Raw genomic sequence first — 57,671 nt, forward strand, 5'->3', positions numbered from 1 at the left:
TACCTCGATTCACAAGCAAATGCAGATTTTCAAGGCTGAGAAATTGCGGATCGGCCTGGTCGTCGACGAATACGGCGACGTGTTGGGCTTGGTTACCTTGGACGACCTGTTGCAGGAAATCGTCGGGGAACTGGCTTTGGAAGAGCCTGACATCAAAGCGCAGAAGGACGGCAGCTATTTAGTCGACGCCGGCGTCACCATTCGCGAATTGAACCGGGTCACCCAATGGGATTTGCCGACCGAAGGCCCGAAAACCCTGAACGGCTTGATTATCGAATATATGGAAACCATCCCCGAACCCGGTACCAGTATCAAGCTGCACGGCCATGTCATGGAAATCGTCAAACGCGACGACAACGCGGTCAAATTGGTTAAATTCAAACCGGTGGATTAATTTCTCCGGCCAAAAAAAGGCGATTACCACTGGATAATCGCCTCAGAGCAATAGGAAGAAATATAACGCAACTTTTAGCTGTCAAACTAAACCGAAAAAGTTGGATAAATCATAGTTGGCGGAATGGCGATTTTAAATGTGGCATTTTGTCGCAGTTTGTGGTTTTCAGCGGACAAATTGTGACGTACTGCGAAATTCTTATCGAAGCCAGCCTTTACGTTTGAAATATATATAAGGCAACAGCACGGAAATAGTCATCAACCCTAACGCAAACGGATAGCCCAGCATCCATTTCAATTCAGGCATATATTCGAAATTCATGCCGTAAATGCTGGCGATCAGGGTTGGCGGCAACATTGCTACCGAGGCGACCGAAAAGATTTTGATCACCTTGTTCTGGTTGATATTGATAAAACCGACCGTCGCATCCATCAAGAAATTGATTTTATCGAACAAGAATGCAGTATGGCTGTTTAACGACTCGATATCGCGCAGAATTTGCTGAGCGTCTTCCAACTGCGTCGGATTGAGCAGTTTGCGCCGGATCAAAAACGACACGGCGCGCTGGGTATCCAACATATTACGGCGGATACGGCCGTTTAAATCCTCTTCTTCGGCAATATCGGTCAATATCTCGGCCGCTTCTTCGTCGCTGATATCCTGGCTCAGTACTTTTTTACTGACGCTTTCCAACTGCTCGTAAATATTTTCCAGCGCGTCGGCCGAATATTCCGCCTCGGCACCGTATAAATCCAGCAGCATATCCTTGGAATCCGAAACAAATCCAGGCTGGGTTCGCGCCCGCAAGCGCTGAAGCCTAAATACCGGCAACTCCTCGTTGCGCACCGAAAACAACATATCGCCCGATAAGACGAAGGCCACCGGGACGCTGCGCGACTTCCCTTCCCTGTCCAACAAAAAATCCGAATGGATATGGATTTCATGCTGGTCTTCGACGTAGAACCGGGCGCTGGCCTCGAGGTCGGTCAAATCCAGCGGATCGGGCAGTTCCAAGCCGAAATGTTGGCCGATCAGTTGCCGTTGCGCCTTGGTCGGCGCCAATAAGTCGATCCAAATCGGCTTGATTTCGTACAAATCGTGGCGACAGGTGATAGCCACTTTCGACAAACGGCCCTCCACCAGTTCGAATGCGCTCATTTGGCCGACGCCGCAATGCGGCTCGCGATCGCCCACCAATTGTTCGCGTAACGTATCGGAAAGCTCCCACAACACGTCGTCCTGGCGGTTTTCCTCCACCTGCTCCCAGACCAGCCGGGCGTCTTCCAACTCCAAGGCATGCAATATCTGGCCGATTTCGATGGCGGACAGCCGGGCCAGCAAGCTGCGCAACTCGACCATGTGCTGTTTTTGCACCAGAGCCGTAATTAACTTGCGGCGCGGCATCGGCTGGTTGTGCAACATGCCCTCGACGAGCTTGTGTTTTTTCAAAAGGTCATTGACCGTTTGCAGAGACAAGAGCAACTCCGGGAAAACGAATGCCGAACGTTGTCGGATATTATGCGAGCCGCCGCGCCAAACTGCCGCGCGGCGTTGATGGGAAGTTTATTGGAGAATACTACGCAACGGCACTAGATTCGCCCGTACTGATCTTCGTAGCGCACAATATCGTCTTCGCCCAAGTAGCTGCCGGATTGCACTTCGACCATTTCCAGCGGAATCACGCCCGGATTTTCCAAACTGTGAACCACACCGAGCGGGATGTAGATCGATTCGTTTTCCGACACCAGAATTTTTTCGCCGTTCTTTTCGACCCAGGCGGTACCTTTCACCACGACCCAATGTTCCGCGCGGTGGTGATGTTTCTGCACCGATAATTTCGCTCCGGGCTTAACCACGATACGTTTGGTCTGGTGCCGGTCGCCGCTGTCGACCAAATCGTAATGGCCCCAAGGCCGGTAAACCTTGCGGTGCACGTTGGCCTCGCTACGTTTGGCTTTTTTCAGTTGATCGACGATATCCTTGACGTCTTGTACCCGGTCTTTGGCGGCAATCATCACCGCATCGTCGGTCTCGACCACGATCAAATTGTCGACACCGATCACGGCCACCAATTTGTTGCCGGAATGGATGTAGGAATTACGGGTATCGACCGTCAGTACGTCGCCTTTGATCGCATTGCCGGTTTCGTCCTTGGCGGTGACGTCCCACAGTGCCGACCAAGAACCGACGTCGTTCCAACCGGCGTCCAACGGAATCACCGCCGCTTTGTCGGTTTTTTCCATGACCGCATAGTCGATCGAATCGGACGGGCACGTCGCAAAAATCTGCTTGTCCAGCCGCACGAAATCCAAGTCCGGCTTGGCGGCCGCCAACGCTTCCCGGCACACTCGCAGCATTTCCGGATTGAATTTTTCCAATTCGCGCAAGAAACAACCGGCTTTAAACGCGAACATACCGCTATTCCAAAAATATTCGCCGCTGTCAAGGTAGCGTTGCGCCGTCTGTAAATCCGGTTTTTCGACAAAGGCATCGACTTTATAAGCTTCGCCGTAACGCACATTGCCGCGTTTGATATAGCCGTAACCGGTCTCCGGTTCGCTGGCGACGATGCCGAAGGTGACCAACAAATCCTGCTTGGCCAGTTGCTCGGCCTGGATTACCGCGCGATGAAACGATGGCCGGTCGGCGACGACATGGTCGGCCGGCAGGATCAATAAAACGTCTTCCTCGGAACCGGCGCTCAATGCGGCCATAGCCACGGCCGGCGCCGTATTTTTGCCGACCGGCTCCAGAATGATAGCCGCCGGCTTGATACCGATTTCCCTCATTTGCTCGGCCATCATGAAGCGGTGGTCCTCGTTACAAACCGCGATGGGCGGCTGCAACCCAGCCAAGCCGTCCAGCCTGAGCATGGTCTCCTGGATCATCGTCGCCCCGGAAACCAAGGGTAAAAATTGTTTGGGATATTGGCCGCGCGACAATGGCCAAAGCCGGGTTCCGGAACCGCCTGACAAAATTACCGGTATCATAAGTTTTCCTTCACAAATTTAAACAAGGGTATTGGTAGTCTAACATCCGCGCGGCCAGAACCGTCAAGCGTCGCTAGCCGTGCATTCCGGTTTGCCGAACTCAACTGCAGCAGGCCAAGGCTATTTGCCTTAATTTATCCCGCGCCGTATCGAAATCTTGATTCGCGGTTTCGGTGTAGAGCACAACCAACAGCTCCGGCGCCGAATCCCCGCTCAGGCGCTTGACCAGTTGCCACCACTTGGCCAGATAGGCGTTGTCGGTGGTTTTGTCGCCGACTCGGAACCAGCGCCATACCAATAAGTCGCGTTGACTGCTGTTCAAGACCGCCTCTTCGACGACGACGGACTCGCCTGACGCCCATGCGACCGGATGATCGCTGTCGCGCAGCATTCGCCAAATCTTGTGTTTTTGCGGGACCAAATAGTTCTGCGAGTTGACCAGCTCGCCGCCTTGGCTTTCATCGCCGAAGTTGGCGAAGTAAAGGCCAACTAAGGTTTGCCCATCGTTCAAAAAAGTTCGCGATTCGGCAACAACGCCTTTGAAATTCGGTTCCCACCCCCAATCCGGCGCATCCGCTGGCTGCCAGTTATCGAGCTGCGGCTGGCTGAATCTCACCGGAACCACCACATTGCTATTCTGCAAGCCGGACAGGCCCTGAGAAATCGGCGGCCAAATCGCCAGGCAAACTACGATGGCCGCCAAGCCGAACCAGCCATAACTAGGCTGGGAAGCAATTGTTGCGGCAGCGCCACGCTCTTCCGGTGCATTTACTGCCAAACTGAGCGGCGCATCGTGCCAAAACGAACCGAGATAAAACAGAGCGAACATGACAATGCCGAAAAACACCCAGCCGTAGACGATGTGATCCACCCCGGTCGCCAATTTCATGCTGCTTAAATGACCTATCATCACGATCATATAGGCGCGAAAGCCGTTTGCGATGATGGGCGCCAGAAAAGAAACTGCAATAAATACGGCGCGTTTTTTGTTACTGGTGTAATTGAGATAGGCGTAAACAGCCCCCAAGGTAAACGACGAAATCAGGTAACGTAAACCGCTGCAGCCCTCAACCACCGACCAATTTCCGGAGGTTAACGTAAAAAATAAGCCCTCCCGGTAAACGCTGATGCCGGTCAAACGCAGCAAAGAAACGACAAAAGTCGCGGTATAGTCCATCAAAGGCGGAATAAAGGCTTCGCCGAAAGGAACCATCAAAAACAAAAACAAAATCGGGAACAACATGCTGGATATGACATTCGTTCCCAACACCGCCCACAGGCTGCTGACCAGGATTCCAACCACAGCCCACTGCTGTACCACCAAAACGTGGACCAGATCCGCCACCAACCAAAGGAAACCCCCCGCCACCGCGCCTAACAGGCCGAACCAACTGAATTGCGCTTGCAGGTTGCGGTATTGCTGCCTTCGCAGCCAAATCAGCCATAAGCTGGTCGGCGCCACCAAAAAGCCATGGGTAAAGGTTTCCGAACGCGACCAAATTGCCACAATCGATGCCCATGTTTCGGCAAATACCAGCAACGAAAACACCGTCACCACCAGCGTAACGGCCAGCGGTTTTCGCCAATGCAGCGGCAAACCAATCGGAGTGGTCATAAAAATTTCTCCGCCGTTCTTACCTCTAAACCATTTTTTTTCCGCATTATGCCCTCGGATTGAACAAATAGACGATTCATAACACCATAATTGGCCGCAAAATATATCAGGTACTCGTTACCGAGAGCGTTACCGGTTCGGCGAGAACGGGAATCTCTGCTAGGATGAAAAGTGTAGCGCGTTATAGTTTGCCGCCACGGCACTTTAAATTATCGATCGAAAATATGGCAATTTTGTTTATTCTGGGTTTCTGGTCGGCTTGCATCGCCGGCTTATGGTTATGGAAAAAAGAACTGTTCATATCGACCTGGAACGAAGCTTATTTTGCCGACACGCCGGTCTTGATCGAAAGCGACGATTGGGGACCCGGCGCCGAGTTTCACGCTAATCGGCTCCAACAGCTGCTGGATATGCTGGCCCGGCATCGAGATACCGTGGGACGCAACGCTGTTCTGACTGCGGACATGGTCCTGGCCGTACCCGATTTAGAAAATATCGCCGTCGCAGGCGAATATCGCAGAAAAATGCTGGACACCGATTTTCCGGTGATCTATCAAACATTGAAAGACGGTATAGCTCGAGACATTTTGACGCCACAATTGCACGGACTTGAGCATCTTAACGGCGCAGCTTTCGCCAGATTATACTGTCAAGACGACCCACGCTTGGCCGCGGCTAAAGCCACCGCCGACTGGTCGGACTGGGAATCGTTGGATTCGCCGCTACAAGGCCATTACGTAGACGGTAGCGCATTGCCAACCTCGCCAGTCGACTCCGCCGAGGCACAAAACATCATCGAACTTGCCGCCGCCAGCTTCCAGCGCATGTTCGGCGCCCCGAGTGTTAGTACCGTCGCGCCCTGCTATCTGTGGAGCGACAATATCGAAGCACACTGGAACAAACAAAATATCATCGCGATCCAAACGGCAGGTTACCGTTGCACCGGCCGCGACCAATCCGGCCGTTATCGGCAGGATCCTCCGATTATCCGCGTCGGTAACAAAAGTCGCTTTGGCCAAACCTATTTGGTCCGTAACGTGATGTACGAACCGGTAGACGGGAAAAATACCGTAGCCAGCGCAATAGCTGAGGCCGAAATCGCCTATCTCCAAGCTGCACCGATCAGTATCTCAACCCATCGTTACAACTTTACCCGCTCGGAAACGGAATGCAGCAATGCCATTGCGGGCTTGGACCGCTTGTTATCGGCCATAACCGATAGTTTCCCGAGAGTCCGATTTCTATCTTCTGCCGAACTGGCGGGAACGCTATCAGATCAATCACTCGAAATGATCAATCGCTTCAATGGCAAGCGTTGGCCAGCCCTGAACCCGGCTCGCGGCCAGCGAAAATTGGGCGCGTTCTTATATAGGCTATACTACCGCCATAGAAAATTAGCTTTGATCGGATATATGACGGGCTTATGCCTTCCAGCTTGGATAATCTGCAAAACCGGCATTAAAAATGGGTAGCGAAATAAGCTAATGAAAATCAGCGCAGTCATCCCTGCTTACAACAGCGCAAAATTCATTAAAGCCGCAATCGCCAGCATTGAAGCGCAGACTGAGCCGGTCGCGGAAATTATTATCGTCGACGACGGCTCAACCGACGCTACCGAAGCGGTTGTACATTCATTGCCCGGAAACATCGTCTACTACAAACAAGCCAATCAAGGCCCCTCAGCGGCGCGCAATAAAGGCATGGAACTGGCGACAGGGGATTGGATCGCATTTTTGGACGCCGACGACCAATGGACCGAAAACAAAATTGCCTTACAAAAAACGATATTGGAAAAATACCCGGAACTCGTATTAGTGGCCGGAGACATGACGGAGATCGATAATGACGACGACATTATCACCGAATCCGTTTTAGCAAAACACGGCATGCTGGAGGATTTTCGGGAACTAGCAGGCCAAGCAATACCTAATGCCCTGGCTAGATTAGTAACAAAAAACTTCATTCCGACCGGCACGGTATTGGCAAAGCGGGATATCTTGATTGCCGCGGGCGGATTCAATTCAGCTATTCGCTTTGGCGAAGATTTGGAACTATGGGCAAAAATTGCTACCCATCATCCGATCAGTTGTTTGTCACTGTGTTTAATGTTGCGCCGGCAACACGGCAATAACGCAACCTCTGCCAACGAAAGCATGCTGCTCGATCTGACAAAAGTGATGGAGTCCGTTCGCGCGTTTTCACAACAACAACTGAAACGCCAGGGCCTTGATCCAAACCAATTAGTATCGGATGCGTTTTGGAATCTGGGTTATTGGTATTTCGTGAATAACCAAGCCAATTTGGCTAGAAAGGCATTTATATCGAGCTTAAAACAACAATTAACCTCGCGTTCGGTTGCCTATTTAATTGCATCAACCTTGCCGTCTTTTTTAGTTGCCCAACTACGAAAATTTAAACAAATAATTGGTTAAAGCCAAATCATGTATTATTTTTTAAACGTGTCAAAGAATAGGCGTTATGAAAAACGGAGCTAAACCCAAACGGATTCTGTTTGTCGAAAACGGCATCGGTTATGGCGGCGCCATCATTTGTTTGCGACATCTAGCCAGAAATCTGGATCGTGAACTTTTTCTGCCCATGGTAATTACCGGCAGAACCGGGCCGCAATACGAAGAAATCGCCCAAGACGCGCTTTGGAAACACATACCTGATCACCATTTTGACGCGGTAGCATGGCGCAATAAACTTAAAACGGCTACATCACTCAATAAAATCCCAGCATTCAACTTTATAGCCAATCAAATTATTGCCCGGGCGGACGATATTTTTAACTTTCTACCGTTTTTCATATCGTTACTTTGGACCGCATGGCGATTCGAGGCCGATTTAATCCACGCCAACAACGACCCTGTTTGCAATCGCGCCGCATTATTGGTTGCCAAAACGCTTGGCATCCCCAGCATCTGCCATATCAGAAGTAACCCTGTGCCTTTCAAGGCTGCAAAAATCTTCTACCGGTTACCGGACTTTTTTATCCCTGTGTCGAATTGGGTTGCGGATCGGATGCGAGAATTATTGGGAATTCCCGATGCGAAAATGCAGGTGGTTTATGACGGAATAAACTTAGACCAACTCGACTTGAACGCGGACGGCCGGTTGTTCAGACAGAAATACCATATTCCAGAAGATGCCTATGTTGTCGGATTAGTTGGCTTATTAATTCCATGGAAAGGGCAGGATTTATTTATCGATGCTGCAAAAATTTTAAAGGAAAAAATACCAAATTTAAAAATGCCTATTATCGGCGGAACGCCGGATGATTGTATAGAATATGAAAACAGATTGAGAGAACGCGTAACGACCGAAGATTTGGAAAGTACAATTGTTTTCACCGGCCATACAGACAAAATGGAAGCTGTTTATAATGGCCTGGATATTGTGGTGTCCGCATCGACCGATCCGGAACCGTTGGGTACGGTAGTTATTGAGTCCATGGCCATGGGTAGGCCTGTAGTAGGTCCCAATCATGGTGGCGCTGCTGAAATGCTTGAAGAAAGAACAACCGGGCTGCTATTCAAAGCCAAAGATCATCGCGACTTTTGTGATGCCGTTTTAAGAGTATTTAACGATAACAGTCTTGCCGACCAATTGGGAAAGAACGCAAAACAGAAAGCTTTTGAAATGTTTGCGATAAAGTCGCACACAAAAAAGGTGCAAATGATATACCGCGAAATATTAAGCTAAAACTTTAATCATAGCTCAACACACATATTGACGCCATGAAATCAAATTTATACATCAATATATTAAAAGTAGTATTTTATTGTAGCGGATTGATTCCAAACTTAGCGTCTGCCGAGTATCCGAAAACCGACCTGGATTACATGGGATTACCCATCTTTTGCAAAGAAATGCACCAAGAAGGCAATGTGGGAACAGCACGCGCTCAAATGTGGGAAAAACGTTTAGCCGGAAATGGAGGAATACATCACTATTGCGCGGGATTATTCACGTACAACTTAGCCTGGCAAACATCGGATAAAACTGAAAGGAAATCTAGACTTAAAGGAGCGCTCGCTGAGATGATCTATCCGCTTCATCACGGAATCTCACCGAATTTCGTATTACTTCCAAAAATGTATTACGACATTGGAAAAGTTCACGAAGCCTTAGAAGATTATAAGAGCGCGATTGAGATGTACCAAAAAAGCATCGAGCGCAGTCCAAAGACCTGGATGTCCTATGCGGCTTTAAGCGATATTTATCTCAAGCTGAATAAAACTAGTGACGCAATAACTATTTTGGAGCAGGGTCTTGAAAAAAAACCGGACTCCAAACCTCTTTTGAAACGCCTTTCCAAGCTTAAAAAGCCGTCAAAATCCCAATAATATCCCGTTTAGCTGCCAACTTACGATGCTCCGTATTATAAAAAATCTTTACGACTACAGAGAACTGATTGCCGCCCTAACTTATAAAAATATCGTTATTCGATACAAGCAAGCTTATCTCGGCATTCTTTGGGCGGTATTGAAGCCTGTCATGCTAATGCTCGTATTTACGATAGTCAAAGGCTTTGTGGGCATCGAAACCGGCGGCTTACCCTACCCTTTAATTACCTTTGCCGCATTAATTCCTTGGGTTTTTTTTCAGGAGTCAGTATCGGAAGGTGTAAATAGCGTTACCTCAAATGCAGCCTTAATTAAAAAAATATATTTCCCGCGGGAAATTTTTCCGCTGACAGCGATGGTGACAAAAGTAGTGGAGCTAGGAATCAGCTTCGGCATCCTAGCCGGCATGATGATTTACTATAAAATAATACCGACGGTATATGCTTTCTGGATACCGGTTTTTGTGCTTTACACAATGGTCGTGGCGTTGACAATCAGCTTTTTCGGTGCGGCAATGAATGTCTATTACCGTGACATCGCGCAAGCCATACCGATTGGCTTATCGTTATTGATGTACGGTTCCCCAGTTATTTATCCACTGAGCTTAGTGCAAAAGAAGCTACTGACGGAACGGGCAGCAGGCGAATGGTCTGAACATTTTTATACGCTCTATACCTTAAACCCATTGGTCGGAATAATCGATGGGTTTCAACGTGCTTTAATAGGGGCTACACAACCGGATTTTCAAGCACTTTATCCGGGTTTGATATTGACTTTTTCCATACTTCCATTCAGTTACTGGTTTTTTAAGCGGGCTGAAAATTGGTTTGCAGACGTTATTTAATCAAACCAGAAAACTTCATCAAAATAAAAGTAATCTAACCTGTCCGTATGGCAATCATAGAAGTTAACCATCTAACCAAAGAATACCAACTAGGCCACCTGACAAGCCTCAAGGATACAGCTCTGAATACTTTAAGGCGCTTGACCTTTCAGCCCATTCAAGAACGTGAAAATTTCAAAGCGCTGGACGACGTTAATTTCCATATCGAGGAAGGAGAAGTAGTCGGCATCATCGGCCATAATGGTGCAGGAAAAAGCACCCTACTTAAGCACCTCGCTAATATCAGCAAACCCACCAAAGGAAATGTTGTGGTAAGAGGGAGTATTGCGCCTTTAATCGAAGTTGGAGCCGGTGTAAATCCGGAGTTGACTGGCAGGGAAAATATTTTTCTGAATGGCTCGATTTTAGGCATTCCTAAAAAAACCATTCAGCAAAAGCTAGACGAAATTATAGATTTTTCTGAATTGGAACAATTTATTGACACCCCTGTAAAGCGATACAGTTCGGGCATGACCGTAAAACTGGGCTTTTCCATCGCTACAAGTCTTGATGCAGACGTTCTGATAGTAGATGAGGTTTTAGCGGTAGGAGACTTAGCGTTTCAACGCAAATGCTTTGATAGAATGGAAAATATGATTAACAGACAAAATAAAACCGTTTTGTTAGTTAGTCATCAAGTAAGAATAATAGAGCGACTTTGTAATCGTGCAATTCTTTTAGACAAGGGAAAGGTTATTCGTGACGGTAACCCAACCGACGCAATTAATTTGTTTATAAACAAAATGAACAAAAAAGCGTTAGATGAGTCCGCCAAATTGCACTCGAATATAATGACGACTGACGACTTAACTATCGAAAATATTAGTATTTTAGATAAAAATAGAAAACCCACCACAACCGTTACTTATAACTCGCCAATCACTATTCGAATGGAAATAATCGCGCACAAACCACTCAAAAGAATTTCTTTTATGGTAGGCGTTCACACAACGGATTTCATTTACATAACAGCAAATTCAACAGTTGAAAAACCAGTAGATATTAATACTGGCTTGCATATACTAACCTTTCAAATAGACAACCCTACACTTCTTCCTGGACTTTATGGAATAAGAGTCTGGATAGGAACACCAGAAAATAAAATCTCTTATTACGGAGAAAACTTATATCAATTCGCCGTTGAATCGAATGATTTTCTTATTACAAGACAACAGAGCATGGGGTTTGTTTATTTTGAATCCACTTGGGATTTGCAATCAGAATCAAAAAAAATATTATAACCAATTAAACCCAATTAATATTAATAAAATTTTTTCTATTTATATCAAAAACGGCCCGGCAATATGCATATTTATAATGATCGCTTTTATGACAACCAATCAACCGGCTCTTTAAAATCCGCAAAGGCTATTGTCCCGATTATTAATGAAATTTTATCACCGCAGTCCGTTGTAGATTTAGGATGCGGAATTGGAACCTGGTTATCTGCATTTATTGAAATGGGCATTGATGATATTCTAGGAATTGATGGCCCATATGTAGAAAAGAATAAGTTATTAATTAATGAAGCCAACTTTCTCGCTGCTGATTTGGAAAAACCAATCTTGCTTGATCGAAAATTCGATCTAGCTATTTCACTTGAGGTTGCGGAGCACATTCCGGACATAGCTGCTAATACTTTTGTATCTTCTTTAACATCTCTGAGCGACGTAATTATATTTTCGGCAGCTCTACCGTATCAAGGCGGCGAAAACCATATTAACGAACAATGGCCAGAATATTGGTCTGATAAGTTTGTAGCAGCAGGATATACGCCCATCGATTACTTAAGACTAAAATTATGGAATGATTCAGATATTGAGTTTTGGTACAGGCAAAATATTTTTATATATATAAAAAACGATTTAGTTAAAAATTACGAGACACTCAGGGACAGCGCTATATCTAAGCCATTTTCATTAGTACACCCAGAGCAATATATACAAAAACACCATTTAATAGCTGATCTCGAAGAATATATAAACTCACAAAGAGACTCTATAAAAAAACTACAAAACCGAATCGAAGAGATTAAAGACCCTTCTAAATCATCAACATGGGATGCATTTGTTTTTTTGGTAAACACAATTATTAAGAATCGATAAAACAAAAATCATGCTAAAACCAGACCTCATTCAGACTGATATTAGTGTCATAATCTGCACTTACAACCGAGCTAACATACTAGATGATACCTTAAAGAGTTTTATAAATACCAGCAAGAAAAACGTACGTTATGAATTATTAATCATAGACAATAACTCAACAGATATGACAAAAAATGTATGCATGTCATATTGCGATATAGACCCCAACATTCAATACCATTTTGAGCAGAAACAAGGTTTATCTGTAGCCAGAAATACAGGCGTAAAAATTTCGAAAGGAAATATCATAGCATTTGCAGATGACGATGTTCATTTTGATCGCATGTGGCTCTCAGAAGTGAAGCATATCTTCGATGATTTTCCGGATGCATCTTGCATGGGTGGCAAGTCTTTACCTAGCTTCGAGTTAGGAAGACCACCTTGGATTGTTGACGACTTTTTATCACTTTATGGCTCAACTAATTCTGGTGACAAAATAAAATGGATGATTTACCCAGAGTATCCATTTGGGTTAAACATGGCTTTTCGCCGCACTGTATTTGATAAAATAGGACTATTTAATTCTAGCCTAGGAAGAAAAAAGAAAAATCTATTATCCAATGAAGAGTGCGAATTTTTTTGGCGCGCCAAACAAGCTAATTTGAAAGTTATTTACAATCCAAACGCCATATTGTTTCATCAAATCCCTACCGAACGCACCTCTGAGGACTGGATTATAAGTCGATTCTATTGGCAAGGGATTTCATCGGTTATTTTTAATCAACTGGTAGCTCCGGAATCTAAATCAGTACTTTTAAAGAAAGGAACAATTCTTTGTTGGGATTTGGCTCGCCATGCAACAGGCGGTTTTTTCACGCCCCGAAAAGCATATTGGCACTATAAGTCAATTAAGCTTCCTGAAAAGTGTGCTTTCTTTTTAAAAGCAGGCATAGCAAAGCAACTAATTCTGGAATCCGTAAAATTCACATAATATTACAACAATAAAACGAAATTCCGATCTTTTAATCGAACATTGAAAAACTTTTGCACAGACATCAGAAGAATAGCAGATAGATGACAACATATTGCGAGGATTCTGCTAAGCTAAAGATCATCAAAATAATTTCTAAATAACTGCTTTTTAAATGAAAGTCCTTATAGTCTCAGACTCCTACCCAGCCTTCGATCGTTCCTCATATGAACTCAGGTTTTCGCGCTTGGTTCAGATATTGGCCGAATCTCATCAAGTGTCTCTTTGCCCGTTGGACGTGCCTTACATGGTCAACGAATTGGGCGAATCGGCGGTTACGCTTTATCGACAAACTTTAGTGTCTCAAGGCGTTCAGACATGCGATCTCGGACTAGTACCAGCTCTGAAAACCGACACCTACGACGCCGTAATATTCATTATCTATGTGCAAGCGTCGCAAAAGAATATTCAAGCTGTACGATACTGGGCACCAACCGCCAAATTGATAATAGACTCGGTGGATGTTCAGTTCGGCAGGTATATGTCTCGTGCCAGATTGACTAACCAACAAAGCGATATTGAATTCGCCAATAAAGTTAAAGAGGAGGAAATTGCCACCTATCACCAAGCTGATTTCATAATTGTGGTATCGGAACAGGAACGCCAGTTATTAGTACCGGATCTTCCCGATAGTAAACTCGCTATCATTCCAAATATTCATCCTATGGGGGAATATATTCCTACCGCAGCGCGAGATAAAAACGTGTTGATGTTTGTCGGCTGGGGTCAGTATGAACCCAACAGTGATGCAGTGTTGTATTTCGCCAACGAGATATTGCCGTTAATATTGGAAAAAGCACCCCAGGTTCGTTTTAAAGTAATCGGCGAAGGCTACCCGGAAGCGGTTAAAAATCTTCACGGCGGACCGATTGAAATTTTGGGCCACGTGCCGTCCATGCATCCGTACTTGACGGAGTCTTACATTTCGGTAGCGCCATTGCGTTACGGCAGCGGGGTAAAGGGCAAAATTGGCGAAGCGCTGTCTTACGGCCTCCCAGTCGTAACCACTTCGATCGGTCTGGAGGGCTTCGGCTTAACCCCCGGTAAACAGATTTTGATCGGCGACACGCCCCGGGAATTTGCCGATCATGTCTTAGGTTTGCTCAACGATCCCGTGCGGCATGCCGAAATAGGTATCTCCGGTAGAAACTTTCTGGAACAGAATTTTTCGGAAGCGGTGGTAAAGATAAAAATAAACGAAGTTTTCCAGCATATCGAACAAACCCCAGTTCCTTGGTTGAAGCTAAAGGGCCGCGTTCTGTGCAGCAGGTTTTACCATGCACTGAATCGTTATGTTTTATGGCGATTCAATAAATCCCATTGATGCAGATGAACGGTAATTTCGGCATTAACGTTGTCGGCTACGTCAGTAGCAACGTAAGCCTTGGCATAACCGCCAGGCACTTTATAAAATTGTTTTTAAACCGGCAAATACCGGTAGCCATTTTCGACATCGACTATAAGCGCGCGCCTAATGCCCGCGAGCAAGAATACCAAGCGCTTACCGTCAACGATCCGCAGCAACTACCGTACTCGATCAATTTGTTCTTTTTGTCGATGGGTCAATTGCCTGGGTTGTTTCTGCACCCTCCGACAGGACTGTTCGACGGCAACCGCCTTAACGTAGGGTTGATCTGGTGCGAAGAAACAGTGCTACCTCGACGCTATCGCGAAGCGCTGCGTTTATTCGACGTTGTACTGGCCGGATCGCACTTCGTTAAACATGTGTTTGATACCAACCTTTCCGACGTGTTGACACTGGATTGTATTCACCCTTTATTTCTACCTGAGGGAATTCGTGCAGACCGAGATAAGTTTGGCTTGCCTAGAGACAAGCTTCTGTTTGTCTCGAGTTTCGATCCCCACCACGATCCCGCTCGCAAAAACCCGTTCGGCGCGGTAGATGCTTTTTTGCAAGCCTTCCCCGGCATTTCGGACGATGCTGGCGCACCCCACCTCGTCGTAAAGTTGAATAACGCAGAAGTAACCACGCCGGGTTGCGATCCTATGCGCTTGGTAAAAGAATTGAAAACGCGATGTGTCGGCAACCCCCGAGTTCACTTTATCGCCAAATCGCTGAGCTATCCGGACGTGCTAAGTCTTTACGCTAGCTGCGACATATTCGTCTCTATGCACCGCGCGGAAGGATTGGGACTTGGGCCATTGGAATGCATGGCGCTAGGCAAGCCAGTGATCGCAACCGGGTGGTCGGGCAACATGTCGTTTATGCGGCATACGAATTCGTGTCTGGTCGGGTTCGATTTGGTGCCGTATTCCGGCATGGCAGCCAACGGCCCAGACCAACTTGGAAAACGCGCGCTGTGGGCAGAGCCACATATCGACGAAGCCGCCGACTGGATGCAGCAATTAGCCTCGAACCCCGAATTACGCAAAAAAATCGGAAGCCAAGCGACCAGCGACGCCAAGGCCTATCACGCCGCATCCGAGCAAATTACGTTCATGAGCGACTTGAAGGCAATTCTGGAGGAAAGAGCTTTTTTATCGCGCAGACAAAAAAGCAAACTGACCGATACCGCGGCATTAAGAGCGGCCGAAGCGCAATTCAATTATTTCGGGTTGCCCGGTTTTAAAAGAAGATGCGCAGACATTCTTGACAAACATATTCTGTGGCGTATCAAACAGACTAATTCGGATGGGGCGGCATAACCGTCTCAACCGCCAATGCCAGCTACGGCTCTGCAAACGCTATCCACCGAAATTGAGCTAACTTCGTGACTATTTACTATCTTTGCCCTGAACACGATACTCCTGCGGGAGGCATACGAGTTATTTATCAACATGTCGACATATTAAATCGTAACGGAATTGCGGCGTATGTGGTTCATAACAATCCTGGATTTCGGGTGAGTTGGTTTGAAAATGAAACTTCGATTGTCTATTGGCGCAACTCTCCAATTGAGCGCATTCGTGGCAAGCTTAAACGCCGTTTTTACCCCGACCAAGTTGTAGAGCTACACATAAAAGGCGGCAAACAAGCTACTATTGGCGCAAACGACATTCTCGTAATCCCAGAACTCTATGGTCCAGACTTGGCATGGGAATATGGTAAAGGTATTAAAAAAGTCATTTTAAACCAAGGATGCTACCTAACCTTCAATGGTTATTCGCTAAATAAAAAACGCCTGATAACCCCTTATCACGATCCCGATACGATCGCTACCCTAGTCAATTCAAAAAATGGCGAAGACTATTTGAAACACGTTTTTCCCGACCTAACACTACACCGTTTTAGACTTTCAATCGATCCTAATATATTTTATTTCCAAGCCGAAAAGAAAAAGCAACTTTGTTTCTCCCGCATAAAGAATCAGCAAGACGCGATGCAAGTCATCAATATTCTTAAATTTCGAGGAGCTCTCGAGGACTTTGATATCGTGCCATTTATTAATTTACCTCAAACCGAGGTTGCAAAAACCTTCCGCGATTCGGCCATCTTTCTAAGCTTCGGTTATCCCGAGGGATTTGGTCTACCTGCTGCAGAGGCCATGGCATCTGGTTGTATAGTGATAGGATTCCATGGTGGAGGCGGCAGGGAATTTTTCGATCCGAAATTTTCTTATCCCATCGAACAAGGCGATATTATAGATTTTGCCAAAACAGTCGAATTTGTCATAAAAAACTACCAGCAGCATCCCGAAAAGATGTTGGAAAAAGGACGCCTAGCAGCTGAATTTATTCGCAATACCTATTCGTTGGAAATTGAGGAAAAGGAAATCGTATCGGCGTGGCAAACCATACTTGCAAAATTTAACTCTGATTGAAACTTTATGAAGACAAGTCCCCGCCTTATCGCATTTCATTTGCCGCAATTTCATCCCACTCCGGAGAACGATGAGTGGTGGGGCAAGGGTTTTACAGAATGGACCAACGTTGCCAAGGCCAAGCCGCTGTATCCCGACCACTACCAGCCTCACGTACCGGCCGATCTGGGATTTTACGACCTCCGCTTACCCGAGGCGCGCCACGCCCAGGCCGAACTAGCCAGAGAATATGGTATCGAAGGATTTTGTTACTACCACTATTGGTTTGGCGACGGCAGACGTATGCTGGAACGACCGGTTAACGAAATTCTAGCCAGCGGTGAACCGAACTTTCCATTTTGCCTATGTTGGGCTAACCACAGTTGGAATAATATTTGGCAGGGTACGGCAGATCGCACCCTAATTGAGCAAACATACCCCGGCTTGGAAGATCATAGACTGCATTTTGAATGGCTACTCAAAGCGTTCAAGGATCGGCGATATATTACTGTTGATGATAAGCCATTATTCTTGATCTACAGTCCAACGGACATTCCGGAATTACCGAATGTCATTCTATTTTGGCGTGAGCTCGCTAAACAGGCCGGACTGGCAGGATTGTATCTGGTCGGCGTGAACTACCGTCACCGCCAGGACTGGAATCCTATTAGCGTTGGCTTGGATGCCTCGACATGGCAACCATTACCGCCTAAAGATGGGCACATTCCTCCAAGATATCGTTTAAGGAGATTGTTAAACCGTATTTTCCTCGGCAAAAAATCATCCCTTACAGTCTACGATTACGCGGATACCATTGAACAATTAACACGTAAATCTCCGCCTAATTTTCCCGATTATCCAACTGTCCTCCCAAATTGGGATAATACTCCTCGTTCTGGCGAAAACGGTTTAGTATTACACGGATCTACCCCTGAATTATTTGGGCGTGTTCTACGCCGGGGATTATCCCTAATCAGCGACAATGTACCAGAGCACCAAATTGTATTCATAAAAGCCTGGAATGAATGGGCAGAAGGAAATTATTTAGAACCTGATCAATTTCACGGCCACGGCTATTTAAACGTCGTGCGTCAGGAACTCTCGCGCTTCAAAACCGAATATAATATCTAACAAATTAAAATGTGTGGCATAAACGGTATATTTCGCTATGGCGTAGAAACGCCGAAAATCGATATCGAACAAATAATAGCAACTCGCGACTCAATGTATAACAGAGGGCCTGACGGCGCCGGCCTTTGGTTATCGGACTGCGGATCGGTTGGATTCGGACATCGGCGCCTGGCGATAATCGAACTCTCGGAATTGGGCGCTCAACCCATGCATACAGCGGATGGCCAGTTGTCCATCACGTTCAACGGCGAAATATATAACCACAACGAATTAAGAAGAAACCTAGAGTCGAAAGGGTTTGCTTTTCGAAGCCACAGCGATACGGAAGTGCTGCTTCATTTATACCGAGATATCGGCATCGAAATGGTTAATCAATTACGCGGCATGTTTGCATTTGCGCTATGGGACAACCGTAACAGAAAGCTGATAATCGCACGCGACCCTTACGGTATTAAACCGGTTTATTACTCAAATAGTGACGGGGTGTTTCGATTCGCCTCGCAGGTAAAAGCCCTTGTAGCAGGAAGCGGAATCGATTGTTCGATTAACCCGGCTGCATTAGTAAGTTTTTTACTCTGGGGCAGCGTATCCGAGCCATTAACGTTATATGAAAATATAAACGCATTGCCTGCAGGACATGTACTTGAAATTGATTACTTAGGCCGCCAAAGTATTCATCAATATTGGAATATCAATACTGTCATAAATACTTCTTATTCGGCCGCGTCAGCTATACCAGCGGATATAACCAAGGAATTAGCTAAGGCGGCGATTAGAGACTCTGTCAAAGCGCACATGGTTGCGGACGTACCAGTAGGCTCTTTTTTGTCAGCGGGTCTCGATTCGGCAACTATTACCGGGCTGGCTCAAGAGCTTGTCCCCGAACCGGTTAGCGCTATAACGCTGGCTTTCGAAGAGTTTAGCGGAAGGTCGCTGGACGAGGCGCCTGTCGCTAAGGAAATCGCTTCGATACTGGGCGTAAAGCATCAAGTGGTCACTTCGAGTATGTCCCATGTCGAAACCGAATTGGCAATGTTTCTTGACGCGATGGATCAACCAACTATCGATGGTATCAATACTTGGCTGGTCAGCAAAGCGGCTAAATCAAACGGGCTTAAGGTCGTGCTTTCTGGTTTAGGCGGAGATGAAATGCTTGGTGGCTATAATACATTCGAAGCAATTCCAGAAATTATAAACAAGCTATCACCCTACAATTCAAACCCTACTATTAACAACCTGTTTTTTTACATCCACGCTTTTATCGCAAAAAGCTTTAAAGGATTAAATCCAAATAATTCTGATTGTTTGAACATGGCAAGCAATATCACGTCTGCCTATCAGCTTCAGAAAGGTTTATTTATGCCTTGGGAGCTCCCAAATATCATCGATAGAGATTTATTAAAAATCGGCCTGTCGCAACTCACGAAAATCAATAGATTTGAGTCAGTAGACGACATTCAATCCGATTTCGGCAAAATTGTGGCTCTGGAATCAAAAAAATATATGCGTAACCAATTGTTACGCGATACCGACTGGATAGGAATGGCCCACTCTCTGGAAATTCGCGTACCGTTAGTAGACCATATTTTGCTCTCTAACTTGGTCGGTTCGGCCGCGACCGGGAAACTCGGGAACAAGAAAGAAATATTACCCCAATCGCTTACTGCTAAACTCGATGATCGCATCGTCAATCGGCCAAAAACCGGCTTTACCATACCGATATGGCGCTGGCTCAATCAATCGCCGGCATTTTCTTCATGGAAACGAAACAAATATCTGACTAACAAAAACATAATACCGAACAAACGCTGGGCTTATTGTGTGCTTGAACATTTTCCTGGAGCAAGTAACTATTTAAAATAAGGCTATGTTCGCGTTAGTAGTTGGCGTCGCCCCGGCATACCGAAAGGGCGCAAGTGTATTGCCGGGGCCCAGAAGCCACGGACGGCAAAGTTCAACACATCCTTGTTCCCGTCATCCCGGCAATCCATGCCGGGATGACGGCTTCGATCTCATTCAACTATTAACGCGAACATAGCCTAAAATAACCTTATCCTATTAGTGCGCCTGCACTCACACCGGCTAACGTATAACCAACTATGAGAAACATCCCGGCTCTGCCAGAGAATTAGATAGCAGCTCTATTCAAAACGCCCTACTCCCGATCTTCAATGAGAAATCCGCTGTTGTCGGATTTTGGCGTTGAATTGGTCGATATCGGTAACGACCTCGGCGGAACCAATTGCCGGGTCGCCCTCGCCTTTCAGATACAAAGCCCCCGCTCCGCCCAGCCACACCTTTAAATTGCCTTGCTGTGCGCCCGTCAGCAGCCGGTGCAAATGTTCCACAGTTATTTCCTCCGGCGGCGTTTTCACCATGCCGACCACCAACAACTCCGGCGCCAAGTGCCGCGCCGCTTCGAGTATGTCTTCCGCCGGTAAATCCGCGCCGAGGTAATAACAATTGTAGTTCTGTGCCGCGGCGACCAAACAACTGACCAAAATTCCGAATTCGTGCGGTTCGCCGCTGGGCGTCGCCAACATGATCGCCGGATTGTTGCGCGAGTGGCGGTGCAAATTGTTCACCATGCTCAACACGATGCGTTTCACGCAGGACGAGAACATGTGCTCCTGGGCGATATTGATTTTGCCTTGGTGCCACAAATTGCCGACCTTTTGCATGGCCGGCAACAAAACGTCGCGGGCGTAGTCCAACGGCTCGTTGACCAGCAGCGCTTTCTTCAACAACTGCTCGCAACGTTCGATGCGATATTCGCGCAAGGCGTCCGCGATTTGCTCCAGAAACGGCGCCGGCTCACGCCGTTGCTGAGCGGCAGATTGGTTTTGCAAGTCGTTGAGTTGCTGCCAACTCAAGCCGGCCAGCTTGCCGATAGAGTGGCCCTGCCCGGTCAGATTGACCAGCAGCGTCAACTTGTCCAGATCCTGCTGCGAATAGAAACGCCTGCCGGTGTCGTTGCGCGCCGGCGTGACGCAGGCGTAACGGCGCTCCCAGGCTCTTAACGTTTCCGGCGTCAAACCCGTTAACGATGTAATGGCTTTAATTGAGTACATTGTTCACGTTTTGTACATAATTTATTTTGACAAACATTCTACAATCTAGTAACGTAATTGCCAACAACTTATTCCACGAGCGAAACGATCATGTCTAATACAGCCGCACTATCCTTTGCTAGCGAGACAGTTACTATCGAAGATGCCGAGCCCGCCACTCTGAGCGTGCGCATGGAGCAGGCCCGCAGCCACCTAAACCGGTTGTTGCTTGATAATCAAGAGGTTAGCCCTATGCTTGCCAAGCGTTTATTAAACGAACTGCAGCGCGGCGTCGACTGTTCCGAGCTGATGATTGCCAAAAATTCGGACGAAGCCAAACGTTTGATCGACTTGTTGTACAAACAGCAAACCGTTGTACAAGCTCCTGCGACGATCATCGGTGCGGCACAAGAAGTTGTACAACCGCAAAACATTGTACAACTATTGAACCCGCACCGGCGTACAGTCAACCAGTTGTTGTACAGCTTGCATTTGCTGCCGGTGTTCCTGATCGACACAGCCAACGACATAGTTAAAAGCCTGCCGACGGAAACAGGCGGCTACGACGACTACAAGGCCGAACTGAAAGCGGCGATTCGGGAATTGAAAAACATCCGCCAACAAACCATATCGGCCAATACCGGTTTGGTAGCGTTCGTGGCCCATAAATACAAAACTAACAACCTTAGCTTCGACGATCTGATGCAGGAAGGCCTGGTCGGATTGATCAAAGCGGTTGACCGGTTCGATGCGGAGCGAGGCATCTGCTTTTCGACCTACGCTATCTATTGGATCAAACAGGCGATATCGCGCTTGATCGTCAAACAGGAAAAGATCGTGCGCTTGCCGGTGGCGTTGGCCGAAAAAGCCTCGGTGGTGTTCGAGGCCATGCGCAACTGCTATCTAAAAACCGAACGCTGGCCCAGCATCGCGGAACTCAAAGCCTGCTGCGATCTGACCGAGCAAGAAATCAAAACCATCAGCAGCTATTACCAATCCACACACTCCCTCGACGCTGCCGTCGGCGACGAAGACGACGGCCTGGATCTGATGGCCAGAATGCAACAGCACCAGTTCAGTCTGCCTCTCGATGAACTAATAGACAACGATCTCGCTCAATACGTCGACAAAGCGGTGGCGTCGTTACCGGAAAAACAAGCGGCGATTCTGGCGATGCGCTTCGGTTTGCGCGACCACACGGAAATGACCTTGCAAGCCGTTGCCGACCAACTGCATGTTACTCGAGAAAGAGTGCGGCAAATCCAGAACGAGGCCTTAAAAAAATTGAAACAACAGTTCGGCTTTGACCTTATGCTATTTCTCGAACCCAAGGATGGCTAACAATAACAATCAATGACCCAGGTCAGGCTAACACTACAAGAGGAGTGATTATGTCATCAGAAAAACACAACACCAGTAAGCAGACGCCGCAGCCGGATTGGAGGCTGGAGATCGACAAGTATTGGAAGCAGGTTTCGGAAAAAACCGGCGATTTTTTTAACGACCACAAAAGCATGTTTTCCGCCGGCAAGGTTGCCTCTGCGGTGGGAGGCACTCTGGCCGTAGTCTGGCTGGCCAGCGGCTTCTATATCGTGGACCAAGGCAACCGCGGCGTCGTCACCCGCTTCGGCGCCTATTCCGAAACTACGATGCCCGGTCCGAACTGGCACATTCCGGTTCCGTTCGAGAACGTCGCCATCGTCAACGTCGAACAACAACGCTTTATCGAAGTCGGCTACATCGACAGCAGCCGCATCAACAAATCGTCGCTGATTCCGCAGGAATCGCTGATGCTGACCGCCGACGAGAACATCATTGCCGTGCGGCTGGCGGTGCAGTACCAGATCAACAACGCCAGGGATTACCTGTTCAACGTCAAAAACAACGAAAACACGCTGAAACAACTAACCGAGAGCGTCGAGCGCGCCGTGATCGGCCGTAACAGCATGGACTTCGTCCTGACCGAGGGCCGCAGCCAGATCGTCGCCGAGATCAAAGAGCAGATCCAGGCCGGCATGGACGAATATAAAACCGGCATCAGCATTGCCAGCGTCAACCTTCAAGACGCTCAGCCGCCGGAGGAAGTGCAAGGTGCCTTCGAAGACGCCATTCGCGCCCGCGAGGATAAGCAGCGCCTGATCAACGAAGCCGAAGCCTACGCCAACGAAGTGATTCCGAAAGCCCGCGGCGCCGCGTCCCGGATTATCCAGGAAGCCGAAGCCTACGAAGCGGAAAAAATCGCCAAAGCCAAAGGCGAAACCGAACGCTTCGACCAGTTGCTGGTGGAATACGAGAAGAGCCCGGCCATCACCCGCAAACGCCTGTATCTGGAAGCCAAGGAAAAATTGTATAGCAGCACCAACAAAGTAATGCTGGAAGCGGACCAGACCAATCCGATGCTGTACATGCCTATGCCGCAGACCTTTCAACAACACGGCAGCAGCCCGGCCGCCAGCAATGACGCGGAACCGACGGTCGAACCGCACAACGCCGACAAAAACGGCATGCGTAAAACCTCCGGCAACGAATTGCGCCCAAGCAGGAGCAAACAATGAGCAGCAGAACCCAAATTTTGATTCCGGCCGGTTTATCCCTGCTGGTACTCGGTTACATGTCGGTTTTTTACGTGAAAGAACACGAAAAAGCCATCCTGTTTCGACTCGGTGAAATGGTCGAATCCGACTACAAACCGGGACTCCATTTTAAGGCCCCCATCATCAATAATGTCAGTACGTTTGATGCGCGCGTGCTGACCTTGGACGCCAAGTCCGAGCGTTTTCTTACCTCCGAAAAGAAGAACGTTATTGTCGATTCGTTCGCCAAATGGCGGATAGGTGATGTGGGCCTCTTTTACACCACGGTCGGCGGCGACGAGTTTCAAGCCAATCTGCGCCTCGACCAAATCATGAAAGACGCGATGCGTAGCGAATTCGGCGTGCGCACGATCAAGCAACTGATTTCGGAAGACCGCAACGAACTGCGCGAGACGCTGCTGGCCAAGCTGTCGCCGACCGCCCAGAAATTCGGCATCGAGCTGATCGATATCCGCATCAAACGCATCGATCTGCCGCAGGAAGTCAGTAGCTCGGTATTCCAGCGCATGCGCGCGGAACGGGAACGCGTTGCCCGCGAATTCCGTTCGCAAGGCGCGGAAAGCGCAGAGCAAATCAGCGCCGAAGCGGACAAGCAGAAACACGTAATCGTGGCCAACGCCCAGCGCGACGCCGAGAACATCCGCGGCCGCGGCGACGCCCAGTCGGCCGAGATTTATGCGAAAAGTTTCGGCAAGAATCCGGAGTTTTACGCCTTTTACCGCAGCTTGCAGGCTTATCAAACTTCGTTCGAAAAAACTCAGGATACCCTGGTGTTGAAACCGAACTCGGACTTCTTCAAGTATTTTTCCAGCGAAAAATAAGGCCGGAGCCAACCCATGAAAAAGTATTTCATTGTTCTGACTATTGTCGCTGCGGTCGGATTGATAGTTTCGGCTATCTTCAACCGCAGCATGCCGCAATACGACCCGCATTACGAGATTTCGTATTCGGACTTTATCGAAGACGTTCGCAACAAGGCGGTGGAGGAAGTGGTGATCGACGGCAATTACGTCGACGGTCGCCGCCCGAACGGCACCCGTTTCTCGACCTACAACCCCAACGACTCTCGGATGATCGACGAGTTGCTGGAATACGGCGTCAAAATCAAAGTCGAAAAACCGCAACAACCGTCGACCTTGATGCAAATCTTCATCTCCTGGGCCCCTACCCTATTGCTGATCGCCGTGCTGGTTTACTTCATGCGTAAGCAGGCCGCAGCCATGGGTGGCCGCGACGGCCAAATGGGCTTCGGTAAAAGCCGAGCCAAGTTGATGGCCGAAGACCAAATCAAAATTCGCTTCAGCGACGTTGCCGGCTGCGAAGAAGCCAAGCACGACGTGGTGGAGATGGTGGACTTCCTGCGCGATCCCGGCAAATACGAAGCCTTGGGTGGCAAGATTCCGCGCGGCGTGTTGATGGTCGGACCGCCGGGTACCGGTAAAACCCTGCTGGCCAAAGCCATAGCCGGCGAGGCAGGCGTACCATTCTTCTCCATCTCAGGTTCAGACTTCGTCGAAATGTTCGTCGGTGTCGGTGCAGCCAGGGTGCGGGACATGTTCACCGAAGCCAAAAAACGCGCACCCTGCATCATCTTTATCGACGAGATCGACGCGGTTGGCCGCCAACGCGGCGGCGCCGGCATGGGCGGCGGCAACGAGGAACGCGAACAAACCCTGAACCAGTTGCTGGTGGAAATGGACGGCTTCAGCGGCAGCGAGGGGATTATCGTCATCGCCGCCACCAACCGCTCCGACATTTTGGATAAAGCCTTGTTGCGGCCTGGCCGTTTCGACCGCCAAGTGCAAGTCGGCTTGCCTGATATCAAAGGCCGCGAGCAAATCCTCAAAGTCCACGGCGACCGCGTGCCGCTGGCCGAAGACGTCAACTTGAACGATCTCGCCCGCGGCACCCCTGGCTTTTCCGGTGCCGAGCTGGCCAATCTGATCAACGAAGGCGCCCTGTTCGCTGCACGTAACAATAAGAAAGTCGTGACGATGAACGACCTGGACAAAGCGCGCGACAAAATGATTATGGGCGCCGAAAAACGCACGATGATCATGTCCAAGGAAGACCTGTTGATGACGGCCTACCACGAAGCCGGCCATGCCATCGTCGGCCGCAAGGTGCCCGAGCACGACCCGGTTTACAAAGTTAGCATCATGCCGCGCGGCGGCGCGTTGGGTATCACGATGTTCCTGCCGGAGCGCGACCAATACAGCGCCAGCAAGGACAAACTGGAAAGCCAAATCGCCAGTTTGTTCGGCGGTCGGGTTGCCGAGGAACTGATCTACGGCAAGAACAAAGTCACCACCGGCGCCTCCAACGACATCATGCGCGCCACTCAACTAGCTCGCAACATGGTCACCAAATGGGGTTTGTCCGAGCGGCTGGGTCCGATGGATTACGGCGACAGCGAGGGCGGCTACATGGGGCCGCAAGCCAAACCGATGTCGGAAAAAATGGCGCAAACCATTGATGAAGAGATCCGGCATGTCATTGATGCCAACTACAGCCGCGCGGAAAACATCCTGAAAGAAAATATCGAGATCTTGCACAACATGGCGCAAGCCCTGATGGATTGGGAAACCATCGATAAATTCCAAATCGACGAATTGATGCAGGGCCGGATGATAGCGCCGCCGGAACCTGAGCCTGAAGCCAGCCTTGAAGCCGCCGCGGAACAGCAGGAACTGTCCGGATCCGCCGACGGCCAAATCGGTCAGGGAAGCGCACTCGCTTCTTAATAGTCCTCCTCTATGTACCCTCCGAACGCAGTACTCGCGGAGGGTATTTTTTTGCAGAGGCCAGCATTATGCAAAACCTATCGATTACATCCAAAACCTTGAATTTGTTGCAATTGATCTTGCAAGTCAATTTTAACGCTGCCGTGATCACGCTGCTGATCAGCGGGGTGGCAACGATACTCGGCAACTCGCTGTTTTTTGCCGATAACAGCGATCTATACGGGCCGCTGGCCAACAACATGCGGCTGATGATGTTTTACCTATGCCTGATCCAGGTTGCCGTCTATAGTTTCTACAAACTGGACCATCGGCCGGAGGCTTTGGCGGCGTTGGGCATATTTCTGTTGTTGTTGATCGCCGCGCTGGAGTTCTACTGCTCGATCAACCAAATCGATGTAGACGATAACTACCGCCAGCTTTTGCTTTATTCCGGACTATCGCACTTACTCTACGGCGGATGCGCGGCGCTGCGCGATCCGCAGCATCGGTCTTAAAAGTCCGGGCCGGAAGCCCGGGTTTACTCGGCGCTTTCAGTGCGCAGCCAACAAGGGGGAACCAGCAAATGCAAATCAAATTACCGTTCGATGCCAACCGGCCGGTCGCCGCGGAGGCCAGCATCGACATCGACCAGCCTTTAGACCAGGTGTTCGAGTTCGTCGGCCAGGGTTTTTTCGAAAACTATCCGAAGTGGGCGGTCGATCTGGTCGATTTCGAACCGCTGGACGGCGAGCACGTGTTTGTCGGCGCCAAAGCCAGACAGATTCGCCAAGACGGCGGCGAAGAAGTCGAATCGGTATTCGAGATCGCCGAGTACCAACCGCTGACCAAATTGGCCGTGCAAGGTCTGACCCAGCCCTATCGGCAAAGCTACCTGTTGCAGACCGAGGGCGACTGCCCGCCGACCCGGCTCACGTTCCGCTTCGAATTTCTGCAACTGGAAATTTTCATGCGGCCGTTCGAAAAACTGATCCGTTGCGCCATCGAGGAAGGTGCCGAGAATACGGTCGAGCAGATCAAGCATCTAATTTTGTTCGAATCCAATCCAACAGCCCAGACTTAGGGGAGTTTATTTATGGCTTTTGTCGTTGAAAAAGATAACGGACTGATTCCGCAAGTATTGTCGGCCATTCTCGACGAGTGCGTGAACGGCGTGACGCTCGCCGACCCCGACCTGGAAGACGCGCCGATTATTTACGCCAACAAGGCGTTCGAACGTTTGACCGGATACAGCCGCGACGAGATCATCGGCCACAACTGCCGGTTTCTGCAAGGCGCGGACCGCGACCAGGACGCGCGCTTCCAGATCGCCGACGCGATGCAGCGCCACGAAGCGGTGGAGGTCACGCTACGCAACTACCGCAAAGACGGCAGTTTATTTCACAACCGGCTGAAAATCGTACCGCTGTTCGACCGCAAACAACGGGTCATCTATTACCTGGGCGTGCAGTACGACATCACCCAGCAGGTCGACGCCGATAACGAAATCAAGAGTTTGACTAATTTGTTGAACGCCTTGCCCAAAGCATAATCCCCCAACCATCCCCGGTGACGCCATGAACGCAATCGGCACTGAAAACGGCATATTATTCAACCAAGGCCTGTTCGGCCTGGCGATTCTGGCTTTTGTGTTGTTGCTGGCCCTGGAAAAGAAACGGCCGTACCGTTTTTTTCCGCCTAAGGTCTACAAGGAGTCTATCGTCACCAACACCATGGCCTTTCTGGTCAACAATCTGATCCTGGCGGTACTCAGAGCTTCGTCCCTATTCCTGGTAGCCCAACAGTTTGCCGGCTACGGTTTGTTGAGTTCGATGCCGAACGGGCTGCTCAAGTGGTTGCTGGCGTTCGCCTGCTTCGATCTGGCGATTTACGCCTGGCACTACGCCAGCCACCAATCCGAGTATTTGTGGCGCTTCCACAAAATCCACCACAGCGACAAATCCTTCAACGTGTCCACCGGCTTTCGGTTTCACGTGTTCGACCTGCTATTGGAGATAGGCTACAAATGCTTGTTCGTAGTGGTGTTCGGCGTCGATGCCTACCTGGTGCTGTCGATAGAAATCGTCGAATTGTTTTTCATTTTCTTCCACCACGCCAATATCCGCGTACCCAACGAAGAAGCGCTGTCGCAATTCATCATCACCCCGTCGCTGCACCGCACCCACCATTCCAAGCTGCGTAGCGAGCACGACAGCAACTACGGCATAGTGTTGGCGCTGTGGGACCGCATGTTCGGTACCCGTAAAGAAATGGTTCCGGCCAATATCGGCCTGGACCTGATCGAAGCCGAAAACTTCATTCAGTTGTTTTCGCTGGCCTTCATCACCGAACGGAAAATCCGCCAGTTGCTGGGCTGGATTCCGAAAGGCAAGAAATGAGGCCGCACCGCGCGGAACCTTAACGCTAGAGTCTGCAACTGTCGGCCGCAAATATGTTGATCAAAACCTATAAGCAAATTCCGAGCAACGAGATCACCGATCCGGCAGTGTTCAGACAACGGCGGACATTGTTGAAAGCGATGGCCGCGCTCGCCATCGGCGCTGCCGGCAGCGACACCGTTGCCGCCCGTTCCCGCACCTGGCCCGACCTGCAAACCGGTAATCCACCCGTGCCCGACTTGCAGCCTACCCCGGCGGAATTGGTCGGCAATTACACCAACTATTACGAGTTCGCCTTCAACAAGGAAGACGCGACCCGTCTGGCGCAACGGCTGCGCATCGACGCGTGGTCGGTAACGATCGGCGGCGAAGTCGAAAATCCGGCCAGCTACCATCTGGAAGATTTGTTGCAACGCTGCCCGCTACGCGAATACCTGTACCGCTTCCGCTGCGTGGAAGGTTGGTCTATGGTCGTGCCCTGGGTCGGTTTTGCCTTAAGCGATTTATTGAAGCTGGCGCAGCCCTTGGCGTCGGCCAAATTCGTCAAATTCACCAGCGCCAGTCAGCCGGAGGCGATGCCGCGGTTGTGGCAACAAGCCATGCTGGCCTGGCCCTACCAAGAAGGCTTGCGTATCGACGAAGCCGGCCATCCGCTGACGATCCTGGCGGTCGGCGCTTACGGCGAAACCCTGCCCAAGCAAAACGGCGCGCCGCTGCGTTTGGTCGTGCCTTGGAAATACGGCTTCAAAAGCGCCAAAGCCATCGTCGCCATCGAGTTATGCCGGCAACCGCCGTTGACCAGTTGGAACCGCTACGCACCCGACGAATACGGCTTCTACGCCAACGTCAATCCGGCGGTACCGCATCCGCGCTGGAGCCAGGCCAGCGAGCGGCCGCTGGGCTCCGATTTTTTCACGCCGCGGCGGCCGACCGAATTGTTCAACGGCTATGGCGAACAGGTTGCCGGTTTGTACAGCGGCATGAACCTCAGGCATTTTTTCTAATGGACGCGCTGACCAGCCGGCTATGGCCCATTACCATCGCGTTTTGCGTGGCGCCGCTATTGTGGCTGCTGCTGGATATCGGTTTGAACCGACTGGGATCGAATCCGATTCAGGCCATGCATATTTATCTGGGCGACTGGTCGCTGCGTTTTTTATGCATCACGCTGGCGATCACACCGCTCCAAACCATGACTCAATGGCGCGGTATGACCGATTACCGCCAGCTATTCGGCCTGACCGCGTTTTTTTACGCCACCCTGCACCTGCTCGGCTATTTGAGTGCCGACCACGCCTGGGTCTGGCCGATTATCGGCCTCGACCTTTGGCAGAGCAGTTATCTTTGGTTCGGATTGCTGGCTTACCTGATATTGCTACTGTTGGCCGTTACCTCGCCCAAGGCCGCCAAGAAACGGCTGGGCAAAACCTGGAAAAAACTGCACCGCTATATTTATCTGGCCGCAGCCGCCGCGATCTTGCATTACTTTTGGCAGTTGAAGGGCAATCTGGCCGAGCCGTTGTTCTATCTGCTGGTGCTGGGCATGTTGTTGGGTTTCCGCGGCTTGGTTTGGTTGAAAAACCGCCGGTTCGGACTCACCGCGCCCAGCAAACCGCACGCGGCCGACCCGGACCGCGCCGACTGAGCCGCGGCAGCCGTTAGCCTTGGATTTGGAGAACAGACCATGAACCCAACCTCGATCTTAATCACCGGCGGCACCGGCTTTTTGGGCAGCGCCCTGACCCGCCGCCTGTTGGCCAAACAAGTTGCCGTGACGGTATTCGGCCGCGACGCGGAAAAGATCCGCAAACAATTCGGTCCCGGCGTCCGCGCGGCAACCCGCTTCGCCGACCTGGCCGACGCCGGCGCCTTCGACGCCGTGGTGAATCTGGCCGGTGCCGGCATCTTCGACCGTTATTGGACCGGGCCGCGCAAACAGATTTTACGCAACAGCCGCATCGAATTGACCCGGGAGCTGGTGGCCTGGATAGCGGCCGGCAACAAACCGCCGGTATTGGTCAGCGGCTCTGCCATCGGCGTTTACGGCGACCAGGGCGATAGTGTGCTCAGCGAAACCAGCCCGGCCAACGCCGATTTCGCCCAGCAATTGTGTGCCGACTGGGAGGCCGCGGCATTGGCTGCGGCGGACCACGGCAGCCGGGTCTGCCTGATCCGCACCGGTCTGGTGTTAGGCCGCGGCGGCGGTTTATTGCAACGCATGTTGCCGGCATTCCGGCTTGGCTTGGGCGGCACGCTGGGCGACGGCCGGCAATGGATGTCGTGGATTCATCTGGAAGACTGGCTTGCCGCCGCCGAAGCGATGATCGCCGATCCGACCATGAGCGGCGCCTATAACGCCACGGCGCCGGAACCTGCGACTAACCGCGAATTCAGCCAAGCCCTCGCCGAAGCCTTGGGCCGGCCGATGCTGCTACCGCTGCCGGCCGGATTGCTCAAGCTGTTGCTCGGCGAAATGTCCGCCTTGGTATTGGGCAGCCAGCGGGTGAAGCCGGAGCGCTTGTTGGCGCACGGCTTCCAGTTTCAGTATAGTCGGCTCAAACCCGCGCTCGACGCGATTTTGCACACCTCCTGATCCGAAATAATGGTAAGTCCATGTTAATCGACAGCCTGTCAGCGTTATTTGCCTTTACCTCGTTCATCCGCTGGTACGAAGCCTTGTTGGTGGCGATCGGCCTCGGCTTATTGGTGTTTTACCTGACGCCGGAACCGGACCCGGAATGGGAAGAGCGCGAACCGCCCAGCCTATATTTTTACCTGCAATGGAGCTGGTTGGGTCACCTGAAGTTAAAGGACGCCTTCTATCCGTTCTTCATTTTGTATAACGCCGTACTGTTCCTGATCGATTACCGGGTCCAGGAGGGCGAGTTCACCGTCGCCAGTTGGGTCACCATGCACATCATCATGGCGATGCCGTTGATTTACTGGACCGGTGCGGTGTGGCGCTGTTCGGATAAAACCGGTTCGCGCCACTGGGCGGTGCTGGCCCGATTGATGACGGTAGCGGCTTTTCTGGATTTATTGCTGCGTTGGGTGATTTACCGCTATTACCCCAATATATTCTTCAACTGCCAACAGATGACCATCCATTGGGGCGACTGCTGACCGAAATGAGCAAACCGCGTTACCGAACTTCCTTATTTATTTTCCGCCGCGACCTGCGCCTGGCAGATAACACCGCATTGAACGCGGCATTGCAAAGCACGCAGCGGGTGTTGGCCTGCTTCGTTTTCGATCCGCGCCAGATCGAGGCCCACCCCTACCGAAGCCAACCGGCGCTGCAATTCATGCTGGAATCGTTAAACGATTTGCAAACTCAGTGTCTGGCGCACGGCGGCCGGCTCTATCTGTTCGGCGAGCGGCCGGAAGCAGTCGTCGAACATCTACACCGGCAGCAAAGTATCGAAGCGGTATTCGTCAATCGGGATTACACGCCGTTTAGCCGCCAGCGCGACCGGGAACTGGAGTTATGTTGCGAAAAATTGGGCATCGGCTTCCACAGCCATGCCGACCTGTTGCTAAACGAGCCGGAACGGGTATTGACCGACAAAGGCTCGCCCTACCAAGTGTTTACCGCCTTTTACAAAAAAGCGGTGCAAAATCCGGTAGCCGTCCCGGATGCAGTAGCCGGCGACCGCTGGTTCAATGCTGCCGTCGACGCCGACCGGCCGGAACTGCTGCAAAATTTGATCCTGCCGCGACAGAATGCCCTGGCCGGCGGCCGGCAAGCGGCATTGCAACACTTAGCGGCATTGGCGGCATGCCGGGATTACAGCCAGACCCGCGACTTTCCGGAACTGGACGCCACCAGCCATTTGTCGCCGTATCTTAAGTTCGGCTGCTGCTCGGTACGCGAAGCCTACCAAGCCATCCAAGTTCAACTTGGGCCCGACCATGCGCTGTTGCGGCAATTGTACTGGCGCGATTTTTTCAGCCATATCGCCTACCATTTTCCGCACGTATTCGGCCATGCCTTCGACCGCCGCCTGGACGGGCTGCGCTGGCGCAATGCCCAAGACGATTTCTGGGCCTGGGCCAACGGCCAAACCGGATTTCCCATCGTCGATGCGGCGATGCGGGAACTGAACCAGACCGGCTGGATGCACAACCGGCTGCGCATGGTCGTCGCCTCGTTCCTGGTCAAAGACCTGCATGTGTCCTGGCGCTGGGGCGAACGTTACTTCGCCCAGCATCTGCTCGATTACGATCCTTGCGTCAACAACGGCAACTGGCAATGGGCAGCGTCGACCGGCTGCGACGCGCAACCGTATTTCCGGATTTTCAACCCGTGGCTGCAACAGAAAAAATTCGATCCCGACTGCCGCTACATCAAAACCTGGCTGCCGGAACTGCGACGCTATTCGGCCGCAGCGATCCACAAATGGGAAAAGTCGCCGCTGGCCGGCGATTATCCGCCGCCGCGGGTGAATCATGCCGAGCAAAGCCGCAGCATCAAAACCCAATACCAAACCTTATTGTCCAACCAACCGACCTGAACCGATGCGATTACCTGCGATACTGATATTCACTTTGCTGCTGTTGACCGGCTGCACCGGCATACCGGAAGGCTTGACCGTGGTCGACGGTTTCGAATTGCCGCGCTATTTGGGCACCTGGCACGAAATCGCCCGGCTGGACCACAGCTTCGAACGCGGCCTCAGCGACATCCGCGCCGAGTACAGCCTGCGCGAAGATGGCGGCGTCAAAGTACTGAACAGCGGTTTCGATGCCGAAACCCAGCAACGCCGCAGTGCCGAAGGCAAAGCCTACTTTATCGACGGCCCGGAACGGGGCCGATTGAAGGTGTCGTTTTTCGGCCCGTTCTACGGTGCCTACAACATCATCGCGCTGGACAAGGCTAACTACCAATATGCGATGGTCGCCGGCCCGGACCGAGACTATTTATGGATTCTGGCACGCACGCCGGATCTGGCGCAGCCGACGCTGGACAGTCTGGTTGACCAGGCCCGCAACCTGGGTTTCGCCACCGACCAATTGATTTTCGCCGCGCCCCGGCATTGACTCCAAGGACTCCCATGCACAATATTCCGGTCGGTATCAGCAGTTGCCTGTTAGGCCACGAAGTCCGTTACGACGGCGCCCACAAATACCACAGCTACATCGAGCGCACGCTGGGCCGCTATTTCGACTTCAAACCGTTCTGCCCGGAAGTCGAAGCCGGCCTGGGCATCCCCCGCCCCTGCGTACAGTTGCGGGAAACCGCCGCAGGCATCCGCTGCGTCGGCGTCAAGGACCACAGCTTCGACGTCACCGAGCGCTTGCAGGATGCGGCCGCGCGCCAGACAAGTTGGCTGGACGGCTTGTGCGGTTACATCCTGAAAAAAGACTCGCCCAGTTGCGGCATGACCCGAGTTAAGGTTTACAAACACGAGGTGCCGGTGCGCAATGGCACCGGGATTTTTGCCGGCTATCTGCAAACTGCCTTCCCCAACCTGCCGGTCGAAGAAGAAGGCCGCCTCGGCGATCCGGGTTTGCGGGAAAACTTCATCCAGCGCGTCTTCGTTTACCGGCGCTGGCGGCAACTATGCGAGGACGGCCTCAGCGCCCACGGCTTGATCAGCTTCCACAGCCGGCACAAACTGATCGCGATGAGCCACGACCAAAACCGGGCCCGCAATCTGGGCAGAATAATCGCCGGCGCCACCGATGCCCGGGTCGAGACTATCGCCGCCGAATACATAACCGAATTGATGGCCTGCCTGAAGATCGTCGCCAGCCGCGGCAACCACGTCAATGTGCTGCAACACATTCAAGGCTATTTGAAACGGGCGCTGGACAGCGACGACAAACAGGAATTGTCCGAGACCATCGAAAACTACCGCATCGGCCAGGTACCGCTGATCGTACCGTTGACGCTGCTGCGCCACCATTTCCGCCGTCAGCCCGATAGTTTCATCGACAACTCGTTTTACATGCAACCGCATCCGGCCGAATTGGCGTTGTTGAACGAGATCTGAGCGCCGTTAACGCTCCAACTCGCGGCGCTGCTTTTGATACTGGTCGTAGCCGGGCCGGCCTTCGCAATCGTCGGCCATGGCTTTTTGGCATTGCAATTGGCCGGCATTTTCGACGGCGTGGTAGGCAAAGCGCTGAGCCCAATCGGCGCTGCAAGCGGTACCGGCCAATAAGCAAACCGTCAGACTTAACACCCGAATTCCGTTCATAAGTTTCACTGCGTTGGCTTGGCGCCCGGCTCTTGTTGGAAATGAGCTTCAGAATACGGCGAAACTCGCTACAATGCTTGACCAATTCAGCTACTTTCGACGGTACATCCGATGGACATGGACACCGCGGAAAACTCCGCAAAATATGCAACCTTTATCAACCTATTAAAGGGTAGCGGCAAACTGTCGGACACCGATCTCGGTAAAGTCCGGCGCATGCAGAAATCCGCACCGGACGACTCGCTGCCGCAATTGCTGATTAAACTCGGTTTGTGCTCAGACAACGACATCGCCAACAATTTTGTGGCGGCCACCGGCATCCAACGCGCGGCGGCGGCACACTACCCGCCGCAGTCGCCGCTGCCGGACCACATTTCCCAACGTTTTCTGAAGCAACACCATGCGGTCGGTCTGACAGCGGACGAACAACAAATTGAAATCGCCGTGATGGACCCGATGGACGACTATGTCGTGCAAGCCCTGCAATTGGCCACCGGCAAGACCGTGACCTTGCAGATCGGCCAACTCGCCGAAATCGATGCGGCCTTGGAGTTGCAGTACGGCGAAGGCAAATCGCAGATGGATAAGCTACGCGACAACCTGGACGTGGAACAGGAAGGCAGCGAAGATCTGGAACATTTGAAAGACTTGGCTTCCGAAGCGCCGATCATCAAGATGGTGAACTATATCCTGCAAAAAGCGGTGGAAAGCCGCGCTTCCGACGTGCATATCGAGCCGTTCGAACAAAGCCTGAAAGTGCGGTTGCGCATCGACGGCGTGTTGCAGGACATAGATTCGCCGCCGGTCGCTTCCACTGCGGCTGTGTTGTCGCGGATCAAGATCATGGCCAAGCTCAATATCGCCGAACGCCGCCTGCCGCAGGACGGCCGCATCAAATTGCAAATGATCGGCAAAGAGCTGGATCTGCGGGTGTCGACGATTCCGACGCTGCACGGCGAAAGCGTGGTGATCCGCTTGCTGGACAAGGAAAACGCGGTACTGGATTTCGAAACGCTGGGCTTCGTCGGCAAACAGGCCGAGCGCTTCATGGAAGTTTTGGCCCAGCCGCACGGCATCCTGCTGATCACCGGCCCTACCGGCAGCGGTAAATCCACCTCGTTGTACGCCGCGCTGAAAACCCTGAACACGCCGGAACGCAAGATCATCACGGTCGAGGACCCGGTCGAATACCAACTGGAAGGCATCAACCAGATTCAAGCCAAACCGCAGATCGGCCTGACCTTCGCCTCGGCGTTGCGCTCCATCGTCCGCCAGGACCCGGACGTAATCATGATCGGCGAGATGCGCGATCTGGAAACCGCCAAGATCGCCGTGCAATCGGCGCTGACCGGCCACTTGGTGCTGTCCACCTTGCACACCAACGACGCTGCGGCCGGCGTCACCCGCTTGCAGGACATGGGCCTGGAAGAATACCTGCTCAGCTCGACCATCAACGGCATCCTGGCCCAACGCTTGGTCAGAAGGCTGTGCCCGCACTGTAAGCAGGCCCATCCGGCGGCCGATGCCGTGATCGAGGAAATGCAGTTGCGGCGCTGGCAACCCAGCGGCGACATCCGGTTCTACAAACCGGTGGGTTGCCCGGCCTGTAACGGCATCGGCTACAAAGGCCGGCTGGCGATCATCGAATTTTTGACGATGACCGACACCATCCGCAAACAAATCATGAAACACGAAGAAGCCTTCGTCATCCAGCAAACCGCGATCGAGGAAGGCATGCAGACCATGTACGAAGATGGCGTCGGTAAGGCGCTGCAAGGCACGACCACGCTGGAAGAAGTGTTGCGAGTCACCACCGAAACCTGAGTATCCGGTGCAGCGACTGGCGGACACTGCAACCGTGCCGCTTGCAGTGTCGGTCAAGTCTCGCACGAGCAGCCATAGCGACGCGAGCCTGCGTCGTGTAACCTGCACCAAACACCTTCAGCCTTTAATCGAACCCGGAGACTACCGTGGCATCGACAACCATCCACAGTTGGCACCGCATAAAATTATCCAGCCAGGAGTACCAATCCGGCGAAATCGCCGTGTTAATGGGCGCCTTCCGCGCCGCCTACGTAGCCCGGAACGGTCCGGACGGCATGGCGATGTTCGGTCATTGGACCGACGACGGCTCGTGTTATTGGGTATATACCAGCCCGAAATCGTCCAGGCATATCGCGCCGCTGCTGGCAGCCTATTCCGCCTTACGGACACCTGCCCCCGACCCACAGCAGTTATCGCTGATCTACGGCGACGAATCCGCCCGCAACTGCTTCGAAACCGGTTTCGAAGCCTGATGTGAGTCCAACTGTGGCCGCAATCGGTTTTGGTGCGGATGCTTTGCCAGTTTTGCGCTGAACATTACAGTACGCCAGCAGTTCGTGCCGGTCGAGAGCTATAACTGGACCCGGTGTTTGGTAGTTGAAGGGAAGCGGCGTATCCGGTTGATTATGAACAAAACGATCGCACCAAAACATACGCCGCCATAAAGGCGATTAACGTAATCGACCTGTCGAGTCGAGCAGAGAACATGGAGTTTACAACTGTCCGGACGATTCCGGCTGCAACGCAGAGCGGAGCTGGCCGCAAAGCTCGTTAGACCGCATCCGCTAAAGCAATCCAAAAACCTTCAATTGGCTACAAACCGGCAACTGGTTATCCGGCGCCGTGCAATCGGAAGTGCCGATCCGGTAAATCAGCACGTACACCCGGCCGTTGGCGACCACCGGCGGGATCATCCGCGACATTTTGCCCAGGCCGCCGTTATTGTCGTCGCCGGTGCGGAACAGGCGTTTCAGTTTATTGCCCGGCATGATTGAGGTCGCATCGTAGGCGATCAATTGGCCCTCGGCGAATTCTTTGTTCGCGTCGCCGAATTTGGAAAAAACCGCCCAAACCAGCGCCGAGCCGAAATCGAGCGCATGCGGAAACGCCGAGCCGGCAGCGGGCTTGCCGGAAACCATCAGCAAACCGCCGGGCATGCCGCCGGGAGAGGCTACGCCGACCGAGGCCAAATCGTCGGCTTCGGCGCGGAAGCTGGGCAATTTGCCGTCCAGCGTCGAGAAATTGTAGGCCTTCAACCGCGAGTTTTCGCCCCAAACATAGACGATGCCGCCGCTTTGGTCGCGTTGTGCCAGCGCCAAAGCATGGATGTGGTGCATCTTATTATTTTCCGGGTCGCCGCAGGGCACGAACCAGCCGTGGTCGCTGTGACCGGCGGCCGGACACGGCAGGCTGCGGTTCAGGTGTTGTGCCCTGTCCCAGTTTTCGGCGATGCCGCCGCCGTAATACGTCGCCACCAGCGGCGGCTTGGACAGCAACTGGTTGAAGCGGTCGTTTTTGCCCAGATTGAATTTATCCAACGAGTAAATGATGCCGTCCTTGGTACCTTGCAGCAGCAAACTGGAGCCCGGCACCAACATCGGCCCGGCGGCGCCGAAATCCCAATCCGCGCCGGCTGCGCCGGCGCCGGCCCGGCCGCAGGAGACTTCCGCGTTGTTGTCCTGCCACAGGCAATCCTTTGGCGCGACGCGTTCGTCCAGGAATGCCTTGTAGTAATCCACTTTCTCCAAAAGCGGCCTGGCGCCGCCGATGCTGGGTTTGAAGCGCAGCTTGATCATACTTTCCGCCAAGTCGACGTCGCCATTGTTGGAGGTACCGTTGGAGGTGGCGACGTAAATCATGTCGTCTTCGGTGACCGGTGCGCCGCCGGCGTGCCAGATACCGGCGCCCCAGGAGTTTAACGCCGTCGCGCAAAATATCGCCGCCTCCTTGGAAAACCCCGGCTGCCCCAACAGGGCGCGGGTATCGTAGGCGACGACGAAACCGTGCGGGTTTTTGCGCCCGCCCAGCAGTTTCTCGTCGTTAGCGGCAAACGCCAGCACCAAGCCGTTATTGGCCGTCAATGCCAGACCGGCTCGCAATTTAGGATAAACGTATTGTTTGGTCTGATTGTTTTCCCGGTAAACCGCGCCGGCGTCGTTGAACCAACAGCCATTACCTTCCTGCGACCGGCCGAAGATTCGCACCGGGGCGGCCTTCTGGCTGCCGTCGGCCGGATTCAACGCGTAAATCCAATAATCGCGGAAGCGGTTGTCGTTGTTTTTCTTCTGCCAGGAGGCGACATACAAGGTATTGCTGGCCGGGTCGACGATAGGCGTGGCCGATATGCCCCAGGTCGGCGTGTGCTTCCACATGTCCATGTCCTGGGAACTGATTTCCGGCCCCAGCTTGACGTTGTACAGAGTGGCATTGGTGCGGGCGTTGATACCGATGACTTCGTTCTTCATCGTCGTAACGATGATCAGGTCGTCGCCGTTGGCGGCATTTTCCAGCACCAAAGGTTGGGTTTCGACTTTGGCGTTGAAATCGTAAGTCCGCAACAAACCGAAGCGGTCCGGGTTGACGTTATCCTTGTTCAGTAAAAATTCTTGGTTGTTGGCGGCGGTGCGGAAATTGTTGCCGGCACGCTGCGTAATACTGACCGCTGCCGTCTGGGTGGCAAACATTCCGCTTAACACGGCCCCGGCGAGACTGAGCGCAAATCGTTTCATGGCGTACTCCGGCTGTGGCAAAAGTCAACTGAGCCTAGAATTTACCGAATACCGCTGTCAAGCACTTATTCAATAAGGTTTTTTCCGTATCGGTCTCGACGCTAAGGCTCTGCCGCCGAACCGCTCGCCAACAACGCCCGCATCACGCTGACCCGGCTGCCGCGGTAGCTTTCTTCGGCAATCGGTTGCCAGCCCAGATTTTGGTAAAAGGCGGCCTGATCCGGGGTAAACAAATATAAATGCCGGTGACCGGCCGCCGCGGCCTGCGCCATGACATGCCGCACCAAGCGGCTGCCGATCCCTTGCCGGCGGAATTCGGGCACGACAAACACGCTAGCCAGCCACGGCGACCATTGCGGCCGCTCGTCCATGTCGCTGGCCACGATTGCCGCCGAGCCTACCGGCTGCCCCCGCTGTTCGTACACGAAAGTGGAAGGAACCAAACCGTCTTGCAAATAGGCCTGCATCCTGGCGATGCGCATGCCCAGGTTTTCGCCGGGATTCAGATAGGCCCATTCGGCTTGGTGCCAAGCGGCGAGGGTCGGCAAATGGTGAGGTACCGCGGATAAATCGACGATGGGCATAATGGGCGTCATTGTGGGTGGATAGGCCGAATTATACGAAAACGGCCGGCGATTGAATCGGCCGCGTCGACGAATGCCTTGCCGGCGCCGGTTTGACAAGCGCCGCCGGCAAGGCATGTTAACTTTGCACCGAGCCGGCGCGCTAAAGCATTGCAGCGCCGCCGAGATTCGGCGTAACATCGGCCGCAATGCCATCCCAGCGAGGCTAAACCAAATGCTGCAAAAACGACTGATCGCACTGTTGCTGTTGTTGATCTTGTTGCCGACGTTCGCCACCGGCTGGATGGCTTACCGCTTCGCCATCGACAATATGCGCGGCAACCGCCTCGACGCTATCGGCCGCGTAGCGGAAAGCCGGCGCGAACAATTGGCCATGGTGTTACGCCGCGCCGATAAGCGCGCCGACGCCTTCATGGCCGAAGTGCTGGCTAAATGCCTGGCCGGCGCCGGGCTGGACCGCGATTGCGCCAGCCGCGCCGTCAACGATTTCCTGCACGGCGAAGGCGCTGCCGGTGCCTGGTTATACCTTAACGATCGGGCCGAAACGCTGGCGGTCGGCAATCCGCCGCTGCCGATTGCCGATTTGGCCGAGTTCCGCCGCGGCCAAATCGCCGGCCTGATCCCGTCCCAGCCCGAACGCCCCGGCTATTTTTATGTTATCGCCCGCGAACCGGACCAACCCTGGCGCTTGGCGGTGTTTTACCCGATTGCGCCGATCCAGGCCTTATTCGGTTCTCACCCGGACTTGGGCCGCTCCGGAGAAAACCTGCTGGCCGACCAGCACGGGAATTTCGTAACGCCGGCCCGCAGCCATATCGAGCCCTCCCCTAGCCGGCCGTTGCTCGCCTGCCTGGCCGGAGAAAATGTCCAGGGTTCGGATAAGGATTACCGCGGCCGGCCGGTGATTTACGGCTACCGCCATGTCGCGGAAATCGGCGGCTGTATTTTGGCGCAGATCGAGCAAGATGAAGCCTTGGCGCCGATCCAAAGCCTGGAACACAACATGCTGTTGGTGGTATCGGCTTTCGTGGTATTGACCGGCTTTACCTCGCATCTGCTGGCCAAACGCATCGTCGGGCCGATCGCGCGGTTGACCTGCACCGCGCGCCGGATTCGCGACGGCGACTTCAGTCTGCGGGCCGAGGTGGCCGGGCGCGACGAAATCGCCGAACTGGCCAGTTCCTTTAACCATATGACCGACGCGCTGGCCGACGCCCAGCATAACCTGGAGGCGAAGATCGCCGAACGCACCCGGGAACTGCGCACCAGCGAAGAGCGTTACATCCTGGCCGAGCGCGCAGTCAACGACGGCATCTGGGACTGGAACATCCTGACCCACGAATATTACCTGTCGCCGCGCTGGAATAGGATTCTCGGTTACGCCGCAGGCGAACTGCCGAACGTGGAGACGATTTTCTTCGAATTGATCCATCCCGACGACAAGGCCCGAGCCAGCGAGGCCTTTGCCCGCCACTTGGAACATAACGAACGCTATACCACCGAATTGCGCCTGCGCCACCGCGACGGCAGTTACCGCTGGGTATTGGACCGGGGCGAGGCCTTGCGCGACGAAACCGGACGCCCGGTACGCATGGTCGGTTCGATCACCGATATCACCGAGCGCAAAGCGGCGGAAGCGGAATTGCTGGAATATCGCGAACATCTGGAACAACTGGTGGCGATGGCCACCACCGAAGTCAAAGCCATCGTCCAAACCGCGGTCAACGGCGTGGTATCCATCGACAGCAGCGGCACCATCCATATGTTCAATCCGGCTGCCGAAAAGCTGTTCGGCTGGCGCAGCGAAGAAATCGTCGGCAAGAACGTTTCGTTGTTGATGCCGGAACCCGACGCCTCGGCCCACGACAGTTACATTCGCCGCTTTCTGGAAGGCCGGCAATCCAAAATCCTCGGCACCGAGCGGGAAGTAGTCGCGCAACGCAAGGACGGTAGCCGTTTCCCGGCCAGTTTGGCGGTCGGCCACGGCATCATTTCCGAAGGCCGCCACATTTTCGTCGGCTTTATTTCCGACATCACGCTGCAAAAACAGGCGGAACAGGAACTGCGCCAGGCCAAGGAAGCTGCCGAGGCCGCCGCCAAAGCCAAGGCCAATTTCCTGGCCAATATGAGCCACGAAATCCGCACGCCGATGAATACCGTGATCGGCTTCGCCGAGGTCGCGCTGCAGGACGCCAACTTGTCCAACGCCACCCGCAACCACATCAAAACCATCCTCAGTTCCGGCCGGCATTTGCTGAGCGTGATCAACGACATCCTCGATTTTTCCAAGATCGAGGCCGGCAAAATCGAGTTGGAAGCGGTCTGCTTCAACTTGCCGGTCGCGATTCAAGAAGCGCTGCAAATCATGAGTTTACGCGCTGCCGAAAAAGGTTTGCGCATCGATCTGGCATTGGAAGCCGGCCTGCCCCGCCATTTCGTCGGCGACCCGAACCGGCTGCGGCAAGTGATCTTGAACCTGGTCGGCAATTCGGTCAAATTCACCGACGCCGGCTACATCGCGGTCAGCATCGGCCGGGCCGAACAGCCGGAAATGCTGCATTTCGCCATCGCCGACACCGGCATCGGCATGACACCGGAACAAACCGAACGCATTTTCGAATCGTTTTCCCAAGCCGACGCCACCACCAGCCGCCGCTTCGGCGGCACCGGCCTGGGCACCACAATCAGCAAGCAAATCGTGGAAATGATGGGCGGGCGGATTTGGGTGGAAAGCCAGCTCGGCGTCGGTTCGGTGTTCCATTTCACGGTGCGGTTACCGGAAGCGGTGGCCACCGACAATTGCCTGTACGAATCGGCCACGCCACGCAAACTGGCCTTTTACTCGCCGCGGCGGTTCAAGATTCTGTTGGCCGAGGATGTCGAAGCCAACGCCACACTGGCCAGCCTGCGCCTGGAACAGCAGGGCCACCGGGTACGCTGGGTCAAAAACGGCGCCGAAGCAGTCGCAGCCTATCAAGAGTCCGACTTCGATTTAATTCTGATGGACCTGCAAATGCCGGTGATGGACGGCATCCAGGCCACCCGCCGCATCCGGGAACTGGAACAAGGCCGCGGCCGGCGAATTCCGATATTGGCCCTGACCGCCAGCGTCCTCAACCACGAGCGCCAGGAATCGTTGGCGGCTGGCATCGATGCGATCGTCGGCAAACCGATCGATATCGACGAATTGCTGGCGCAGATGGAAAACCTGACGCCGGCCGGTTTCGGCATCGCCAACAATGGCGCGGCGCCGGCCGCCGCCAACGAAGTCAGCGTCGATTTCGCGCCGCTGGCCGAGGTTGCCGATTACCGCAAAGGCCTGAGCAATTGGCTGGACCCGTTGATTTACGCCGACGCGCTACTCAATTTCGCCGCCCAACACGGCGCCGACGCCGACAAAATCCAGCGTAATCTGGCGAGCGGCGACAGCGAAGCCGCCAAGCGCGGCGCACACGCGCTGAAAGGCGTGGCCGGCAATCTGGCCTTGACCGACATCGCCGCATTAGCCGCCGCCATCGACGCCGAACTGAAGAACGGCAGCCCCGAACTGGCCGCAACCCAACTCGACCGCCTGCGCGGCGCGCTCGACCAAGCCGCGGCCGCGATCCGCCGGCTGGAATTGCCGGAGAAACCGCCGGTAGCCAGCGTGGAAGCCTTCGACGGCGAGCGCATCGCCGAACTGCTGCAACAACTGCTTCGCAATCTGGACACGCTGAATCCGGAAAAAGTCGAACCGGTATTGCAAGAGTTGGCGCCTTATCTGGCCGGCACCGAATTGAAAGCCATCCGCTACGAACTGGACAGCTTCGATTTCGACGGCGCCAAAGCCGAAGCCAGGCGGCTACAAGCCAAACTTGCCGATGCCGCGGGAGGAGAACAACCATGAAAGACAGTTACAAACTGCTGCTGGTCGACGACGAACCGAACAATCTGAAGGTGTTGCAGCAAATCCTGAAAGACCGCTACGAACTGATTTTTGCGATCAACGGCGAAAAAGCCCTGGCCGCCGCCCACGACCACGGCCCGGACCTGATTCTTCTGGACATCATGATGCCGGATATGGACGGTTACCAAGTCTGCACTCGCCTGAAAGCCGATGCCGCGACGGCGAAGATTCCAGTTATTTTTGTCACGGCGATGGGCGAAACCGAGAACGAGGCCTACGGCTTCGACGTCGGCGCCGTCGATTACATTCAAAAGCCGGTGTCCGGCCCTATCGTGCTACGCCGGGTGCAAACCCACTTGTCGCTGGTCCGGGTCGAAGAATTGGACGATCTGGCTCGGGCCGCAATCGAAATGCTCGGTGCCGCCGGCCATTACAACGATCCCTACACCGGCGACCACATTTGGCGCATGGCGGCGTATTCGGCCGCACTGGCCGGTGCCGCCGGCTGGAGTCCGGCGCAAGTTGAGATGATAAAGTTAGCGGCGCCGACCCACGACACCGGCAAGATCGGCATTCCCCATGCAATTTTAAAAGCGGCGACCGGTTTGGCCGGCCGCGATTGGGACATCATGAAATCGCATTCGCAAATCGGCTACGACATTCTGAGTAAGACCGACAATCCGGTATTCAAAATGGCCGCCGAAATTGCCCTCTACCACCACGAACGTTGGGACGGCGGCGGCTACCCGGCCGGGCTGGCCGGCACGGCCATTCCCGAATCGGCCCGCATCGTCGCAATTGCCGACGTATTCGACGCATTGAGCAGCAAACGGCCTTATAAAGAATCGTGGCCGTTACAGATGGTGTTGGACACGATGCGCAGCGGTGCCGGCAGCCATTTCGATCCGCGCTTGCTGGAATTGTTCATGGACATCATGCCGGAAATATTGGAGTTGAAGGCCCAATTCGCAGCTTGAACCGCCAGCGCATCAGAGCAGCAACGGCGCGTTAGCGATTTCGTTGGGGTTGGCCTTAGTCCCGGCCGGGAAATGTTGTTGCAATTGCTCGGTAATCGCTGCGATACCGCCGAGTACGCCGGGCTCGAAATCGCCGCGGCGGAACTGGTTTTCCATATCGCGGCAAATCCGTTGCCAGCCCGCCTCCCCGACTTTGCCGTGTATGCCGCGGTCGGCGACGATTTCCACCCGGCGGTCGGCCAGCAACAGGTAGATCAACACACCGCTGTTGTGCTCGGTATCCCAAATCCGATTCAGCGAGAAAATTTCCAGGGCTCTGTCGCGCGCCGTCGTCGAGCGCAGCAAATCGCCGATATCGAGTGCGCCCTCGACGGCAAAACGCACTTCGCCCAGATGCGACTGCTCGCTGGCCGCGATTGCCGCTTCGATGGCGCCCAGGCTACGCTGCGGAAACGCCCGCTTCACACTCCAAGGGCCGCTGAAAACGTGTTTTAAAAACCGAAGCATAGCCATAGCGTCTACCACCGCCCGGAGGCACCGCCGCCGCCGAACCCGCCGCCGCCACCGGAAAAACCGCCGCCTCCGCCGCCGAATCCGTCGAAGCCGCCGCCGCGATAACCGCCGCGACGGCCACGGTTGTCGCTTAATGAAATTACAAACGCCATGAATGCCAGCAATAACGCCAGCAGCACGCCGCCACCAAGCAGCCAGACCGCGGCGCCGACCGCGCCGCCGGTGGCCAGGCCGCCGAGAACTTTACCGAATATGGCCCGTAGCAGGCCGCCGACAAAGATCGCTGCGATGAACAGATGCGGCAAATACTGGCTGAGACGCTCGCCGGCCGGCCCTGACTGCACCGCCGGCAACGGCTCGCCTTGAATCAAACCGATCAGGCTGTCCACCCCGGCGTTAACGCCGTCGGCAAAGTCACCTTGGCGAAATTTTGGGATCATGATGTCTTCGATGATGCGTTTGGCCAACGCATCCGGCACCACGCCTTCCAAACCGTAACCGACCTCGATGCGCGTGGTGCGGTCGTCTTTGGCCACTAACAACAGAATGCCGTCGTCGACGCCCTTGCGGCCCAATCGCCATTGCTCGACCACCCGGATCGAATACTGGGCGATGTCTTCCGGCTGGGTGCTGGCGACGATTAATACCGCGATCTGGCTACCCTTTTCCGCTTCGAATCCGGCCAACTTCTGCTCCAACGCCGTTTGTTGCGCCGGAGTCAGGGCAGCCACCGTATCGGTGACGCGCCGGCTCAAATCCGGAATCGGCGCCTGTTGTGCCGCCGCCGGACCGATCAGGGCAATACAGACCAGCATCCAGACCAGGCATGGTCGCCGCAGAACAAGGCAGTCGCGCATGGTTATTTGCCGAAATCGACGGCCGGCGCGCTGGAAATCGCTTTCTCGTTTTCGACGCTAAACGACGGCTTGGTTTTGTAGCCGAACAGCATCGCCGTCAGATTGCTCGGAAACGAACGCACCGTGACGTTGTATTCTTTGATTGCGGCGATGTAACGGTTACGGGCCACGGTGATCCGATTTTCGGTACCTTCCAGTTGCGCCTGCAAATCGCGGAAATTGGCGTCGGCTTTCAAATTCGGATAGTTTTCCGAAACCACCAACAACCTGGACAGCGCCGAACTCAATTCGCCCTGCGCCGCCTGAAATTTGGCAAACGCCTGTTCGTCGTTAACCAATTCCGGGCTGGCCTGAATCGCGCCGACTTTGGCGCGGGACGCCGTCACCGCCTCCAGTACCTCTTTTTCGTGGCCGGCATAGCCTTTGACCGTATTGACCAGATTAGGCACCAGATCGGCCCGGCGCTGGTATTGGTTCAATACCTCCGCCCAACTGGCATTGATCTGCTCGTCCTGGCTCTGAAAGGTGTTGTAACCGCAACCCGACAACTGCAGCGACAACAACAGAAAAAAAGCCGATAACCATTTTTGCATTGTTTACTCCTGATAGAACGGCAAAGCTCAGCCAGCATAGCACGCCGCCGTGGGCTTGGGCCGGATCATGTTAAACGGGCCGGGCTTATTTCGATTGCTAAAATCAAGGAAAAGGCGCAGTGCCGGGCAGACGGCTAACACGTCGCGGGATAGAAAATTGCATCGCCGCCCCGAGGTAGCTTCGCTTCGAAGCCGGCAACAGCGGCTGACTATATGCGCTGAAACTACTTAATTGTGATGGGTTCTATCCGGCACAATCAAGCCATCTTCCATATACAACACATGATCCATCCGCGCCGCCAGATCGGGGTCGTGGGTGACCACCAGGAAACTGACCTGCAATTCCCGATTCAATTCCAGCATCAGTTGGTAAATCTGTTCGGCGGTTTTGCTGTCCAGATTGCCGGTCGGTTCGTCGGCCAGAACGCATTTGGGTTTGTTGATCAAAGCCCGCGCCACCGCGGCGCGCTGGCGTTCGCCGCCGGACAGCTCGCCGGGCTTGTGTTGCATTCTATGGCCCAAGCCGACCCGTTTCAGTAATTCGGCGGCTTGTTGTTGCGCCGATTTAATCGGCTGGTTACCGATCAATAACGGCATCGCCACGTTTTCCAGGATGGTGAATTCGCCGAGCAGATGATGGAACTGGTAGATGAAGCCGAGCGAGCGGTTGCGCAATTGGCTCAATTTGGCGGCACCGATTTGGTTCAAATCCGCGCCGTCCAGTATCACCGTGCCGGAACTGGACTTGTCCAAACCGCCCAACAGGTGCAACAAGGTACTCTTGCCGGAACCGGAGGCGCCCATGATGGCGACGCGCTGGCCGGCGTGTATGGTTAAATCGACGCCTTTCAACACTTCGACGTTCAGATCGCCCTGCTCGTAACGCTTGGTAAGCTGCCGGCATTGCAACACGACGTTATTATTCATAGCGCAACACCTCGGCCGGATTGACCCGTGCCGCCTGCCAGGCCGGATACAAAGTTGCCAACAACGACAACAGGAAGGCGACCCCGGCAATCCAGTACACGTCGTTCCAGATCAATTTGGAAGGGACCTCGCTGATGTAATACACGTCGGCCGACATGAATTGCACGCCGAAGGTTTTTTCAATGGCCGGGACGATGGTTTCTACATTCAGAGCCAATAACACGCCGCCGACGGTGCCGAACAAGGTGCCGATGCTGCCGATGATGCAACCCAAGACAATGAAAATGCCCATCACCGAAACGTTAGATAGTCCCTGAGTTTTCAGAATAGCGATATCGCCGCGTTTGTCGGTGACCACCATGACCAGCGTAGAGACGATGTTGAATGCCGCCACTGCGACGATCAGCAACAAAATAATGAACATAGCCCGCTTCTCGGTTTGTACCGCTCGGAAGAAATTGCTGTGGGCCTTGGTCCAATCGCTGACACGGTACTCGTCGCCCAAGGCGTCGGCCAGGCTTTGCGTAATCATCGGTGCGTTGAACAAATCGTCCAATTTGAGCCGCAGGCCGGATACCGCTTGCTCCAAACGGAACAGTTTGCCGGCGTCGTCCAAGTGCATCAGTGCCATGTTGCGGTCGTATTCGTACATGCCGACTTTGAATACGCCGACTACGGTAAAACGCTTCATGCGCGGCAAAATCCCGGCCGGCGTGGAGTTGATTTGCGGCGTAATGATGGTGACCTTGTCGCCGATCATTACGCCCAGATAACTGGCCAGCTCGGCACCCAGCACAATGCCGAACTCGCCCGGCACCAGATCGTTAAGGCTGCCGAACATCATTTTGTCGGCAACTTCAGAGACTTTCGCTTCCTGCTCCGGCAGGATGCCTTGCAACAAGGTACCGCTGACTTGGCGGTCGGCGTTAATCATGACCTGGCCGTGTATGAAGGGCGCCGCACCCAGCACGTGCGGCATTTCGCGAGTGCGTTGTTCCAAGGCCCGCCAATCGTCTAACTGGCCGTAGCGGCCCGTCACGGTACTGTGCGCCGTCATGCCCAGAATCCGCTCGCGCAATTCGGCTTCGAAACCGTTCATGACCGACAGCACGGTGATCAAGGCGGTAACGCCCAAGGCAATCCCCAGCACCGAAGTTAGCGTGATAAAAGAAATGAATTGGGTGCGCTTTTTGGCACGGGTATAGCGTAACCCGATATACAGGATGAGAGGTTTGAACATGCTGAAAGAGTTAGGAGCTTTTGCAGGCGGCGCAGTAGCCGTATAGATATAAGCTGTGGTCGGTCAAGGTATAACCCAGCCGGTTGGCGATCTCCGATTGGCGCTTTTCGATTACTTCGTCGGTGAATTCGTCGACCCTGCCGCACTTCATGCACACGACATGGTCGTGATGGCCGCCGCTGTTCAGTTCGAAAATCGAGTTACCGCCCTCGAAGTGGTGGCGATTGACCAGACCGGCGGCTTCGAATTGGGTCAACACCCGGTAAACGGTCGCCAGACCGATTTCTTCGCCTTCGGCCAACAGAATCTTGTAGACTTTCTCTGCGGACAGATGCCTGTCGTCCTGTTGTTTTTCCAGAATCTCCAAGATTTTGACCCTGGGCAGAGTGACTTTTAAGCCAGCGTTACGCAAATCCTGAGTTTCCATCGCCTGTCCTCGTAAATCCAACCATCTCGGCATTGTATCGTTTTTTGCACCGAGCCGCAGGCCGAATTGTGGGATAATGCATGTCCGTTTGTCGCAGGACCTCCAACAATCGTCATGAAAAAATCGTCTCTTCTGCTCGCGGCTGCCACCGGATTGGGCTTATGCGCCTGCAGCACCGTGCTGAATAATCTGCCGGGCGTTTACACGCTGGACATCGAACAAGGCAACATCATCGACCAAAGCATGGTGAACCAGCTCAGGCCGAACATGACCAAACGCCAGGTGCTGTACATCATGGGATCGCCGATGCTGACCGACGCTTTTCATGAGAAACGCTGGGATTACCTGTATGCGGAACAGCCCGGCGGCGACAACCGCATGCAAAAACGCATTTCTTTGTTCTTCGAAGGCGACAACCTGATTGGCGTGCAAGGCGATTTCCGGCCCAGTTCGCTACCGGTGGTCAAGGAATCCACCGAAACCAGCGTCGACGTGCCGAAACGCGATCTGGACCGTTCGATGTGGGAAAAAATTACCGGCCTGTTCGGTGACGAACCCGATCCAATGGCGCGGAGAACGGTAAAAGACACCAAAGATGGCAGCCGGTCGGCGGAGAAAGGTAAGGAATTAGTCGAAGAAGGCGGCGAACAGCAGTAAACCGCGATATCTAGCGGCGGTTTTACAACAACAACGCGTCGGCAATCGCGACAAAATTGTCGGCAGCATCAATCAATGCTGCAGCCGTCAAGCTGCGCACGCCGTAGACATCGCACCGCAAACCGAAGTCTCGTTTCAATTTGTGCAGAAGAATGGCGAAATCGCCGTCGCCCGATAACAGCACCACCCTATCCACCTGCCCGGCAAAATCCAACACGTCTATCGTGATGCCGACATCCCAATCGCCCTTGGTACTGCCGTCGCGGCGCTGGATATACGGCTTCAACTTTACCGTGAAGCCAATCGTTTTCAGGATATTTTGAAAACCTTGCTGCTTGCTGTCGCCACGGTCTATCGCATAGGCAAAGGCCGCCACTACTTGCCTATTGGTAGTGGCATGACGCCAAAAAGCTGTGTAATCGAAGTGTTTTTGGTAGCGCTCCCGCGTTGTGTAGTACACATTCTGCACGTCGGCAAAAATCGCCACCCGCTCCATCGGCTTATTTCAAAAACGAGCAGCAATAGTCGCTGGCCGTTTTAACTTTCATGGTGAATGCGGCATTGCCAGGAACGTTGAACGATTCGCCGCCGGCGACCGATTGCCAAACATCGCTGCCGGGCAATTGCACGTCCAACTCGCCGGACAAAATCTCCATCAACTCAGGGTCGGCGGTATTGAAGGTGTATTCGCCGGGCTGCATGAAGCCCAAAGTTTTGGTAGAACCATCGGCAAAGCGAATGGTACGGCTGTTGACTTTACCGTCGAAGTAAACGTTGGCTTGTTTGACGATGTTGACGTTGTTGAACTCTGACATGTTCCTGCAGGGGCTGGTTAAAAAAGGAGCGCAATCATAGCAGATCGGCCCGTTTGCGCAGAATAAAAAGCCGGGGAGCGCCGGGCTTGTCGAACTGGCTCAACAGCAGTTCGGTTTTGAACTGGCCCGGATCGATGCCGCACAACCATTCCGCTAACCGCTCGGTTTCTTCGCCGCCGCCGGCGTGGCCCGGATAAGCCAGTACCGTAATAACTCCGGATTCGGCCAGCACTTGACGGGCTGCTGCCAATGCTCTGAGGGTGGAATCTGCGTGAGTCATTACGGTTTTGTCGGCGCCGGGCAGATAGCCCAGATTGAACATGACTGCGGCAACCTTGCCCTGGACCTGTTCGGGCAAGACCTCGAGCATATCGGCGTGGCTGGCCAAACGTAACGTTACCCGCCGCTGCAGGTCGTTGGCCAACAGTTTTTGGTAGCTGCTGACCAAGGCACGGCGCTGCACGTCGAAACCGTAAACATGACCAGCCGGACCGACAGATTCAGCCAAAAACACCGTATCGTAACCGTTGCCCAGCGTCGCATCGACGGCAATGTCGCCTGGCCGCAGACAGGATTTAACGGCAAGCTGAGCCGCGTTAACCAGAGAAATGCGAGGCATAGTATCGCTTTATATCGCAGCTTGGCAGCAACGGCATACGCTGCTGCAGGTAATCGGCAAAACGCGCCGCATGCCAGGGAATCAGCAGACTGCCTTTGGCACCGAAACCGTTGAATATGTAGAGGCCGGAATACCGAGGATGCCGACCTATCAGCGGCTCCTTGTCCAGCGTAGCCGGCCGGATGCCTGCCTGGTGCCGGATCACCCGAATTCCGCCCAGATCCGGCACGATTGCATGCAAATCCGCCAGCAAAGACTTTTCAGAGGCGGGTTCGGGATCCAGATTTAAATTTAGCGGATCGAAGGTTGCTCCGGTTTTGAATGTATCGACAGTTAGCGGCAGCAACCAATGTCCGTAATTCAAGATCTGACTCGGCAAAGGCGTTTGGCTGGTACAGCTCAGAATCACGCCCTTTGCAGGTTGAAACGGCAAGCGGCCGAACCAGGGATTGGCCTGCGCCAAGTAGCCTTCGCAGAATACGATGCGTTTGGGCTTGATGTCGCGCCAGCGCAAATCCGGCTCCAGGCACATAGCGGCGTAATCGAATTCGGCCTGCCGGTAAGCGCCGCTTGCGAGCAACCAGGTTCGCAAGGCATCGAGCAGGGCTTCAGTTTTCAGATAGCCGGTCTGCAACTGGTGCAGAATGCCAAACGGCGCCACTACCCCATGGCCGCCAACATCGATGGCTTGCAAATATTCGGCATATTCGGCTTGCTGCAGACGGCGTTCGGTTTGTTGTTTCTGCGCCGGGCCGGACAGAATTTTCCACATCGGACGTTCGACGAAGAACTGGTCGCCGAAAAAGCGCGCCAATCGGCCATAGCAGTGCCGGGCTGCCGGCAACAAGCCGGCGATGTTAGGCTGTAACACCAGCCGCCGGCCGCTGACCGGATTGACCAGACCCGCCGCAACCCGCGACGCATTACAAAGCTCATTGTCGACCACACACACGGCCAAGCCTCTGCCAGCCAATTCCCAGGCCAAAAGACTGCCGGCGAGTCCCTGGCCGACGATCAAAACATCGATTTCCATCGACTACTTGGCTTGCAATGCTTCCCCGTCGAATTGGATGCCGGCCCAGCCGTCACGCATGAAATTACGGATGTTTTGGTGATCGGTACCATCCGGATTGCCCAGCACATCTTTCCGGTAATAATCGCCAAACAAGGCTAAGGTTTGTTCCGCCGACAGATTGTGTATCTTGGCAAATGCGAAAATTCGGCACGAACCCTCGTTCTGCCCGGCCTCATTCACCAGACATGGTTCCAAACCGTTACTGAACCGGGTTGGCCGATAATGGTAATTTTCCGCAATTACGTCCATAGTTTCTTTAAAATCAATAGCTTGATTATTTTTTAACTTCTCGAGAAAAGCAGTCAACAATATTGGATTATTCATAAAATTCCCATATTATTCGCCTTGTTACAGCCATAACCGTACAAAACGACTCAATTAGAGGTTATAATTCCGAGCGAGGCCTTGTTGCTCGGCACCACCCTTAGCAACAGTCAGGATTGTCTTATTATTGTTATATTCCGTGCCTACCATCTGACCGGTCTTAACGACCGATCAGTCCAAACGGATTCCAACCTCAATAACATCATAAAGGGATACATTTTGAAACAGATAATTACACTTTTATCTTTCTGCCTGTTTTTCCCGGTCGCTACGCTAGCCGAGCCCGAACCAACATCCCTTCCCCCGCAAGCGGAACCCGGCCCATCGCCCGCCTCCCCGGCACCGGGCGTAACTATCGAACAAACCAATTACGCCTCATACCAGTTGTCGCCGGGCGATGCACTGGAAATCACGGTCTGGAAGGAAGAAGGCCTGCAACAGTTACAGATTTTGATCTCGCCCGACGGCACCATCATCTTTCCGTTGATCGGTACAGTCGGCGCGGCCGGAAAAACTATCACCGAACTGAAAGATAATCTGACGACCCGATTGTCTGACTACATCGCCGATCCGTCGGTCAGCGTTAAGTTACTCAACAACCAAGGCAATTCGGTATTCGTGATCGGCAAGGTCAACAAACCCGGCCAAGTATTTTCCGGCCGCCGGCTCGATGTATTGCAAGCCCTGAGTCTGGCCGGCGGCCTGACTGTATTCGCCAAGGAAGGATCGATCAGCGTCATTCGCCGCTCCGGCGACCAAGTCAAAGTCTTTCCGTTCGATTACGACGACGTGATTAACGGGGAAGATTTAGAACAGAATATTCTGCTGGAACCAGGGGATACGGTAACCGTACCCTAAATGGAACTAGATAGGTATTACTATCTATGAAGATTAAAACGGATTTTTGGTTAACAGTACTTGCCTTTGCCAGCCAAGATGTTTTCGCCTTGGATTTTTTGCTTGAGCCGGATTTTAGTATCAAGGAGCGATATGAAGATAATTTGCGCTTACAAGAACATCCACCCCGAGATAACTGGATTACGACAGTATCTCCAGGATTGATGCTTGGCTATATCGCAGAAAATAACGAATTAAAGAGTAATTTCAAATGGAACGAGCTAATTTACCATGGCGAATCGGCTCTCGACTTTTCCGAAAAACTTGGCAACATCAGTCATCAGTTTAAAGGCGAACGATTCAAAACCGATTTATCCGCAAGCTATTCGGAACAATCTTCGCTAACCACTCAACTCGATGAAACTGGCTCAGGTGATCTAAGAATTCAAGTACCTAGATTTTCCAAATCCATCTCACCTAACCTCACGTATAGTTTATCCGAGAAAAATTCTTTGCAACTGGGATACAGTTACTCCGATGTAAGCTTCGAAAAAAAAACCGGGGGAATTAACAACAGTTTAAATTTCTCTGATTACACCTATGAGCAGTTCTTCGCGACCATATCCCATGCATATACTGAGCGATTGTCTTTCAACCTGTCTGGGTCTTATTCAATTTACGAATCGAGTAACGAAACACCCGGTATTTTTATAACATCGGGTCTCAGCCAAAGCTCGACAACGTTGAATTATCAAGCCGGAGTGCAATATCTGTTCGATGAAAAGACGCAATTGGCTTTTTCTGCAGGCATACGCGATACCGAAACAGAATCCGTTCAGTTTAGAAAAGTCACAAGTACCGGCGACATATTTAGCCAATCTGACTTTTCTCGGAATACCATGGGCCACGTATTTTCGGCAAACTTTAGCCGGGGAACCGAATGGGGGAGTTTTGGCTTCAACGCTGGGCAACAATTAAACCCAGCGAGCACAGGAAATCAACAAACAACTACAACTTTTTCGGCACGGCTTTTTTATAATCTTTCGGAACGTTTAAGCACGGGAATCAATGCCAGCTACCTGCAAGCAGAAGCAGTGTCTACCCTTAACAACAGTAATATTAGTAATAACAGGACCCTCACCAGCCTATCCCCAACATTCAAGTGGAGATGGTCTGACGACATGAATCTGGAGTTTTCGTACTCATTCCGACAGCAAAATTTAGAAACCAGTAATCAAACTGCAATAGCCGATAGCGTACAACTTCAATTCTCTTATCAACCTCAAATCAATCGTCAGGTGAAATAGCGTGGAAAATCAAACCCTCGATATTAAGGATTATCTTAAAATCATCAAACGACGCAAAAGATTCCTGTTCTTTCCGTTTTTGATCGTCGCACTTATCAGTATCGTTCTAGCCGTAATGTTGCCAGCAATGTACCGCTCAACTTCGACAATTCTTATCGAAGCACAAGAAATTCCGTCAGAGTTGGTTCATTCGACCGTTACGACGTTTGCCGACCAACGTATCCAAATGATCAGTCAACGGATTATGACTCGCCCCAATCTGATGGAAATCATCAAAAAATACGACCTATATCCATCTGATAGAAAAACAAAAACCGATGAAGTAATCTTGGAAAAAATGCGTAAGAGCATAAAGGTAGAAACCATCAGCGCAGATGTTGACAACAAAAAGAATAAAGATAACCAGGCCACTATCGCCTTCACACTGACATTCGACGATCGATCTCCGACATTAGCGCAGAAAGTGACTAACGAACTCACGTCTTTGTTTCTCAAAGAAAATATCAAGTCTCGGACTGAATCCGCCGAAAACGCTGCCTTATTTCTGAGCGAAGAATCAAAGCGATTGAAAGCTAAAATACAGGAAATACAAGAAAAACTTGCCGTTTTTAAAGAGAAAAATCTCAATCAACTACCGCAAATCAGCGCGCTGAATCAGCAGGAGCTGACGTCTTTAAGCAACCAACTGTTGTCGCTAGACAGCCAAGAGCGTTCATTGCAGGATCGGCGTTTTTATCTTGAAGGAGAACTTGCACAAATCGATCCTAACGCGATGGCAAGCAATGCAGTCGGTAACAGAGTATTTGACATGAAGGATCGTCTAAAGGAACTGCAATCTCAGTACCCTTCTTTGATTGCCAGTTTTTCCGCAAATCATCCAGATGTTATTAAAGTTAAACGTGAAATTGAATCATTGCAGAAAGAAATCGGTAGCAATGACGATGTCAACAACCTGAATGCAGAGCTGACAGGTAAAAAGGCCGAGTTGGCATTGCTTTTGAAACAATATTCGGAGAAACACCCCGATGTTGTCAAACTGCAGAAACAAATAAGTGCCTTACAACAAAGTCTGATTAACGCCAAACAAAACGAGTATTCAAATTCAGCAATTCAGCCTGATAATCCTGCCTACATAACCCTTAAAGCGCAACTCGAATCGGTAATCAACGAAATTGAATCGTTAAATTACACACGTGGTCGCATTCAAAGCAAAATGGATGATTTGCGTCAAAGTCTGCGCCAGGCTCCTCTTGTCGAGAAAGAATATTCCGATTTGATTCAAGACCTCGACAACACCAATATGCGTTATCGTGAAGTCAGTGCGCGGGAAATGGAAGCACAAATTTCCCAACAGCTAGAAATTGAAAGAAAAGGCGAACGTTTCACTTTGATTGATCCGCCTCAAGAACCCCTGGAACCGTTCAGCCCGAATCGCATTGCGATACTTGTTTTGGGCTTAGTATTAGCCTTAACAAGCGGATTTGGTGTTGTGGCGCTAGCAGAAATGCTAGATCCAACCATTAACGGTCCCAAGACCGTAACAGCAATAATCGGCGTTGAGCCGCTTGCAGTCATTCCATATCTCGAAAGCCAAATAGAGTACCAAGAACACAAAAACGAACGCAAAATATTAGTGAGTGGATTAGTGATCGCATCGATCTTAGGTGGATTAGCGTTTCATTTATTAATAATGCCGCTGGACGTATTCTGGTACAAACTATTGCGCGTACTGGGTAACTGATTAGATAAGGAAAATTAATGAACTCTATCGAAAATTCAGCAGATCAGATTCAGACAGGTACCGGGGGCAACTCTTTGCCTAGCGACAAAGTCAATGTTTCTTACACCAAAACTCGGATTCACACTCCGGATCAAAATCTGTTGAAACAAAATCGGATTATTTCGACAGCCTCTCCGGCAAAGTGGCTGGAATCCTATCGCATGTTGCGCACCCGCTGTTTACAGTATATGGATTCCATGCAATGGAAGACGGTCGCGATAACTAGTACCAGCAGCGGTTCAGGGAATACTTTGACTGCAATTAACTTGGCGATCAGTATGGCGATGGAACTCGACCGTACCGCACTGCTTGTAGATTGCAATTTACGCCATCCTAACGTTGACCGCGTGTTTGGCATTAATACGACAGTTGGTCTTAGCGACTATCTTCTGAACGATACCGAACTCAGCTCGATGCTAGTCAACCCCGGCGTAGAGCGGCTAGTGGTACTTCCCGCAGGCAAACCCCTGTTCAATGCCACTGAAATGCTACGC

At 52.4% G+C, this 57,671-nt stretch carries 56 protein-coding genes (2 of these 56 only partly in view); 38 read left to right on the forward strand and 18 right to left on the reverse strand.

From position 1 onward, the window contains the following. On the forward strand, nt 1–394 hold the 3' end of the coding sequence (locus MKFW12EY_RS11575; protein ID WP_054758788.1) for an HlyC/CorC family transporter. The gene continues 857 nt to the left of window position 1, outside the view; the window shows 394 of its 1,251 coding nt (coding positions 858–1,251); its start codon lies beyond the left edge, outside the window; the stop codon is at nt 392–394. A gap of 198 nt (nt 395–592) precedes the next feature. Here the strand turns inward: MKFW12EY_RS11575 and corA are convergent, their stop codons facing one another. From corA to xrtA, 3 genes are all read right to left on the reverse strand, one after another. Beyond that, entirely contained in the window at nt 593–1,870 is a 1,278-nt protein-coding gene (gene corA, locus MKFW12EY_RS11580; protein WP_064021652.1) for a magnesium/cobalt transporter CorA, read from the reverse strand. 113 nt (nt 1,871–1,983) lie between these two features. After that, nucleotides 1,984–3,384: a mannose-1-phosphate guanylyltransferase/mannose-6-phosphate isomerase gene (locus MKFW12EY_RS11585; protein ID WP_054758791.1), complete on the reverse strand. Its 1,401-nt coding sequence runs from the start codon at nt 3,382–3,384 to the stop codon at nt 1,984–1,986. Nucleotides 3,385–3,484: 100 nt separating this feature from the next. Further along, the gene (gene xrtA, locus MKFW12EY_RS11590; protein WP_221053033.1) at nt 3,485–4,999 is read right to left on the reverse strand and encodes an exosortase A; all 1,515 of its coding nucleotides are present in this window, start codon (nt 4,997–4,999) and stop codon (nt 3,485–3,487) included. Nucleotides 5,000–5,340: 341 nt separating this feature from the next. Here xrtA and MKFW12EY_RS11595 point away from each other — a divergent pair, with 341 nt between their 5' ends. The 13 genes from MKFW12EY_RS11595 (at nt 5,341) to asnB (ending at nt 20,103) form a co-directional block, all read left to right on the forward strand. Beyond that, nucleotides 5,341–6,471: a hypothetical protein gene (locus MKFW12EY_RS11595; protein ID WP_245006286.1), complete on the forward strand. Its 1,131-nt coding sequence runs from the start codon at nt 5,341–5,343 to the stop codon at nt 6,469–6,471. 12 nt (nt 6,472–6,483) lie between these two features. Then, nucleotides 6,484–7,431, forward strand: coding sequence for a glycosyltransferase family 2 protein (locus MKFW12EY_RS11600; RefSeq protein WP_054758795.1), 948 nt, complete (start codon nt 6,484–6,486; stop codon nt 7,429–7,431). Between the two features lie 46 nt (nt 7,432–7,477). After that, nucleotides 7,478–8,704 (forward strand): glycosyltransferase family 4 protein, encoded by a 1,227-nt coding sequence (locus tag MKFW12EY_RS11605; protein ID WP_221053035.1) that lies wholly within the window; start codon nt 7,478–7,480, stop codon nt 8,702–8,704. 35 nt (nt 8,705–8,739) lie between these two features. After that, entirely contained in the window at nt 8,740–9,348 is a 609-nt protein-coding gene (locus tag MKFW12EY_RS11610) for a tetratricopeptide repeat protein (protein WP_082880891.1), read from the forward strand. A gap of 25 nt (nt 9,349–9,373) precedes the next feature. After that, on the forward strand, nt 9,374–10,192 hold the full coding sequence (locus MKFW12EY_RS11615; protein ID WP_221053036.1) for an ABC transporter permease: 819 nt from the start codon (nt 9,374–9,376) through the stop codon (nt 10,190–10,192). 47 nt (nt 10,193–10,239) lie between these two features. Beyond that, on the forward strand, nt 10,240–11,472 hold the full coding sequence (locus MKFW12EY_RS11620; protein ID WP_054758800.1) for an ABC transporter ATP-binding protein: 1,233 nt from the start codon (nt 10,240–10,242) through the stop codon (nt 11,470–11,472). A gap of 63 nt (nt 11,473–11,535) precedes the next feature. After that, nucleotides 11,536–12,336 carry a class I SAM-dependent methyltransferase gene (locus MKFW12EY_RS11625; RefSeq protein ID WP_221053037.1) on the forward strand — a complete coding sequence of 267 codons (801 nt, stop codon included), beginning with the start codon at nt 11,536–11,538 and terminating at the stop codon, nt 12,334–12,336. Nucleotides 12,337–12,346: 10 nt separating this feature from the next. Further along, complete coding sequence (locus MKFW12EY_RS11630) at nt 12,347–13,309, forward strand: glycosyltransferase family 2 protein (protein ID WP_054758801.1); 963 nt, start codon at nt 12,347–12,349, stop codon at nt 13,307–13,309. Nucleotides 13,310–13,595: 286 nt separating this feature from the next. After that, nucleotides 13,596–14,672: a glycosyltransferase family 4 protein gene (locus MKFW12EY_RS11635; RefSeq protein WP_172680200.1), complete on the forward strand. Its 1,077-nt coding sequence runs from the start codon at nt 13,596–13,598 to the stop codon at nt 14,670–14,672. A gap of 5 nt (nt 14,673–14,677) precedes the next feature. Continuing rightward, nucleotides 14,678–16,015, forward strand: a complete 1,338-nt coding sequence (locus MKFW12EY_RS11640; protein WP_221053038.1) for a glycosyltransferase family 4 protein — start codon at nt 14,678–14,680, stop codon at nt 16,013–16,015. Nucleotides 16,016–16,080: 65 nt separating this feature from the next. After that, nucleotides 16,081–17,130: a glycosyltransferase gene (locus tag MKFW12EY_RS11645; RefSeq protein WP_054758814.1), complete on the forward strand. Its 1,050-nt coding sequence runs from the start codon at nt 16,081–16,083 to the stop codon at nt 17,128–17,130. Nucleotides 17,131–17,136: 6 nt separating this feature from the next. Then, nucleotides 17,137–18,240: a glycosyltransferase WbsX family protein gene (locus MKFW12EY_RS11650; protein ID WP_054758820.1), complete on the forward strand. Its 1,104-nt coding sequence runs from the start codon at nt 17,137–17,139 to the stop codon at nt 18,238–18,240. Between the two features lie 9 nt (nt 18,241–18,249). Further along, on the forward strand, nt 18,250–20,103 hold the full coding sequence (asnB, locus tag MKFW12EY_RS11655) for an asparagine synthase (glutamine-hydrolyzing) (RefSeq protein ID WP_221053039.1): 1,854 nt from the start codon (nt 18,250–18,252) through the stop codon (nt 20,101–20,103). Nucleotides 20,104–20,408: 305 nt separating this feature from the next. Here the strand turns inward: asnB and MKFW12EY_RS11660 are convergent, their stop codons facing one another. Beyond that, nucleotides 20,409–21,311 (reverse strand): MerR family transcriptional regulator, encoded by a 903-nt coding sequence (locus MKFW12EY_RS11660; RefSeq protein ID WP_054758826.1) that lies wholly within the window; start codon nt 21,309–21,311, stop codon nt 20,409–20,411. Between the two features lie 90 nt (nt 21,312–21,401). On the opposite strand from MKFW12EY_RS11660, the gene MKFW12EY_RS11665 reads away from it, so the two are divergent. The 15 genes from MKFW12EY_RS11665 (at nt 21,402) to MKFW12EY_RS11735 (ending at nt 34,999) form a co-directional block, all read left to right on the forward strand. After that, nucleotides 21,402–22,631: a sigma-70 family RNA polymerase sigma factor gene (locus tag MKFW12EY_RS11665; RefSeq protein WP_221053040.1), complete on the forward strand. Its 1,230-nt coding sequence runs from the start codon at nt 21,402–21,404 to the stop codon at nt 22,629–22,631. A gap of 50 nt (nt 22,632–22,681) precedes the next feature. Then, complete coding sequence (gene hflK / locus MKFW12EY_RS11670; protein WP_221053041.1) at nt 22,682–23,845, forward strand: FtsH protease activity modulator HflK; 1,164 nt, start codon at nt 22,682–22,684, stop codon at nt 23,843–23,845. After that, the gene (gene hflC, locus MKFW12EY_RS11675) at nt 23,842–24,705 is read left to right on the forward strand and encodes a protease modulator HflC (protein WP_054758834.1); all 864 of its coding nucleotides are present in this window, start codon (nt 23,842–23,844) and stop codon (nt 24,703–24,705) included. Before hflK ends, hflC begins: the two co-directional genes overlap by 4 nt. 15 nt (nt 24,706–24,720) lie before the next feature. Beyond that, nucleotides 24,721–26,628, forward strand: coding sequence for an ATP-dependent zinc metalloprotease FtsH (gene ftsH / locus MKFW12EY_RS11680; RefSeq protein ID WP_221053042.1), 1,908 nt, complete (start codon nt 24,721–24,723; stop codon nt 26,626–26,628). Between the two features lie 68 nt (nt 26,629–26,696). Next, nucleotides 26,697–27,122, forward strand: a complete 426-nt coding sequence (locus MKFW12EY_RS11685; RefSeq protein WP_054758835.1) for a hypothetical protein — start codon at nt 26,697–26,699, stop codon at nt 27,120–27,122. A gap of 68 nt (nt 27,123–27,190) precedes the next feature. Then, nucleotides 27,191–27,688 (forward strand): SRPBCC family protein, encoded by a 498-nt coding sequence (locus tag MKFW12EY_RS11690; RefSeq protein WP_054758838.1) that lies wholly within the window; start codon nt 27,191–27,193, stop codon nt 27,686–27,688. A 12-nt stretch (nt 27,689–27,700) separates the two neighbouring features. After that, nucleotides 27,701–28,156 carry a PAS domain-containing protein gene (locus MKFW12EY_RS11695; RefSeq protein ID WP_054758840.1) on the forward strand — a complete coding sequence of 152 codons (456 nt, stop codon included), beginning with the start codon at nt 27,701–27,703 and terminating at the stop codon, nt 28,154–28,156. Between the two features lie 25 nt (nt 28,157–28,181). After that, entirely contained in the window at nt 28,182–29,003 is an 822-nt protein-coding gene (locus MKFW12EY_RS11700; protein ID WP_221053043.1) for a sterol desaturase family protein, read from the forward strand. Between the two features lie 53 nt (nt 29,004–29,056). After that, entirely contained in the window at nt 29,057–30,007 is a 951-nt protein-coding gene (gene msrP / locus MKFW12EY_RS11705; RefSeq protein WP_054758843.1) for a protein-methionine-sulfoxide reductase catalytic subunit MsrP, read from the forward strand. After that, nucleotides 30,007–30,648 (forward strand): protein-methionine-sulfoxide reductase heme-binding subunit MsrQ, encoded by a 642-nt coding sequence (locus tag MKFW12EY_RS11710; RefSeq protein WP_054758845.1) that lies wholly within the window; start codon nt 30,007–30,009, stop codon nt 30,646–30,648. The genes msrP and MKFW12EY_RS11710 overlap by 1 nt, the downstream gene beginning before the upstream one ends. A gap of 39 nt (nt 30,649–30,687) precedes the next feature. Beyond that, nucleotides 30,688–31,596 (forward strand): TIGR01777 family oxidoreductase, encoded by a 909-nt coding sequence (locus MKFW12EY_RS11715; RefSeq protein WP_221053044.1) that lies wholly within the window; start codon nt 30,688–30,690, stop codon nt 31,594–31,596. Between the two features lie 20 nt (nt 31,597–31,616). Then, a complete protein-coding gene (locus MKFW12EY_RS11720) occupies nt 31,617–32,126 on the forward strand; it encodes a hypothetical protein (protein ID WP_054758848.1) in 510 nt (169 codons plus the stop codon). A gap of 5 nt (nt 32,127–32,131) precedes the next feature. Beyond that, on the forward strand, nt 32,132–33,517 hold the full coding sequence (locus MKFW12EY_RS11725; protein ID WP_221053045.1) for a cryptochrome/photolyase family protein: 1,386 nt from the start codon (nt 32,132–32,134) through the stop codon (nt 33,515–33,517). Nucleotides 33,518–33,521: 4 nt separating this feature from the next. Then, nucleotides 33,522–34,043, forward strand: a complete 522-nt coding sequence (locus tag MKFW12EY_RS11730; protein WP_064024222.1) for a lipocalin family protein — start codon at nt 33,522–33,524, stop codon at nt 34,041–34,043. A gap of 14 nt (nt 34,044–34,057) precedes the next feature. Continuing rightward, nucleotides 34,058–34,999 carry a YbgA family protein gene (locus tag MKFW12EY_RS11735; RefSeq protein ID WP_054758850.1) on the forward strand — a complete coding sequence of 314 codons (942 nt, stop codon included), beginning with the start codon at nt 34,058–34,060 and terminating at the stop codon, nt 34,997–34,999. 6 nt (nt 35,000–35,005) lie between these two features. On the opposite strand, the gene MKFW12EY_RS11740 is transcribed toward MKFW12EY_RS11735, so the two are convergent. Further along, nucleotides 35,006–35,206: a hypothetical protein gene (locus MKFW12EY_RS11740; protein ID WP_054758852.1), complete on the reverse strand. Its 201-nt coding sequence runs from the start codon at nt 35,204–35,206 to the stop codon at nt 35,006–35,008. A 111-nt stretch (nt 35,207–35,317) separates the two neighbouring features. Between MKFW12EY_RS11740 and gspE the strand changes: the two genes are divergently transcribed. Both gspE and MKFW12EY_RS11750 read left to right on the forward strand, forming a co-directional pair. Next, entirely contained in the window at nt 35,318–37,030 is a 1,713-nt protein-coding gene (gene gspE / locus MKFW12EY_RS11745) for a type II secretion system ATPase GspE (protein WP_054758854.1), read from the forward strand. Nucleotides 37,031–37,176: 146 nt separating this feature from the next. Then, the gene (locus MKFW12EY_RS11750; protein WP_064021731.1) at nt 37,177–37,503 is read left to right on the forward strand and encodes a hypothetical protein; all 327 of its coding nucleotides are present in this window, start codon (nt 37,177–37,179) and stop codon (nt 37,501–37,503) included. Between the two features lie 312 nt (nt 37,504–37,815). On the opposite strand, the gene MKFW12EY_RS11755 is transcribed toward MKFW12EY_RS11750, so the two are convergent. Together MKFW12EY_RS11755 and MKFW12EY_RS11760 are read right to left on the reverse strand one after the other, a co-directional pair. Beyond that, a complete protein-coding gene (locus MKFW12EY_RS11755) occupies nt 37,816–39,759 on the reverse strand; it encodes a hypothetical protein (protein WP_245006287.1) in 1,944 nt (647 codons plus the stop codon). A 101-nt stretch (nt 39,760–39,860) separates the two neighbouring features. Continuing rightward, nucleotides 39,861–40,343: a GNAT family N-acetyltransferase gene (locus MKFW12EY_RS11760; protein ID WP_221053046.1), complete on the reverse strand. Its 483-nt coding sequence runs from the start codon at nt 40,341–40,343 to the stop codon at nt 39,861–39,863. 214 nt (nt 40,344–40,557) lie between these two features. On the opposite strand from MKFW12EY_RS11760, the gene MKFW12EY_RS11765 reads away from it, so the two are divergent. Together MKFW12EY_RS11765 and MKFW12EY_RS11770 are read left to right on the forward strand one after the other, a co-directional pair. Beyond that, nucleotides 40,558–44,229 (forward strand): PAS domain S-box protein, encoded by a 3,672-nt coding sequence (locus MKFW12EY_RS11765; protein ID WP_221053047.1) that lies wholly within the window; start codon nt 40,558–40,560, stop codon nt 44,227–44,229. After that, a complete protein-coding gene (locus MKFW12EY_RS11770; protein ID WP_054763806.1) occupies nt 44,226–45,206 on the forward strand; it encodes a response regulator in 981 nt (326 codons plus the stop codon). Before MKFW12EY_RS11765 ends, MKFW12EY_RS11770 begins: the two co-directional genes overlap by 4 nt. Nucleotides 45,207–45,218: 12 nt before the next feature. On the opposite strand, the gene MKFW12EY_RS11775 is transcribed toward MKFW12EY_RS11770, so the two are convergent. From MKFW12EY_RS11775 to fur, 6 genes are all read right to left on the reverse strand, one after another. Beyond that, nucleotides 45,219–45,713 (reverse strand): TPM domain-containing protein, encoded by a 495-nt coding sequence (locus MKFW12EY_RS11775; RefSeq protein WP_245006288.1) that lies wholly within the window; start codon nt 45,711–45,713, stop codon nt 45,219–45,221. A gap of 11 nt (nt 45,714–45,724) precedes the next feature. Then, nucleotides 45,725–46,576, reverse strand: coding sequence for a TPM domain-containing protein (locus MKFW12EY_RS11780; RefSeq protein WP_221053049.1), 852 nt, complete (start codon nt 46,574–46,576; stop codon nt 45,725–45,727). Between the two features lie 2 nt (nt 46,577–46,578). Next, on the reverse strand, nt 46,579–47,169 hold the full coding sequence (locus MKFW12EY_RS11785; RefSeq protein WP_054762213.1) for a LemA family protein: 591 nt from the start codon (nt 47,167–47,169) through the stop codon (nt 46,579–46,581). A 228-nt stretch (nt 47,170–47,397) separates the two neighbouring features. Then, entirely contained in the window at nt 47,398–48,096 is a 699-nt protein-coding gene (lolD, locus tag MKFW12EY_RS11790) for a lipoprotein-releasing ABC transporter ATP-binding protein LolD (RefSeq protein ID WP_054762215.1), read from the reverse strand. Beyond that, on the reverse strand, nt 48,089–49,336 hold the full coding sequence (locus tag MKFW12EY_RS11795) for a lipoprotein-releasing ABC transporter permease subunit (protein ID WP_221053050.1): 1,248 nt from the start codon (nt 49,334–49,336) through the stop codon (nt 48,089–48,091). Before MKFW12EY_RS11795 ends, lolD begins: the two co-directional genes overlap by 8 nt. Before the next feature lie 10 nt (nt 49,337–49,346). Next, nucleotides 49,347–49,763, reverse strand: a complete 417-nt coding sequence (fur, locus tag MKFW12EY_RS11800; RefSeq protein ID WP_054762217.1) for a ferric iron uptake transcriptional regulator — start codon at nt 49,761–49,763, stop codon at nt 49,347–49,349. Nucleotides 49,764–49,877: 114 nt separating this feature from the next. On the opposite strand from fur, the gene MKFW12EY_RS11805 reads away from it, so the two are divergent. Continuing rightward, nucleotides 49,878–50,420 carry an outer membrane protein assembly factor BamE gene (locus tag MKFW12EY_RS11805; protein WP_054762219.1) on the forward strand — a complete coding sequence of 181 codons (543 nt, stop codon included), beginning with the start codon at nt 49,878–49,880 and terminating at the stop codon, nt 50,418–50,420. Between the two features lie 22 nt (nt 50,421–50,442). Here MKFW12EY_RS11805 and MKFW12EY_RS11810 read toward each other — a convergent pair whose 3' ends face one another. From MKFW12EY_RS11810 to MKFW12EY_RS11830, 5 genes are read right to left on the reverse strand one after another with little or no spacing between them, the layout of a single operon-like run. Beyond that, entirely contained in the window at nt 50,443–50,916 is a 474-nt protein-coding gene (locus MKFW12EY_RS11810; protein ID WP_054762221.1) for a LabA-like NYN domain-containing protein, read from the reverse strand. A gap of 4 nt (nt 50,917–50,920) precedes the next feature. Continuing rightward, entirely contained in the window at nt 50,921–51,235 is a 315-nt protein-coding gene (ppnP, locus tag MKFW12EY_RS11815) for a pyrimidine/purine nucleoside phosphorylase (RefSeq protein WP_054762222.1), read from the reverse strand. Between the two features lie 34 nt (nt 51,236–51,269). Continuing rightward, nucleotides 51,270–51,854, reverse strand: a complete 585-nt coding sequence (gene mnmM / locus MKFW12EY_RS11820) for a tRNA 5-(aminomethyl)-2-thiouridylate-methyltransferase MnmM (protein WP_054762224.1) — start codon at nt 51,852–51,854, stop codon at nt 51,270–51,272. Then, nucleotides 51,832–52,887 (reverse strand): NAD(P)/FAD-dependent oxidoreductase, encoded by a 1,056-nt coding sequence (locus tag MKFW12EY_RS11825; RefSeq protein ID WP_221053051.1) that lies wholly within the window; start codon nt 52,885–52,887, stop codon nt 51,832–51,834. The genes mnmM and MKFW12EY_RS11825 overlap by 23 nt, the downstream gene beginning before the upstream one ends. A gap of 3 nt (nt 52,888–52,890) precedes the next feature. Continuing rightward, on the reverse strand, nt 52,891–53,253 hold the full coding sequence (locus tag MKFW12EY_RS11830) for a HopJ type III effector protein (RefSeq protein WP_245006289.1): 363 nt from the start codon (nt 53,251–53,253) through the stop codon (nt 52,891–52,893). A gap of 219 nt (nt 53,254–53,472) precedes the next feature. Here MKFW12EY_RS11830 and MKFW12EY_RS11835 point away from each other — a divergent pair, with 219 nt between their 5' ends. The 4 genes in view from MKFW12EY_RS11835 to MKFW12EY_RS11850 are tightly spaced (at most 26 nt apart) and all read left to right on the forward strand, a layout consistent with a single transcriptional unit that may run on beyond the window. After that, nucleotides 53,473–54,111 (forward strand): polysaccharide biosynthesis/export family protein, encoded by a 639-nt coding sequence (locus MKFW12EY_RS11835; protein ID WP_245006290.1) that lies wholly within the window; start codon nt 53,473–53,475, stop codon nt 54,109–54,111. 26 nt (nt 54,112–54,137) lie between these two features. Further along, the gene (locus tag MKFW12EY_RS11840) at nt 54,138–55,397 is read left to right on the forward strand and encodes a porin family protein (RefSeq protein ID WP_221053052.1); all 1,260 of its coding nucleotides are present in this window, start codon (nt 54,138–54,140) and stop codon (nt 55,395–55,397) included. Between the two features lies 1 nt (nt 55,398). Then, nucleotides 55,399–57,138 (forward strand): hypothetical protein, encoded by a 1,740-nt coding sequence (locus MKFW12EY_RS11845; protein WP_054762226.1) that lies wholly within the window; start codon nt 55,399–55,401, stop codon nt 57,136–57,138. Between the two features lie 17 nt (nt 57,139–57,155). After that, nucleotides 57,156–57,671 carry the 5' portion of a CpsD/CapB family tyrosine-protein kinase gene (locus tag MKFW12EY_RS11850; RefSeq protein WP_054762228.1) on the forward strand. 267 nt of this gene lie beyond the right edge of the window, so 516 of the gene's 783 nt are visible here — the first part of the coding sequence; its start codon is at nt 57,156–57,158; the stop codon falls past the right edge of the window.

Origin of the sequence: Methylomonas koyamae (assembly GCF_019669905.1) — a bacterium.
Classification (GTDB): Bacteria; Pseudomonadota; Gammaproteobacteria; order Methylococcales; family Methylomonadaceae; genus Methylomonas; species Methylomonas koyamae.

What these genes read in the sequence shown, in the direction of transcription:
- MKFW12EY_RS11585 (WP_054758791.1), bottom strand. Translation starts at nt 3,384, where the DNA reads ATGATACCGGTAATTTTGTCAGGCGGTTCCGGAACCCGGCTTTGGCCA.
- xrtA (WP_221053033.1), bottom strand. Translation starts at nt 4,999, where the DNA reads ATGACCACTCCGATTGGTTTGCCGCTGCATTGGCGAAAACCGCTGGCC.
- MKFW12EY_RS11600 (WP_054758795.1), top strand. Translation starts at nt 6,484, where the DNA reads ATGAAAATCAGCGCAGTCATCCCTGCTTACAACAGCGCAAAATTCATT.
- MKFW12EY_RS11605 (WP_221053035.1), top strand. Translation starts at nt 7,478, where the DNA reads ATGAAAAACGGAGCTAAACCCAAACGGATTCTGTTTGTCGAAAACGGC.
- MKFW12EY_RS11610 (WP_082880891.1), top strand. Translation starts at nt 8,740, where the DNA reads ATGAAATCAAATTTATACATCAATATATTAAAAGTAGTATTTTATTGT.
- MKFW12EY_RS11615 (WP_221053036.1), top strand. Translation starts at nt 9,374, where the DNA reads ATGCTCCGTATTATAAAAAATCTTTACGACTACAGAGAACTGATTGCC.
- MKFW12EY_RS11620 (WP_054758800.1), top strand. Translation starts at nt 10,240, where the DNA reads ATGGCAATCATAGAAGTTAACCATCTAACCAAAGAATACCAACTAGGC.
- MKFW12EY_RS11625 (WP_221053037.1), top strand. Translation starts at nt 11,536, where the DNA reads ATGCATATTTATAATGATCGCTTTTATGACAACCAATCAACCGGCTCT.
- MKFW12EY_RS11630 (WP_054758801.1), top strand. Translation starts at nt 12,347, where the DNA reads ATGCTAAAACCAGACCTCATTCAGACTGATATTAGTGTCATAATCTGC.
- MKFW12EY_RS11635 (WP_172680200.1), top strand. Translation starts at nt 13,596, where the DNA reads ATGGTCAACGAATTGGGCGAATCGGCGGTTACGCTTTATCGACAAACT.
- MKFW12EY_RS11640 (WP_221053038.1), top strand. Translation starts at nt 14,678, where the DNA reads ATGAACGGTAATTTCGGCATTAACGTTGTCGGCTACGTCAGTAGCAAC.
- MKFW12EY_RS11650 (WP_054758820.1), top strand. Translation starts at nt 17,137, where the DNA reads ATGAAGACAAGTCCCCGCCTTATCGCATTTCATTTGCCGCAATTTCAT.
- asnB (WP_221053039.1), top strand. Translation starts at nt 18,250, where the DNA reads ATGTGTGGCATAAACGGTATATTTCGCTATGGCGTAGAAACGCCGAAA.
- MKFW12EY_RS11660 (WP_054758826.1), bottom strand. Translation starts at nt 21,311, where the DNA reads ATGTACTCAATTAAAGCCATTACATCGTTAACGGGTTTGACGCCGGAA.
- MKFW12EY_RS11665 (WP_221053040.1), top strand. Translation starts at nt 21,402, where the DNA reads ATGTCTAATACAGCCGCACTATCCTTTGCTAGCGAGACAGTTACTATC.
- hflK (WP_221053041.1), top strand. Translation starts at nt 22,682, where the DNA reads ATGTCATCAGAAAAACACAACACCAGTAAGCAGACGCCGCAGCCGGAT.
- hflC (WP_054758834.1), top strand. Translation starts at nt 23,842, where the DNA reads ATGAGCAGCAGAACCCAAATTTTGATTCCGGCCGGTTTATCCCTGCTG.
- ftsH (WP_221053042.1), top strand. Translation starts at nt 24,721, where the DNA reads ATGAAAAAGTATTTCATTGTTCTGACTATTGTCGCTGCGGTCGGATTG.
- MKFW12EY_RS11685 (WP_054758835.1), top strand. Translation starts at nt 26,697, where the DNA reads ATGCAAAACCTATCGATTACATCCAAAACCTTGAATTTGTTGCAATTG.
- MKFW12EY_RS11690 (WP_054758838.1), top strand. Translation starts at nt 27,191, where the DNA reads ATGCAAATCAAATTACCGTTCGATGCCAACCGGCCGGTCGCCGCGGAG.
- MKFW12EY_RS11695 (WP_054758840.1), top strand. Translation starts at nt 27,701, where the DNA reads ATGGCTTTTGTCGTTGAAAAAGATAACGGACTGATTCCGCAAGTATTG.
- MKFW12EY_RS11700 (WP_221053043.1), top strand. Translation starts at nt 28,182, where the DNA reads ATGAACGCAATCGGCACTGAAAACGGCATATTATTCAACCAAGGCCTG.
- msrP (WP_054758843.1), top strand. Translation starts at nt 29,057, where the DNA reads ATGTTGATCAAAACCTATAAGCAAATTCCGAGCAACGAGATCACCGAT.
- MKFW12EY_RS11710 (WP_054758845.1), top strand. Translation starts at nt 30,007, where the DNA reads ATGGACGCGCTGACCAGCCGGCTATGGCCCATTACCATCGCGTTTTGC.
- MKFW12EY_RS11715 (WP_221053044.1), top strand. Translation starts at nt 30,688, where the DNA reads ATGAACCCAACCTCGATCTTAATCACCGGCGGCACCGGCTTTTTGGGC.
- MKFW12EY_RS11720 (WP_054758848.1), top strand. Translation starts at nt 31,617, where the DNA reads ATGTTAATCGACAGCCTGTCAGCGTTATTTGCCTTTACCTCGTTCATC.
- MKFW12EY_RS11725 (WP_221053045.1), top strand. Translation starts at nt 32,132, where the DNA reads ATGAGCAAACCGCGTTACCGAACTTCCTTATTTATTTTCCGCCGCGAC.
- MKFW12EY_RS11730 (WP_064024222.1), top strand. Translation starts at nt 33,522, where the DNA reads ATGCGATTACCTGCGATACTGATATTCACTTTGCTGCTGTTGACCGGC.
- MKFW12EY_RS11735 (WP_054758850.1), top strand. Translation starts at nt 34,058, where the DNA reads ATGCACAATATTCCGGTCGGTATCAGCAGTTGCCTGTTAGGCCACGAA.
- MKFW12EY_RS11740 (WP_054758852.1), bottom strand. Translation starts at nt 35,206, where the DNA reads ATGAACGGAATTCGGGTGTTAAGTCTGACGGTTTGCTTATTGGCCGGT.
- gspE (WP_054758854.1), top strand. Translation starts at nt 35,318, where the DNA reads ATGGACATGGACACCGCGGAAAACTCCGCAAAATATGCAACCTTTATC.
- MKFW12EY_RS11755 (WP_245006287.1), bottom strand. Translation starts at nt 39,759, where the DNA reads ATGAAACGATTTGCGCTCAGTCTCGCCGGGGCCGTGTTAAGCGGAATG.
- MKFW12EY_RS11760 (WP_221053046.1), bottom strand. Translation starts at nt 40,343, where the DNA reads ATGCCCATCGTCGATTTATCCGCGGTACCTCACCATTTGCCGACCCTC.
- MKFW12EY_RS11765 (WP_221053047.1), top strand. Translation starts at nt 40,558, where the DNA reads ATGCTGCAAAAACGACTGATCGCACTGTTGCTGTTGTTGATCTTGTTG.
- MKFW12EY_RS11770 (WP_054763806.1), top strand. Translation starts at nt 44,226, where the DNA reads ATGAAAGACAGTTACAAACTGCTGCTGGTCGACGACGAACCGAACAAT.
- MKFW12EY_RS11775 (WP_245006288.1), bottom strand. Translation starts at nt 45,713, where the DNA reads ATGCTTCGGTTTTTAAAACACGTTTTCAGCGGCCCTTGGAGTGTGAAG.
- MKFW12EY_RS11780 (WP_221053049.1), bottom strand. Translation starts at nt 46,576, where the DNA reads ATGCGCGACTGCCTTGTTCTGCGGCGACCATGCCTGGTCTGGATGCTG.
- MKFW12EY_RS11785 (WP_054762213.1), bottom strand. Translation starts at nt 47,169, where the DNA reads ATGCAAAAATGGTTATCGGCTTTTTTTCTGTTGTTGTCGCTGCAGTTG.
- lolD (WP_054762215.1), bottom strand. Translation starts at nt 48,096, where the DNA reads ATGAATAATAACGTCGTGTTGCAATGCCGGCAGCTTACCAAGCGTTAC.
- MKFW12EY_RS11795 (WP_221053050.1), bottom strand. Translation starts at nt 49,336, where the DNA reads ATGTTCAAACCTCTCATCCTGTATATCGGGTTACGCTATACCCGTGCC.
- fur (WP_054762217.1), bottom strand. Translation starts at nt 49,763, where the DNA reads ATGGAAACTCAGGATTTGCGTAACGCTGGCTTAAAAGTCACTCTGCCC.
- MKFW12EY_RS11805 (WP_054762219.1), top strand. Translation starts at nt 49,878, where the DNA reads ATGAAAAAATCGTCTCTTCTGCTCGCGGCTGCCACCGGATTGGGCTTA.
- MKFW12EY_RS11810 (WP_054762221.1), bottom strand. Translation starts at nt 50,916, where the DNA reads ATGGAGCGGGTGGCGATTTTTGCCGACGTGCAGAATGTGTACTACACA.
- ppnP (WP_054762222.1), bottom strand. Translation starts at nt 51,235, where the DNA reads ATGTCAGAGTTCAACAACGTCAACATCGTCAAACAAGCCAACGTTTAC.
- mnmM (WP_054762224.1), bottom strand. Translation starts at nt 51,854, where the DNA reads ATGCCTCGCATTTCTCTGGTTAACGCGGCTCAGCTTGCCGTTAAATCC.
- MKFW12EY_RS11825 (WP_221053051.1), bottom strand. Translation starts at nt 52,887, where the DNA reads ATGGAAATCGATGTTTTGATCGTCGGCCAGGGACTCGCCGGCAGTCTT.
- MKFW12EY_RS11830 (WP_245006289.1), bottom strand. Translation starts at nt 53,253, where the DNA reads ATGAATAATCCAATATTGTTGACTGCTTTTCTCGAGAAGTTAAAAAAT.
- MKFW12EY_RS11840 (WP_221053052.1), top strand. Translation starts at nt 54,138, where the DNA reads ATGAAGATTAAAACGGATTTTTGGTTAACAGTACTTGCCTTTGCCAGC.